General features: G+C 53.3%; 53 protein-coding genes and 2 pseudogenes (1 of these 55 running past the window's edge). 24 read left to right on the top strand and 31 right to left on the bottom strand.

The genetic code is table 11. From position 1 onward, the window contains the following. Positions 1-356: the 3' portion of an SIS domain-containing protein gene (locus FDX24_RS00945; protein ID WP_137363688.1), read on the top strand. Its footprint begins 244 nt before the window's first position; only the last 356 of its 600 coding nucleotides appear in the window; its start codon lies off the left edge, out of view; the stop codon is at positions 354-356. Between the two features lie 323 nt (positions 357-679). After that, complete coding sequence (gene csiE / locus FDX24_RS00940; RefSeq protein WP_137363687.1) at positions 680-1,957, top strand: stationary phase inducible protein CsiE; 1,278 nt, start codon at positions 680-682, stop codon at positions 1,955-1,957. On the opposite strand, the gene FDX24_RS00935 is transcribed toward csiE, so the two are convergent. Next, positions 1,952-3,100 (bottom strand): 3-phenylpropionate MFS transporter, encoded by a 1,149-nt coding sequence (locus FDX24_RS00935; RefSeq protein WP_048210912.1) that lies wholly within the window; start codon positions 3,098-3,100, stop codon positions 1,952-1,954. The genes csiE and FDX24_RS00935 overlap by 6 nt on opposite strands. Before the next feature lie 88 nt (positions 3,101-3,188). Further along, a pseudogene (locus FDX24_RS00930) lies at positions 3,189-3,506 on the bottom strand (aldose 1-epimerase); the annotation flags it as partial. 447 nt (positions 3,507-3,953) lie between these two features. Between FDX24_RS00930 and FDX24_RS00925 the strand changes: the two are divergent. The 4 genes from FDX24_RS00925 to FDX24_RS00910 all read left to right on the top strand — a co-directional run bounded on the left by FDX24_RS00925 (position 3,954) and on the right by FDX24_RS00910 (position 8,927). Continuing rightward, a complete protein-coding gene (locus tag FDX24_RS00925; protein WP_115601656.1) occupies positions 3,954-4,526 on the top strand; it encodes a fimbrial protein in 573 nt (190 codons plus the stop codon). Between the two features lie 80 nt (positions 4,527-4,606). Further along, the gene (locus FDX24_RS00920) at positions 4,607-5,299 is read left to right on the top strand and encodes a molecular chaperone (RefSeq protein ID WP_137363686.1); all 693 of its coding nucleotides are present in this window, start codon (positions 4,607-4,609) and stop codon (positions 5,297-5,299) included. 53 nt (positions 5,300-5,352) lie between these two features. After that, positions 5,353-7,848 (top strand): fimbria/pilus outer membrane usher protein, encoded by a 2,496-nt coding sequence (locus tag FDX24_RS00915; RefSeq protein WP_137363696.1) that lies wholly within the window; start codon positions 5,353-5,355, stop codon positions 7,846-7,848. Between the two features lie 11 nt (positions 7,849-7,859). Then, positions 7,860-8,927, top strand: coding sequence for a fimbrial protein (locus FDX24_RS00910; protein ID WP_071887373.1), 1,068 nt, complete (start codon positions 7,860-7,862; stop codon positions 8,925-8,927). Here FDX24_RS00910 and hcaR read toward each other — a convergent pair. After that, positions 8,914-9,807, bottom strand: a complete 894-nt coding sequence (gene hcaR, locus FDX24_RS00905; RefSeq protein WP_061068350.1) for a DNA-binding transcriptional regulator HcaR — start codon at positions 9,805-9,807, stop codon at positions 8,914-8,916. The genes FDX24_RS00910 and hcaR overlap by 14 nt on opposite strands. Positions 9,808-9,942: 135 nt before the next feature. On the opposite strand from hcaR, the gene hcaE reads away from it, so the two are divergent. From hcaE to hcaD, 5 genes are read left to right on the top strand one after another with little or no spacing between them, the layout of a single operon-like run. Further along, the gene (hcaE, locus tag FDX24_RS00900; RefSeq protein ID WP_137363685.1) at positions 9,943-11,304 is read left to right on the top strand and encodes a 3-phenylpropionate/cinnamic acid dioxygenase subunit alpha; all 1,362 of its coding nucleotides are present in this window, start codon (positions 9,943-9,945) and stop codon (positions 11,302-11,304) included. Next, positions 11,301-11,819, top strand: coding sequence for a 3-phenylpropionate/cinnamic acid dioxygenase subunit beta (gene hcaF, locus FDX24_RS00895; RefSeq protein WP_137363684.1), 519 nt, complete (start codon positions 11,301-11,303; stop codon positions 11,817-11,819). The genes hcaE and hcaF overlap by 4 nt, the downstream gene beginning before the upstream one ends. Further along, positions 11,819-12,139 carry a 3-phenylpropionate/cinnamic acid dioxygenase ferredoxin subunit gene (gene hcaC, locus FDX24_RS00890; RefSeq protein WP_061068352.1) on the top strand — a complete coding sequence of 107 codons (321 nt, stop codon included), beginning with the start codon at positions 11,819-11,821 and terminating at the stop codon, positions 12,137-12,139. The genes hcaF and hcaC overlap by 1 nt, the downstream gene beginning before the upstream one ends. Next, complete coding sequence (hcaB, locus tag FDX24_RS00885; protein ID WP_115601651.1) at positions 12,136-12,948, top strand: 3-phenylpropionate-dihydrodiol/cinnamic acid-dihydrodiol dehydrogenase; 813 nt, start codon at positions 12,136-12,138, stop codon at positions 12,946-12,948. Before hcaC ends, hcaB begins: the two co-directional genes overlap by 4 nt. 9 nt (positions 12,949-12,957) lie before the next feature. Further along, on the top strand, positions 12,958-14,160 hold the full coding sequence (gene hcaD, locus FDX24_RS00880) for a phenylpropionate dioxygenase ferredoxin reductase subunit (protein ID WP_137363683.1): 1,203 nt from the start codon (positions 12,958-12,960) through the stop codon (positions 14,158-14,160). Positions 14,161-14,241: 81 nt separating this feature from the next. Here the strand turns inward: hcaD and glyA are convergent, their stop codons facing one another. Next, positions 14,242-15,495, bottom strand: coding sequence for a serine hydroxymethyltransferase (gene glyA, locus FDX24_RS00875; protein ID WP_003037627.1), 1,254 nt, complete (start codon positions 15,493-15,495; stop codon positions 14,242-14,244). Positions 15,496-15,820: 325 nt separating this feature from the next. On the opposite strand from glyA, the gene hmpA reads away from it, so the two are divergent. Beyond that, positions 15,821-17,011, top strand: coding sequence for an NO-inducible flavohemoprotein (gene hmpA / locus FDX24_RS00870; RefSeq protein ID WP_003037624.1), 1,191 nt, complete (start codon positions 15,821-15,823; stop codon positions 17,009-17,011). Between the two features lie 96 nt (positions 17,012-17,107). Here the strand turns inward: hmpA and glnB are convergent, their stop codons facing one another. The 5 genes from glnB to purL form a co-directional block, all read right to left on the bottom strand. Then, on the bottom strand, positions 17,108-17,446 hold the full coding sequence (glnB, locus tag FDX24_RS00865; protein ID WP_002914032.1) for a nitrogen regulatory protein P-II: 339 nt from the start codon (positions 17,444-17,446) through the stop codon (positions 17,108-17,110). Positions 17,447-17,628: 182 nt separating this feature from the next. Continuing rightward, on the bottom strand, positions 17,629-18,963 hold the full coding sequence (gene glrR / locus FDX24_RS00860; RefSeq protein ID WP_305764197.1) for a two-component system response regulator GlrR: 1,335 nt from the start codon (positions 18,961-18,963) through the stop codon (positions 17,629-17,631). Then, complete coding sequence (qseG, locus tag FDX24_RS00855; RefSeq protein ID WP_061068356.1) at positions 18,963-19,682, bottom strand: two-component system QseEF-associated lipoprotein QseG; 720 nt, start codon at positions 19,680-19,682, stop codon at positions 18,963-18,965. Before qseG ends, glrR begins: the two co-directional genes overlap by 1 nt. A gap of 22 nt (positions 19,683-19,704) precedes the next feature. Further along, positions 19,705-21,135: a two component system sensor histidine kinase QseE/GlrK gene (qseE, locus tag FDX24_RS00850; protein ID WP_115602391.1), complete on the bottom strand. Its 1,431-nt coding sequence runs from the start codon at positions 21,133-21,135 to the stop codon at positions 19,705-19,707. A 590-nt stretch (positions 21,136-21,725) separates the two neighbouring features. Then, entirely contained in the window at positions 21,726-25,613 is a 3,888-nt protein-coding gene (purL, locus tag FDX24_RS00845) for a phosphoribosylformylglycinamidine synthase (RefSeq protein ID WP_137363681.1), read from the bottom strand. Between the two features lie 257 nt (positions 25,614-25,870). Here purL and mltF point away from each other — a divergent pair, with 257 nt between their 5' ends. Then, positions 25,871-27,421, top strand: coding sequence for a membrane-bound lytic murein transglycosylase MltF (gene mltF / locus FDX24_RS00840; RefSeq protein ID WP_124022093.1), 1,551 nt, complete (start codon positions 25,871-25,873; stop codon positions 27,419-27,421). 12 nt (positions 27,422-27,433) lie between these two features. Here mltF and tadA read toward each other — a convergent pair whose 3' ends face one another. The 4 genes from tadA to murQ are packed head-to-tail and all read right to left on the bottom strand — an operon-like array spanning position 27,434 to position 30,894. After that, entirely contained in the window at positions 27,434-27,970 is a 537-nt protein-coding gene (gene tadA / locus FDX24_RS00835; protein ID WP_116360889.1) for a tRNA adenosine(34) deaminase TadA, read from the bottom strand. Between the two features lie 17 nt (positions 27,971-27,987). Then, positions 27,988-28,623, bottom strand: a complete 636-nt coding sequence (gene yfhb / locus FDX24_RS00830) for a phosphatidylglycerophosphatase C (RefSeq protein WP_115643078.1) — start codon at positions 28,621-28,623, stop codon at positions 27,988-27,990. Between the two features lie 3 nt (positions 28,624-28,626). Beyond that, complete coding sequence (locus tag FDX24_RS00825) at positions 28,627-29,991, bottom strand: PTS transporter subunit EIIC (RefSeq protein WP_137363680.1); 1,365 nt, start codon at positions 29,989-29,991, stop codon at positions 28,627-28,629. A 9-nt stretch (positions 29,992-30,000) separates the two neighbouring features. Continuing rightward, positions 30,001-30,894 (bottom strand): N-acetylmuramic acid 6-phosphate etherase, encoded by an 894-nt coding sequence (gene murQ / locus FDX24_RS00820; RefSeq protein ID WP_061068362.1) that lies wholly within the window; start codon positions 30,892-30,894, stop codon positions 30,001-30,003. A 117-nt stretch (positions 30,895-31,011) separates the two neighbouring features. Here murQ and FDX24_RS00815 point away from each other — a divergent pair, with 117 nt between their 5' ends. Further along, a complete protein-coding gene (locus tag FDX24_RS00815; RefSeq protein ID WP_048210891.1) occupies positions 31,012-31,860 on the top strand; it encodes a MurR/RpiR family transcriptional regulator in 849 nt (282 codons plus the stop codon). A gap of 55 nt (positions 31,861-31,915) precedes the next feature. Next, positions 31,916-32,176, top strand: coding sequence for a YfhL family 4Fe-4S dicluster ferredoxin (locus tag FDX24_RS00810; protein WP_003037590.1), 261 nt, complete (start codon positions 31,916-31,918; stop codon positions 32,174-32,176). A gap of 29 nt (positions 32,177-32,205) precedes the next feature. Here the strand turns inward: FDX24_RS00810 and acpS are convergent, their stop codons facing one another. From acpS to rseD, 12 genes are all read right to left on the bottom strand, one after another. Then, positions 32,206-32,586 (bottom strand): holo-ACP synthase, encoded by a 381-nt coding sequence (gene acpS / locus FDX24_RS00805; RefSeq protein ID WP_003037588.1) that lies wholly within the window; start codon positions 32,584-32,586, stop codon positions 32,206-32,208. Next, positions 32,586-33,317 (bottom strand): pyridoxine 5'-phosphate synthase, encoded by a 732-nt coding sequence (pdxJ, locus tag FDX24_RS00800; RefSeq protein ID WP_061068363.1) that lies wholly within the window; start codon positions 33,315-33,317, stop codon positions 32,586-32,588. Before pdxJ ends, acpS begins: the two co-directional genes overlap by 1 nt. An 11-nt stretch (positions 33,318-33,328) precedes the next feature. Continuing rightward, positions 33,329-34,057, bottom strand: a complete 729-nt coding sequence (recO, locus tag FDX24_RS00795; protein WP_061068364.1) for a DNA repair protein RecO — start codon at positions 34,055-34,057, stop codon at positions 33,329-33,331. Positions 34,058-34,084: 27 nt separating this feature from the next. Further along, complete coding sequence (gene era, locus FDX24_RS00790) at positions 34,085-34,990, bottom strand: GTPase Era (protein ID WP_048210889.1); 906 nt, start codon at positions 34,988-34,990, stop codon at positions 34,085-34,087. Then, entirely contained in the window at positions 34,987-35,667 is a 681-nt protein-coding gene (gene rnc, locus FDX24_RS00785; RefSeq protein ID WP_003037579.1) for a ribonuclease III, read from the bottom strand. The genes era and rnc overlap by 4 nt, the downstream gene beginning before the upstream one ends. A 238-nt stretch (positions 35,668-35,905) precedes the next feature. Next, complete coding sequence (lepB, locus tag FDX24_RS00780; RefSeq protein WP_048210888.1) at positions 35,906-36,880, bottom strand: signal peptidase I; 975 nt, start codon at positions 36,878-36,880, stop codon at positions 35,906-35,908. A 15-nt stretch (positions 36,881-36,895) separates the two neighbouring features. After that, positions 36,896-38,695: a translation elongation factor 4 gene (gene lepA, locus FDX24_RS00775; protein ID WP_005130327.1), complete on the bottom strand. Its 1,800-nt coding sequence runs from the start codon at positions 38,693-38,695 to the stop codon at positions 36,896-36,898. Positions 38,696-38,965: 270 nt separating this feature from the next. After that, positions 38,966-39,430, bottom strand: a complete 465-nt coding sequence (rseC, locus tag FDX24_RS00770; RefSeq protein WP_048210887.1) for a SoxR-reducing system protein RseC — start codon at positions 39,428-39,430, stop codon at positions 38,966-38,968. Beyond that, on the bottom strand, positions 39,427-40,383 hold the full coding sequence (gene rseB, locus FDX24_RS00765; RefSeq protein WP_048210886.1) for a sigma-E factor regulatory protein RseB: 957 nt from the start codon (positions 40,381-40,383) through the stop codon (positions 39,427-39,429). Before rseB ends, rseC begins: the two co-directional genes overlap by 4 nt. Then, the gene (gene rseA / locus FDX24_RS00760; RefSeq protein WP_005130332.1) at positions 40,383-41,033 is read right to left on the bottom strand and encodes an anti-sigma-E factor RseA; all 651 of its coding nucleotides are present in this window, start codon (positions 41,031-41,033) and stop codon (positions 40,383-40,385) included. Before rseA ends, rseB begins: the two co-directional genes overlap by 1 nt. Before the next feature lie 31 nt (positions 41,034-41,064). Then, positions 41,065-41,640, bottom strand: coding sequence for an RNA polymerase sigma factor RpoE (gene rpoE / locus FDX24_RS00755; RefSeq protein ID WP_003037573.1), 576 nt, complete (start codon positions 41,638-41,640; stop codon positions 41,065-41,067). After that, positions 41,637-41,801, bottom strand: a complete 165-nt coding sequence (rseD, locus tag FDX24_RS00750; protein WP_124022090.1) for a rpoE leader peptide RseD — start codon at positions 41,799-41,801, stop codon at positions 41,637-41,639. Before rseD ends, rpoE begins: the two co-directional genes overlap by 4 nt. Positions 41,802-42,064: 263 nt before the next feature. On the opposite strand from rseD, the gene nadB reads away from it, so the two are divergent. Continuing rightward, positions 42,065-43,687: an L-aspartate oxidase gene (gene nadB, locus FDX24_RS00745; protein ID WP_137363679.1), complete on the top strand. Its 1,623-nt coding sequence runs from the start codon at positions 42,065-42,067 to the stop codon at positions 43,685-43,687. Here the strand turns inward: nadB and trmN are convergent. Further along, positions 43,672-44,409 (bottom strand): tRNA(1)(Val) (adenine(37)-N(6))-methyltransferase TrmN, encoded by a 738-nt coding sequence (trmN, locus tag FDX24_RS00740; RefSeq protein WP_137363678.1) that lies wholly within the window; start codon positions 44,407-44,409, stop codon positions 43,672-43,674. The two genes, nadB and trmN, sit on opposite strands and share 16 nt — an antisense overlap. A gap of 130 nt (positions 44,410-44,539) precedes the next feature. Here trmN and srmB point away from each other — a divergent pair, with 130 nt between their 5' ends. Further along, the gene (gene srmB / locus FDX24_RS00735; protein WP_061068367.1) at positions 44,540-45,868 is read left to right on the top strand and encodes an ATP-dependent RNA helicase SrmB; all 1,329 of its coding nucleotides are present in this window, start codon (positions 44,540-44,542) and stop codon (positions 45,866-45,868) included. 17 nt (positions 45,869-45,885) lie between these two features. On the opposite strand, the gene FDX24_RS00730 is transcribed toward srmB, so the two are convergent. Next, positions 45,886-46,782: a LysR family transcriptional regulator gene (locus FDX24_RS00730; RefSeq protein ID WP_105242187.1), complete on the bottom strand. Its 897-nt coding sequence runs from the start codon at positions 46,780-46,782 to the stop codon at positions 45,886-45,888. A gap of 102 nt (positions 46,783-46,884) precedes the next feature. On the opposite strand from FDX24_RS00730, the pseudogene eamB reads away from it, so the two are divergent. Further along, positions 46,885-47,466 (top strand): annotated as a pseudogene (gene eamB, locus FDX24_RS00725) (cysteine/O-acetylserine transporter); the annotation flags it as partial. A gap of 62 nt (positions 47,467-47,528) precedes the next feature. Here the strand turns inward: eamB and grcA are convergent. Beyond that, positions 47,529-47,912, bottom strand: coding sequence for an autonomous glycyl radical cofactor GrcA (grcA, locus tag FDX24_RS00720; protein ID WP_005121223.1), 384 nt, complete (start codon positions 47,910-47,912; stop codon positions 47,529-47,531). A gap of 318 nt (positions 47,913-48,230) precedes the next feature. On the opposite strand from grcA, the gene ung reads away from it, so the two are divergent. Next, a complete protein-coding gene (gene ung / locus FDX24_RS00715; RefSeq protein ID WP_003037561.1) occupies positions 48,231-48,920 on the top strand; it encodes a uracil-DNA glycosylase in 690 nt (229 codons plus the stop codon). Positions 48,921-48,953: 33 nt separating this feature from the next. Here ung and FDX24_RS00710 read toward each other — a convergent pair whose 3' ends face one another. After that, positions 48,954-50,033, bottom strand: a complete 1,080-nt coding sequence (locus FDX24_RS00710) for a tRNA/rRNA methyltransferase (RefSeq protein ID WP_048210880.1) — start codon at positions 50,031-50,033, stop codon at positions 48,954-48,956. Between the two features lie 207 nt (positions 50,034-50,240). On the opposite strand from FDX24_RS00710, the gene trxC reads away from it, so the two are divergent. From trxC to FDX24_RS00685, 5 genes are all read left to right on the top strand, one after another. Continuing rightward, the gene (trxC, locus tag FDX24_RS00705) at positions 50,241-50,660 is read left to right on the top strand and encodes a thioredoxin TrxC (protein WP_003037559.1); all 420 of its coding nucleotides are present in this window, start codon (positions 50,241-50,243) and stop codon (positions 50,658-50,660) included. A gap of 69 nt (positions 50,661-50,729) precedes the next feature. Beyond that, complete coding sequence (gene tapT, locus FDX24_RS00700) at positions 50,730-51,428, top strand: tRNA-uridine aminocarboxypropyltransferase (RefSeq protein ID WP_061068369.1); 699 nt, start codon at positions 50,730-50,732, stop codon at positions 51,426-51,428. A gap of 36 nt (positions 51,429-51,464) precedes the next feature. Further along, a complete protein-coding gene (gene pat / locus FDX24_RS00695) occupies positions 51,465-54,125 on the top strand; it encodes a protein lysine acetyltransferase (protein ID WP_137363677.1) in 2,661 nt (886 codons plus the stop codon). A gap of 114 nt (positions 54,126-54,239) precedes the next feature. Next, the gene (gene pssA / locus FDX24_RS00690) at positions 54,240-55,595 is read left to right on the top strand and encodes a CDP-diacylglycerol--serine O-phosphatidyltransferase (protein WP_048210877.1); all 1,356 of its coding nucleotides are present in this window, start codon (positions 54,240-54,242) and stop codon (positions 55,593-55,595) included. A gap of 44 nt (positions 55,596-55,639) precedes the next feature. Then, positions 55,640-55,963: a YfiM family lipoprotein gene (locus tag FDX24_RS00685; protein WP_048210876.1), complete on the top strand. Its 324-nt coding sequence runs from the start codon at positions 55,640-55,642 to the stop codon at positions 55,961-55,963. Here the strand turns inward: FDX24_RS00685 and FDX24_RS00680 are convergent. Both FDX24_RS00680 and FDX24_RS23505 read right to left on the bottom strand, forming a co-directional pair. Then, on the bottom strand, positions 55,960-57,258 hold the full coding sequence (locus tag FDX24_RS00680) for an MFS transporter (protein WP_121584935.1): 1,299 nt from the start codon (positions 57,256-57,258) through the stop codon (positions 55,960-55,962). The genes FDX24_RS00685 and FDX24_RS00680 overlap by 4 nt on opposite strands. A 195-nt stretch (positions 57,259-57,453) precedes the next feature. Then, a partial coding sequence (locus FDX24_RS23505; RefSeq protein WP_212732642.1) for a hypothetical protein occupies positions 57,454-57,671 on the bottom strand: 218 nt, incomplete at its 5' end.

Raw genomic sequence — 57,671 nt, 5'->3', positions numbered from 1 at the left:
GCGATCTCGGTTTTTTACGCGCCGACGACCTGGTGATTATGCTGTCGCGCGGGGGCAATTCGGACGAGCTCACCCGGCTGCTGCCCGGACTGGCTGCGAGAAATGTGCCCATCCTGAGCATGACTGAAAACGCGGATTCAGCCATCGCTAAAGCGTCGAGGCTGGTGATTTCCACCGGCGTTCAGCGAGAGGCCGACCCGCTGAACATGTTAGCCACTACCTCAATTTTACTGGTGCTGGCTATCTTTGACGCCGCCTGCGCCTGTCTGATGAGCGAAAGCGGCTACTCAAAGGAAACGCTGCTGGCGGTACATCCGGGCGGCGATGTGGGATTAACGCTGAGTCGTGAGCAGTAACGCCAGACAACTGTTACGGAGGTAATGAATCTGTTGCCTCCGTCGTATTGCTACGTTCACTTTAGGTTTTTCACTTCTCTGCGATAGCATGTTCATACCTCCCTCCGCCAGCATTCCCCCCTCTGGCATTTTTTTATATCTCAACAAAAGATAAAACAGTGAAAAAGCGGATTAACGCGCTGCGTTCCACTCCCGCTATCTGATCCGCACGTGAAAAATTCTGTGACGCCCTCCAGCATTCCTGGTGGAAAGCATTCCATTCTTCAAATCTATGATCAAACTTTAGCTATTCTTATCAAACATACTTACGGGAGACCCTACAGATGATGTCAACGCTTGCTCCACCATCTGTACTTTCCGCTCCCCAGCGCCGTTGCCAGGTACTGCTGACGCTTTTCCTGCCGGGGCAAATCGCTACTACACAAACCTTCAGCAGCCTCAACGGTGTCGATGATGCCACGGTTCAGGAAGATATTATTGGCGCAGGGCTCGAAATCCAGCGCTATCACCGGCTCACGATAGCCACCGCGCAGAATGGTGGCTATGCGATCGAAGGAACCCCGCTAAATCAGCGTCTGTGTCTGTTGCAGTGGCTGCGTCGTGGTTTGCGAATTTGCCCGACTTTTATCGCCCAGCATTTCACGCCCGCATTAAAAATGGAGCTGAAACAACAAGGTATTGCACGTACGCTGTATGACGACACCAATCTGCATGCGCTCATCAATCTGTGCTCTCGGCGCTTACAGAAGCCGTTTGAGTGTCGTGACATCCAGTTCCTGCGCCTGTATTTACAATATTGCCTGCTACAGCACCACGCGGGGATCACCCCGGAGTTTAATCCACTCCAGCAACGGTGGGCGCAATCCTGCGCTGAGTATCCGCTCGCCGAGGAAATTGGCCGCCACTGGCAGCGCCACGTCATGCAACGTGCGCCGCTGGGCGAATCGCTGTTTATGGCGTTGTTATTCTCCATGATCCGCATCCCCGATCCTATCCGCGATAATCACCAGCAGGATCGCCGCCTGCGCCTTGCTATTGCGCGGCTGGTGCTGCGTTTTCGCGAGTATGGCAACGTGCGCTTCAGCGACGAGCAAGGACTGCACGATCAGCTTTATATTCACCTTGCCCAGGCGCTTAACCGTAGCTTATTCGCCATTGGCATTGATAACACGCTCCCGGAGGAGTTCAGCCGACTTTATCCCCGGCTGGTACGTACCACCCGTGAGGCAATACACGGCTTCGAAGCGGAATACGACGTGCAGTTTTCAGAAGAAGAGATCGGCCTGGTTGCGGTTATTTTCGGTGCCTGGCTGATGCAGGAAAAGGATTTGCACGAGAAGCAGATTATCCTGCTGACCGGTAGTAACGAACAACTTGAAGCGCATATAGAGCAACAGCTGCGCGAACTGACGCTGCTGCCGCTCAACGTAAAGCATATGCCGATGCAGGATTTTCAAAAAGAGGGAGCCCCGCGTGGCGTAACGCTGATTATTACGCCATACACCACGCCGCTACCGCTGTTTTCTCCCCCGCTGATTCATGCGGATCTGGCGCTTACGCCGCATCAACAGCAGCAGATCCGCAAAATCCTCGAATCATAACATCGCAGGCTGCGCCGCCACCTTCGGGCGCAGAAAGATTGCCGGGAGCGCCACCAGCGCCATCACCCAGAATACGCCGCTGCCCAGATTCTGGTACAGGTATCCTGCGAATACGGTCATGATGGCAATGCTGCCGCCCATCGCCACCGCCGAGTACACCGCCTGGAGACGAATCACTTCGCTGCCCTGTCGCGCAGCAATGTAACGCATCGCCGCCAGGTGGCAGACGGTAAACGTGCCGCAATGCAGGATTTGCACCACAATCAGCCACGGCAGCTCTGTGCTCCAGCCCATCAGCCCCCAACGCGCGACGCCGCAAACGGCGGAAAGCAGCAGAAGATCGCGAGCGCTAAAGCGGCGGAACAGCTTGTGGCTGAGCGCAAAAATAATCACTTCCGCCACCACGCCTAATGACCATAAATAGCCCACCGCCGAAGCGGAATAACCGGCAGACTGCCAGTAAATGGCGCTGAAACCGTAATAAGCGGCATGTGCGCCCTGCAGCAGACTCACGCAGGCCAGAAAACGCCAGCTTTGGGTTATTAGCGCGCGCCAGGCGGGCCATCCCGCGCTCTCCTGCTGACGGTTCTCCCCCGCTGGCTGTACGCTTGGGCGGATCATCATCCCCAGCAGCATTGATGCAACGCCAAGCGATAGCAGGACCAGGATAATCCGATAGTCGAACAGGCTCACCAGTTTGCCGGTCAACGCAGAGCCGATCACAAAGGCCACGGATCCCCACAGTCGCACCCGACCGTAATCCATGGTTATCTGTTTTTGCCAGGTGTTGGCCAGTGCGTCGGTCAGCGGCACCAGCGGCGAGAAAAACAGGTTAAAGCCGACCATCACCACCATCAGCCACGCCACGTTGGTCCCCGCCCAGAAGGCCAGTGCAAACACCAACGTCAACAAGGCCAGAATACGTAACGCTGAGATCAGCCGAGAGGGATCGCTCACACGCGGTGCGATCAGCAAGCTACCGAGAAAACGGGCAATCAGCCCCGCGCCCAGCAGTAAACCGATGGTTTCCGGCGTCAGCCCCAGCCCTTCGAGCCAAACGCTCCAGAAAGGCAGAAAAATACCGTAGCTAAAGAAGTAGGTGAAATAACCGAGCGCCAGCCAGCGCGTGGAATGCAAAGCCATGAATCCCTCCCGTTTGGTGGCGATAGTCTGGCGACAAACGCAGGCTGGCGCAAGTGAGCATTAACACGCAGATAACATGATTTTTGCCCTATTCGACGCAAATTTGCATCGCAAAATGGCAGCGTTCACCCTGCGCTAAAACCTGTAACCCCGGCTGCCCCTGCATGTGGTGGGCATTCACCGGATGCGTCTGCGGATCCAGACACAGAAACGGCTCACCCGACATTCTGAACAGCATCAACCATGGAGTTTGCGCTAAAATCGTGACTCTCATCACATCTCGCTGAATAACAGCCCGTCCGCTCCAGCCGGAATAGCCGACGTTCAGCCAGCTATCCTCACCGTATTGCGCGCGCATGAAATCCGCCGCTGGTGGAATGACACGTTGCCATTCCAGCGGCAGATGCTGCAATCGTGTCAGAAACGCCCCCCCACTAAATCGCCACCCGTCTCTGTAAGCGATCATCTGCTGGTTCACGTCGCGCTGCCAGACCACGCTTTGCAGCATCGCCCACCAACCAGCCGTGGAGTGCAAACCTTGGTTCCTCCCGTTGTCGAGGGCACTCGAAGAATTGCACCTATACGAGCTAATACGTTTCTGAAATAGATAGTATATATATAGAAAAGCAAAAATAATTCACAAACAAAACACATCTGCACAATCAATAATAAATTAGCAGAACAAGTAATAATATATTAATTATCCATAAACAAATTCTGAAAATCACCTTAAGCAATACCAGAACTGGAATACATTCAATATCATTCAAGGTAACTAAAGTTATTAAAATAGTTAAACAATTTTAATTGTCATCATTCATTAATATAACGCATGGAAGAAAGAGGTACTTTAATGAAAAAAGTAGTGAAATCAATCGCCGTCGGTTTACTTGCGCTTTCTGCGGGAAGCGCATGGGCGACGGACGGCACCATTGAATTTACAGGCGAGATTTTAACCAGCACCTGTGAATTTGCCAACGGTGATACGATCAACGTCGAATTAGGCCACTACGCCGCCAAACAATTTAAAAGCGTTGGCGATCGTTCTCCGGCTATTCCGGTCGATATTCCACTGAAAAACTGCCCAACAACGCCGTGGAAACACCTTGATGGCAATACGGACAACTCATTCCAGATGTGGTTAGAAACGCGTAGCGGCGGTACCGTTGCGGGCAACGAAAACCTGATTGCCGTCAACAGTCTCGATGTTCCTGCAACGGGTGTAGGTATTCGAATCGACAGAGCCATCGACGGGAAACAAATGTCGCTGAATAAGCTTACCGATCCGAAAATCAGCTTTACACCTGAAGCCGACGGCACAACTACGGTAGGGCTACAGGCCTACTACGTTTCCACCGTCGATTCTTCTGCCATCACCCCAGGGGAAGCAAACGCCACTGTTGATGTCACCATCGACTATCGCTGATTGCCATCTACCATCTCTTTCCCTTCTTTCCATAGACGGGGAAAGAAGTGGTTTCTGACGCCAGGTTAAGGATAACCGAGATGAAAAAAATCACAGCATTTGCGCTGACATTACTGCTGAGCGGCTGGTCCTGCCAAAATTTCGCTGGCGGAATTGTACTGGAAAGAACCCGCGTCATTTATGACGCAGGGAAGAAAGAAGCCGCGCTATCCGTGACTAATCACAGTGAAAGTCTGCCCTATTTACTGCAATCCTGGGTCGACAATGAACAAGGGACAGCCCGTGGTCCCTTTATTATGACGCCACCGCTATTTCGCCTGAATGCAGGCAATAATTCATCATTGAGAATAATAAAGACATCTGATGATATAGCTAAAGATAAAGAATCCCTGTTTTTTATTAACGTACGCGCCATTCCGGCAACACAACAATCCGATAGCGTCGAAAATAATATGCTGACGCTGGTATTTAAAACCCGAATTAAGCTCTTCTACCGTCCGAGCAGCCTGGTAGGGAAGCCCTATGACGCCTATAAATTACTCGAATATAAATATAGCAATAATAAGTTAGACATCTATAACCCATCTGCTTATTACGTGGTCTTCGCGGGATTGATGCTGGATAAAACCGATCTGACCAACAACATAGAGCGGATCGCACCTGGCGAGCATAAACAGTTGGCAGTACCGGGTCTGGCAGGAAAGACGGTGCAGTGGGCTGCAATAAACGACTACGGCGGAACTAGCCAGACGGAAACCAGGACGCTGCAATAAATCGCGTCTTACAGCCAACTTACGACGTTAGCTCTCAGGGAATGAAAAGCGATATGGTGCAATCAACGCCACATTTTTCAGAAATTAAACCACTCGCCTTGTGGCTGCATTGCGCAATCGTCAGCGGATGTCTGGCATCTGTCCATGCCAGAGCCGATGTCTTCTACTTTGACCCAACGCTTCTGGAAACAGAAAAAAGTGGTCAGTCGTCGGTCGATCTTTCCGTTTTCTCTCAGGAGAATTCACAGCTCCCAGGAGAATATATCGTTGATATTTATGTTAATAAAAAGAAAATCGTACAGCGAAAAATCCCATTTATTGCAGATAAAAATCACCAGTTAATTCCCCAGCTAACCCTTGAACAACTGCGCGAGTTGGGCGTGAAAATTGAAAATTATCCACAGCTCGAAAAGCTGGATGACCTTACGACGATCGGCAACCTGGCGCAGGCCATTCCTGGCACCGTCTCGGAGTTTGATATCAACCACGGCAGACTGAACCTAAGCGTGCCCCAGATAGCGCTGTACCGCGATGCTCGCGGCTACGTTGCCCCTTCTCGCTGGGACGATGGCATACCGGTTCTGTTCACCCACTACACGTTTAGCGGTTCGCAAAATCAGTATGACGGTGATAGCAATCAGCACCAGTATCTGAATATGCAAAACGGTGTCAACCTTGGTCCCTGGAGGCTACGTAACTACTCGACCTGGACACACAACGACAGTGATGCGCATTGGGATAGCATTAATAGCTGGCTACAACGAGATATTAAAAGCCTGAAATCACAGCTGATAGTAGGAGAAAGCGCAACTGAAGGCACCGTGTTCTCAAGTTATCAGTTCACGGGAGCACGTCTCTTTTCCGACGAAACCATGTTACCAAACAGCCAACGTGGCTTTGCGCCAACGATTCGTGGCATCGCACACTCAAGCGCTATCGTCACAATACAGCAAAACGGCTACACCCTTTATCAAAGCAACGTGCCGGCTGGGGCCTTTGAAATCAACGACCTCTACCCTTCCTCCTTTAGTGGCGATCTCGATGTCACGATTGAGGAAGCTGACGGTACGGTAAGGCACTTCGTCCAACCCTTCTCTGCGCTGCCGCAAATGCAAAGACCCGGATACCTTAAATACAGCGTCACTGCTGGGCGTTTTCGCGCCCCAACGTCGCAGGACAGCAATGAACCCGAGTTTCTTGAAAGTACCGCCAGCTATGGCCTGAGCAACGCCATTACGCTGTATGGTGGTCTGAATGCCTCGCAGGATTACCAGGCTTTAGCGCTGGGTCTTGGCTCAACGCTTGGCGTACTCGGGGCGGTGTCGACAGATCTGAGCCATGCAGATACCCAGTTGAATACGGATGGTCGTTATCATGGTTATAGCTGGCGTACACAGTACATTAAAGATATCCTCGAAAGCGGCACCAGCGTGTCGCTAAGCTATTATCGCTATACCAGCAGTGGCTATTTCAACTTTTCCGACGCCAATCAGAAGGATATCCGTGCCGACGATCGCCTGCGCAGCGAGGCTCAATTTACGTTCAACCAGTCACTGCTAACAGGCATCAGCTTTTATGCTTCAGGCTCACAGCAAGAATACTGGGACCGCGGGCAGCAGGATAAAAACCTGTCTATTGGCCTGAACGGTAACCTATGGGGAGTCAGCTATAACCTGAGCGGCCAGTTCACCGACTCTCAGGACCACGAAAACGATCGCACGCTATCGCTCAGCCTGAGCATACCGCTAGATCGCTGGCTATCCCATACACAGGCCACGTGGAGGACCACCGATCAGCGCGATCGTCCTACTGAGCACGAAGTGGGCATTAACGGCTCTCTGCTGGACGATGGCCGCCTGAGCTATAACCTGAAACAACGACAAAGCGAAGGAGGCGGCAACAAAAGCAGCAGCCTTTACGGCAGCTATCGTTCTGCTTTTGGCACCGCCAACGCTGGCTATGATTACAGCGCCGATAGCCGGCAATTGAGCTATGGTCTTTCCGGAGGTATTGTTGTCCACCGCCACGGCGTGACCCTTTCACAGCCTTTGGGCAATGCCTTTGCGCTGGTAGATGCCAACGGCGCTGCCGGTATCCGGGTGAAAAACTACCCCGGCATTGCCACCGACCATTTCGGCTATGCCGTGATTCCCTTCCTGACCGCTTACCAGGAAAATGCGATATCGATCGATACTACGCAGATGCCGGATAACGTTGACGTAACCGAAACAGTGCGCACCGTTGTGCCTAATCGAGGCGCCGCCGTCGCCGCCCAGTTCCTTGCTCGTACGGGTTACCGCGTACTGCTAAAACTCACCGATGGTCAGGGTAACGCACTCCCTTTTGGCGCCATCGCCAGCAGCCAGACCCAGCAAAGTATTGTTGATGACGGCGGTGTGTTGTATATCAGCGGTGTGAACAATCAGCCGCAAATCTGGTCTGTGCGTTGGGGCAACCAACCCGATCAGCAGTGTCAGTTCACCTTTAGCCTGCCGGAAAGTGTCAGCCGCGGCACTTCAATACAAAATGGCAACGCACAATGTCGATAAGGAAGATGTGGATGAGAAATGGAATTTCTACCGCTGCAAGCGTCGTGCTGCTCGCGCTTTTTTCCCCCGCAGGCTATGCGATCACTGGCGCCTGCTCGGCGAAAGGCAGTTTTAGCGCCAATGTGTCCAGCGACTGGACGCAAGATCAGAATGTCACTGGCCGCACCCTGGAACTGCCGACACCGCTCACGGGCAACGCCTACCAGATAGAGTGTACCTGCGAGGCAAATACCAAGGTGGGCCTGTTTTATACGGTAACCAGCGGCCTCTCACAAACTGGCAAAGTAGGTGGTTATTACCGCCTGAACAACAATCTGGATATTCAAACTGAAGTCGACGATATTCCTGGCGTTACCGGTGTCACCCCACTGAATACGCAAGCCATCAGAGAGAGTGGTGCCTACCAAAGCGGTGGTAGCAACGGCAGCGTCTGCGCGGCCGATCCGGCGGATACCCGAGCCGCGCCTGTGACAATTGGTGCCAATACCCGTTTGACGTTTTACGTCACCAAACCCTTCCTGGGCGAGCTCGTGATCCCGGACACACTCGTCGCTTCAGTACGTGCCGGATGGAGCACCAACACCACCCCACCATCCTTGAGTACGCTACAAGATATTGCCGAACTGCGCATTCAAGGGAGCATTACCGTGCCGCAAAATTGTAAAATCAACCAGGGAGACATCATTCGAGTCGATCTCGGCTTTATCAATGTCAGCCGTTTTACGACAAAGGACAGGATGCCAGACGGCTACACGCCGGTTAAATTTGAAATTCGTTACGATTGCGGCGACACATCAGAAATGGGTAATGATATGGAAATGCAGATTGATAGCAACGATGTCGTTAACCAGTACACGTTGGTCGCCCGTCGCCGTGAAACGGACAACGTCCCGGATGTCGGTATACAAATGTCACGTGATGGCTCCCAGATGATCCCCTTTACTAATGGGTTGCTCAGCCTCGATTCTTCAGGTCAGGGTGCCATCAGCCTGGAAGCGTGGCCGATAAACATGGTGGGCGGCACGCTGTCACCGGGAAAATATAGCGGCACAGCAACCATTACCGTTATTGTAAAGTAGCGCACTCGGCTGGCCGCTGCGCCAGCTCGATAAAATCGCGCAGGGCGGGTTTCAGGTCACCTTTTTTCCACGCCATCAGCAGCGAAATGGTTGGGATATCGCCGATAATTGGCCGGAAAACCACCTGTCCGGTATTAAAATTATTCATATAACCGGGTATCAAAGTGACCCCCAGCCCCATACCGACCAGGTTCATCGTCACCAGAATATTGGTCGCCACCTGCACAATATTGGGCTGGCTTTTCTGCTGCTGAAACCAGTTTTTGACAATCTTCGCTAATACGCCGGAATAAGCGGGATCGGTGCTGACAAAATTGACGCCGTTCAGTTGCTGTGCCGATATCGCCTTTTCACTGGCTAACGGATGGTTAACCGGTAGCACTACCACCAGCGGCTCATGAATGAGCTCCAGATACTCCAGTTCCGGGCTGTAAACCGGATGGCGCATTAAACCAACATCCAGCTCCCCACTCAGGATCTTCTCTTCCTGCTCGGTGGTTATCAGACTCACCAGTTCAATGTGTGTATCCGGTTGTTTTAAACGAAACAAAGGCAGCACCTTAGGCAGCAGATTCACCTCTGCTGAAGGAACAAAACCAATCGTAAAATGATTATCTTCCTGCACCGTTTTACGGGCGCGAATTTTCGCGTTCTCTGCCTGTTCGAGGATAGCCAACGCATCCTGTAAAAAGCACTCTCCTGCCGCCGTCAGCGCAACTTTTCGCTTATCGCGCACCAGTAACGGAACGCCCACGCAGGTTTCCAGATCGCGGATCTGACTGCTTAACGACGGCTGGGAGGTATGCAACTTTTCTGCCGCTCGGGTGAAATTCAGCGCCTGCGCCACCGCGACAAAATAGCGTAAGTGCCTCAGTTCCATGCCCTGCTCCTTGTTATCGAAAAAATGTATCAACTGGTAGAAATTTACTATTTCACAGATTGATAACTAACCAGCAACATCCTTAGGGCACATAAAAAGAAGGTCAATACATCTTAGCTTTCAGGATTAAAAAATATGACCACACCCTCAAATTTAGACATCTACCAACTGATCGACACGCAAAACGGTCGCGTAACCCCACGAATTTATACCGACCCTGAAATTTACCAACTGGAGCTGGAACGCATCTTCGGACGCTGCTGGCTGTTTCTCGCCCACGAAAGCCAAATCCCCAAACCCGGTGATTTTTTTAACACCTACATGGGCGAGGATGCGGTGGTGGTGGTTCGCCAGAAAGACGGCAGCATTAAAGCGTTTCTCAACCAGTGCCGCCACCGCGCGATGCGCGTCAGCTACGCTGACTGCGGCAATACCCGCGCCTTCACCTGCCCGTATCACGGCTGGTCTTACGGTATTAACGGCGAGTTGATCGACGTCCCGCTGGAGCCGCGCGCTTATCCGCAAGGTTTATGCAAATCGCATTGGGGACTGAACGAAGTGCCTGGCGTCGAGAGCTATAAAGGGCTGATTTTCGGCAACTGGGATACCAGCGCACCAAACCTGCGCGATTATCTCGGCGACATCGCCTGGTATCTCGACGGCGTGCTCGACCGCCGTGAAGGTGGCACCGAAATCGTCGGAGGCGTCCAGAAGTGGACCATCGACTGCAACTGGAAATTCCCCGCCGAACAGTTTGCCAGCGACCAGTATCACGCGCTGTTCAGCCATGCCTCTGCGGTGCAGGTGCTGGGGGCGAAAGACGACGGCAGCGATAAGCGCCTCGGCGACGGTCAGACCGCCCGCCCGGTGTGGGAAACCGCCAAAGATGCACTACAGTTCGGCCAGGACGGCCACGGCAGCGGCTTCTTCTTTACCGAGAAACCGGACGCCAACGTGTGGGTCGACGGTGAAGTCTCCAGCTACTACCGCGACACCTACGAAGAGGCCGAGCAGCGTCTGGGTAAAGTTCGCGCCCTACGTCTGGCCGGTCACAACAACATTTTCCCTACGCTTTCCTGGCTCAACGGTACAGCCACGCTGCGCGTCTGGCACCCGCGCGGGCCGGATCGGGTTGAAGTGTGGGCGTTCTGTATTACCGATAAAGCCGCCTCTGATGAAGTGAAAGCCGCGTTTGAAAACAGCGCCACGCGGGCTTTTGGCCCCGCCGGGTTCCTGGAGCAGGACGACTCGGAAAACTGGTGTGAAATTCAAAAACTGCTCAAAGGCCACCGCGCACGCAACACGAAATTGTGTCTGGAAATGGGGCTTGGCCAGGAGAAACGTCGTGAAGACGGCATTCCGGGGATCACCAACTACATCTTTTCGGAAACCGCCGCGCGCGGTATGTACCAACGCTGGGCCGATTTGCTCAGCAGCGAAAGCTGGCAGGACGTGCACGAGAAAACCGCCGCGTACCAGCAGGAGGTGATGAAATGAGCACTTTAGTTTCTCTCGAACTGCATCATCGCATCAGCCAGTTTCTGTATGAAGAAGCGCGTCTGCTGGACGACTGGCAGTTTCGCGACTGGCTGGCGCAGCTGGATGACGACATTCGCTACACCATGCGTACCACGGTCAACGCCCAGACGCGCGACCGCCGCAAAGGCGTGCAGCCACCAACCACCTGGATTTTCAACGACAACAAAGACCAGCTTGAGCGCCGCATCGCGCGGCTGGAAACCGGCATGGCCTGGGCGGAAGAACCGCCGTCGCGTACCCGTCATCTGATTAACAACTTACAAATCAGCGAAACCGACGTGCCCGACGTCTTCGCCGTGCGCCTCAACTATCTGCTGTATCGCGCGCAAAAAGAGCGCGATGAAACCTTTTACGTCGGCATGCGCGTAGACAAAGTGCGCCGTTTGCCGGGCGATGAGTGGCGTCTACTGGCGCGCGAGATCGTGCTGGATCAGGCGGTTATTACCTCCCATAACCTGAGTGTACTGTTCTGATGAGTCGTATTTATGCCTGCCCCGTAGGGGATTTGCCGGAGGGTGAAGCCCTCCGGCTCGACACCTCGCCCGTCATCGCGCTGTTCAATGTTGGCGGCGAGTTTTATGCCATTAACGATCGCTGTAGCCACGGCAACGCCTCGATGTCGGAAGGTTATCTGGAAGACGATGCCACCGTGGAATGCCCGCTGCATGCGGCCAGTTTTTGTCTGAAAACCGGCAAAGCGCTATGCCTGCCCGCCACCGATCCGCTAACCACCTACGCAGTATATGTGGACGGTAGCGATGTATTTGTTGATATTCCAGAGGACGCCCGATGAGCGATTTACGCGATAACGTGGTTTTTATTACCGGCGGCGGTTCCGGCCTCGGCCTGGCGCTGGTCGAGCGCTTTATTGAAGAAGGCGCGAAGGTCGCTACGCTCGAACTGTCGCCAGCCAAAGTCGCCAGCCTGCGCCAGCGTTTTGGCGAACATGTATTGGCGGTAGAGGGCAACGTCACCTGCTACGCCGACTATCAGCGTGCGGTCGATCAGATCCTCACCGTGTTTGGCAAGCTGGACTGTTTTATTGGCAATGCGGGCATCTGGGATCACAACGCAACGCTGGTGAACACCTCTGCTGAAGCGCTGGAGAGCGGCTTTCACGAGTTATTTAACGTCAATGTGCTGGGTTATCTGCTGGGGGCGAAAGCCTGTGCCCCGGCGCTGATCGCCAGCGAAGGCAGCATCATATTTACCCTGTCAAACGCTGCCTGGTATCCCGGCGGCGGCGGGCCGCTGTACACCGCCAGTAAGCACGCGGCTACCGGGCTGATTCGCCAGTTGGCCTACGAGCTGGCGCCTAAAGTGCGGGTGAACGGCGTCGGTCCGTGCGGTATGGCCACCGATCTGCGCGGCCCACAGGCGCTGGGGCAAAGCGATACCTCAATTATGCAGTCACTGACGCCGGAGAAAATCGCCGCCATTCTGCCGCTCCAGTTCTTCCCCGACCCAGCCGACTTTACCGGGCCATACGTGATGCTGGCGTCGCGTCGCAACAACCGCACCTTAAGCGGCGTGATGATCAATGCCGATGCCGGGCTGGGTATTCGCGGTATTCGCCACGTCGCCGCTGGTCTGGATCTCTGAGGAGGCGTTATGCACAACAAAATTATTGCTATCATCGGCGGTGGACAGGCCGCAGCGATGGCGGCGGTAGCACTGCGCCAGCAAGGGTTTGACGGCGAGATACATCTGTTCTCCAATGAGCCGCATCAGCCGTACGAACGCCCGCCATTGTCCAAATCCATGCTGCTGGACGACGCCCCGCAGCTACAGCCGGTGCTAAACACGGCCTGGTGGCGGGAACACAACGTACAGCTGCATCTGGGCGTTACTGTGCAGACGCTCGGCCGCCAAACGCATCAGTTGGTGCTGGCTGATGGCCAGGTTTATCCGTGGGATCAGCTACTGATTGCCACCGGTGCCGCGGCCCGTCCTCTTCCGCTGCTGGATAAACTGGGCGATCGCTGCTTTACTCTGCGCCACGTTGACGACGCGACTCGTCTGCGAGACGCTTTACTCCCCGGTAAATCGATTGTGATAGTCGGGGCGGGCACCATTGGTCTGGAACTGGCGGCCAGCGCGACCCAGCGCGGTTGCCGGGTAACCGTAGTGGAGCAGGCGCCAACGGTGATGGGCCGCAATGCGCCTGCTCCGGTGCGCGACTACCTGCTTGCCCGCCACCAGCAGGCGGGCGTACGGGTGTTACTCAACAGCGCCATTGAACACGCCGAAGCGGGAGAGTTTCTCTCGCTGACGCTGCAAAACGGCGAAACTCTCACCGCTGATACGGTGATCTATGGCATCGGTATCGTGGCGAATGATACGCTGGCCCGCGACGCCGGTCTGGAGACGGCTAACGGTATTATCGTTAATACCACCTGCACCACCTCCGATCCCGCGATTTTCGCCGCCGGTGATGTGGCGCTCACTCGCCAACCGGACGGTTCACTGCGCCGGGTAGAAAGCTGGGAAAATGCTAACTTCCAGGCGCAGATTGCTGCCGCGGCGATGCTCGGTTTGCCGCTGCCCACTGCCACGCCAGGTTGGTTCTGGACCGATCAGTACAGCGATAACCTACAGTTTGTCGGTGAGATGCAGGGAGAAAGCTGGCTGTGTCGTGGAAACCCGGAGGACGGCAAGGCTATCTGGTTCCAGTTGCGCGATGGAGCGATAATTGGCGCAGCCGCGCTCAACAACGGGCGCGAAGTGCGTGTACTACGTAAGCTGATTCAGTCAGGGCGAGCCATGAGCGAGGAAGCGTTGTGTGATGAAGGCGTGGCACTGAAATCGTTATGATCGTTGTCTGATAAGGCAAAGCCGCCATCGGACATAAAAAAGGCCGCATTCGCGGCCTTTTTCACAGCTAACAATTGACGCTTACGCGTAAACCGGGAAGCGTGCGCAGATATCCAGAACTTTACCTTTGACGCGCTCGATTACGGCTTCGTCATTGATGTTGTCCAGCACGTCACACATCCAGCCAGCCAGCTCTTTCGCTTCCGCTTCTTTGAAGCCGCGGCGAGTGATTGCCGGAGAACCGATACGGATACCGGAAGTCACAAACGGGCTCTTCGGATCGTTCGGTACGCTGTTTTTGTTAACGGTGATGTTAGCACGGCCCAGCGCGGCATCAGCTTCTTTACCGGTCAGGTTTTTATCAACCAGATCCAGCAGGAACAGGTGGTTTTCAGTCCCGCCAGAAACCACTTTGTAGCCACGGTTCAGGAACACTTCCACCATCGCTTTGGCGTTTTTAGCAACCTGCTGCTGGTAAACCTTGAACTCAGGCTCCATCGCTTCTTTCAGCGCCACAGCTTTCGCCGCGATCACGTGCATCAGCGGGCCGCCCTGCGCGCTTGGGAACACCGCAGAGTTCAGTTTTTTGTACAGCTCTTCGTCACCGCCTTTCGCCAGGATCAGGCCGCCGCGCGGACCCGCCAGAGTTTTGTGGGTGGTGGTGGTGACAACGTGAGCGTGTGGAACCGGGTTCGGATAAACGCCTGCGGCAATCAGACCCGCAACGTGCGCCATATCGACGAACAGGTATGCGCCGATGCTGTCGGCGATTTCACGCATTTTTGCCCAGTCAACAACGCCGGAGTAAGCAGAGAAGCCACCGATGATCATCTTCGGTTTGTGCTCTTTGGCCTGCTTCGCCATGTCTTCGTAGTCAATTTTGCCGGACTCATCAATACCGTAAGGGATGATGTTGTACAGTTTGCCGGAGAAGTTAACCGGGGAGCCGTGAGTCAGGTGGCCGCCTTGTGCCAGGTTCATACCCAGAACGGTATCGCCCGGTTGCAGCAGAGCGGTGTAAACAGCGAAGTTAGCCTGAGAACCAGAGTGCGGCTGTACGTTAGCGTAGTCAGCGCCAAACAGCTCTTTGGCACGATCGATAGCCAGTTGCTCAACGATATCAACGTACTCGCAACCGCCGTAGTAGCGCTTGCCCGGATAACCTTCAGCATATTTGTTGGTCAGCTGAGAACCCTGCGCCTGCATAACACGCGGGCTGGTGTAGTTTTCGGAGGCGATCAGTTCGATGTGCTCTTCCTGACGTACTTTTTCCTGCTCCATAGCCTGCCACAGTTCGGCATCATAATCGGCAATGTTCATTTCACGCTTTAACATCCGCATCTCCTGACTCAGCTAACAATAGAATTTCGGCCTAAAAAGGCAGTCCCTAGGACTTCGGCCAACAGTATAACCGAATCATTCTTCGATAACAGGTCTTGACAAAGGATTTTACGCAAACGATTACCTTCACGGCACGCAAGGCTTTGGAGAACAAAGGTCTGCTGAATTTCAACGGATTTCTTTTCAGGTTTGTGATGCAGATTTTTCACGATGTAACCTTTACAACGCAAAGTTACAAAGAACCATTTACAATGCAGGGGTATTTTTTATAAGATGTATTTGACATACATCATTAAAGTCTCAGATAAAGGAAGACCGTATGCTTGACGCACAAACCATCGCTACAGTGAAAGCCACCATTCCCCTGCTGGTTGAAACAGGTCCGAAGCTGACTGCCCATTTCTACGATCGCATGTTTACGCATAACCCAGAGCTGAAAGAAATTTTCAACATGAGTAACCAGCGTAATGGCGATCAGCGCGAGGCGCTGTTTAACGCGATTGCCGCGTATGCCAGCAATATCGAAAACCTGGCGGCGCTGTTGCCGGCGGTTGAGAAAATCGCGCAGAAGCATACCAGTTTCCAGATTAAACCAGAGCAGTACAACATCGTGGGTGGTCATTTGCTGGCAACGCTGGACGAAATGTTCAGCCCAGGCCAGGAAGTCCTGGATGCGTGGGGTAAAGCGTATGGCGTACTGGCGAACGTTTTCATCAACCGTGAAGCGCAAATCTATAGCGAAAATGCCAATAAAAATGGCGGCTGGGAAGGTACCCGTCCTTTCCGCATCGTGGCAAAAACGCCACGAAGTGCACTGATTACCAGCTTTGAGTTTGAGCCTGTCGACGGTGGCGCAGTAGCTGAATATCATCCGGGGCAATACCTGGGCGTCTGGCTGAAGCCGGAAGGTTTCCCGCATCAGGAAATTCGTCAGTACTCACTGACCCGAAAACCTGATGGCAAAGGCTATCGGATTGCCGTTAAGCGTGAAGACGGTGGTCAGGTTTCCACCTGGCTGCACAACCATGCAAATGTTGGCGACGTTGTTCACTTAGCCGCACCTGCGGGCGATTTCTTTATGGACGTCGCGACCGATACCCCTGTGTCTCTGATTTCCGCAGGCGTAGGTCAGACCCCAATGCTGGCGATGCTGGACACGTTGGCGAAAGCGAAGCATACGGCGCAGGTTAACTGGTTCCACGCGGCAGAAAATGGCGATGTACATGCTTTCGCTGATGAAGTAAATGAACTCGGCAAAACGCTGCCACGCTTTAGTGCGCACACCTGGTATCGTGAGCCAACTGAAGCCGATCGCGCGAAAGGTGCGTTTGATAGCGTAGGTCTGATGGATTTGAACAAACTGGAAAGCGCAATCAGCGATCCGGCGATGCAGTTTTATCTGTGCGGTCCGGTTGGCTTTATGCAGTTTGCCGCAAAGCAGCTGGTCGGCCTGGGCGTGAAAAACGAGAACATTCATTACGAATGCTTCGGTCCGCATAAAGTTCTGTAATTACGTTATGCCTAATGGCGCTGCGCTTATCAGGCCTACGAGATATTGTAGGCCGGATAAGGTGTTTACACCGCCATCCGGCAAGCAAGGCGCGGCTTAGATTGCCGCGTCGTCTTCTTCACCGGTACGAATACGAATAACGCGAGCCACGTCAAAGACAAAAATCTTACCGTCGCCGATCTTGCCGGTCTGGGCAGTACGAATAATGGTGTCGACGCAGGTATCGACGATGTCGTCGGTAACCACAATTTCAATTTTTACCTTCGGCAGAAAATCCACCATATATTCCGCGCCACGGTACAGCTCGGTATGGCCTTTCTGACGGCCAAAGCCTTTCACTTCCGTTACCGTCATCCCGGTGATACCGACTTCTGCCAGCGCTTCGCGGACGTCGTCCAGCTTGAAGGGTTTAATAATCGCATCAATCTTTTTCATGCTATTCCTTGAAAAGGTCGCCTGTATGCTGATCGGATAAACGTAACATAATATACGAATACACAAAATCATTCATGATGCATCGCGGCGGCAAATGATAAAATCTCAGGAGCATAGATAACTATGTGACTGGGGTTTTATCGTGCAGCCAACAAAGAGGCAGCTTGAAGGATGACGTGTATTTATTCTTTGAAATCGTTTGCATCTAACTCATGGCGAGAAAGCAACTTATAGAATTCGGTGCGGTTGCGCCCCGCCATTCTTGCCGCGTGGGTCACATTGCCCTTGGTGATTTGCAGCAGCTTACGCAGATAGTTGAGCTCAAACTGGTTACGCGCCTCAACAAATGTCGGCAGCGCGGTGTTTTCCCCTTCCAGCGCCTGCTCCACCAGCGCGTCGCTGATCACCGGCGAAGAGGTCAACGCCACGCACTGCTCAATTACGTTGACCAACTGACGCACGTTGCCCGGCCAGCTGGCGGTCATTAACCGCTTCATGGCATCGCTTGAAAAGGCGCGTACGAACGGTTTGTGCCGTTCAGCAGACTGGCGCAGCAGATGGTTCGCCAGCAGCGGAATATCTTCCGTACGCTCGGCCAGCGTCGGGATCTTCAGACTCACCACGTTGAGGCGATAGTACAAATCCTCGCGAAATTCTCCCCGAGCCATCGCTTTGGGTAAATCGCGGTGGGTCGCAGAAACGATCCGCACATCAATGTCGATATCGCGGTTACTTCCCAGCGGTCTGACTTTTCGTTCCTGCAATACGCGAAGCAGTTTCACCTGTAACGGTGCAGGCATATCGCCAATCTCATCGAGAAAAAGCGTCCCGCCTTCCGCAGCCTGAAACAGCCCTTCACGATTACTCACCGCGCCGGTAAAAGCGCCGCGCGCATGGCCAAACAGTTCAGACTCCAGCAGTTGTTCCGGCAACGCGCCACAGTTAATGGCAATAAAGGGCTTGTGGCTGCGCGGGCTGGCGTTGTGAATCGCCTGGGCAAACACCTCTTTCCCGGTGCCGCTCTGACCATTGATCAATACGCTGACATCCGATTGCGCGACCATCCGCGCCTGTTCTAACAAACGCAACATTAACGGGCTACGGGTAACAATTGATTCACGCCAGCTGTCATCGGTAGCAGGCGCGGACTGTTCCAGCGCACCGTCAATCGCTTTGTAGAGCGCATCTTTATCGACCGGCTTGGTAAGAAAGCTGAAAACACCCTGCTGCGTTGCCGCGACAGCATCAGGAATGGAGCCATGCGCTGTCAGGATAATGACCGGCATCCCCGGCTGCACTTTCTGGATTTCAGTGAACAGCTGCATGCCGTCCATTTCATCCATGCGCAGGTCGCTAATGACCAGATCCACTTTTTCACGATTCAGTACCCGTAATCCTTCCTGCCCACTTTCTGCAGTTACGACGCTGTAACCTTCGCTGGTCAGTCGCATACCGAGCAATTTCAACAGTCCCGGATCGTCATCGACGAGCAGCAGATGCGCGGGCTTGCGGCTTATCATGGCATGGCCTCCCCATCATCGGGCGTCGTGAGTTTATCAGTACCGTGCAACGCATCGGGATTATAGCTGCCGGCAGGTTTACGGGTGGACAGTTGTCGTTCAATATCGGTCAGATTTTCCAGCTTACGGGTGGTGAGATCGAGCTGACTCTGCAAATGCTGTTGCTGCTGACGCAGCGTATCGAGATCGCTATCTGACGACTGCTGGAGCTTACTGTAACGCATGCGTTCTTCGGCAAGCTGTAACTGCAACATTTGGTTACGGAACCAGGCCTGATAAAGCGGTCTAACCTGAGTCGGAATTTGTGGACTTAACGCGTCGAGACGCGTAACGACCTCCCGCCGTTCAGGCGGGGTAATACGGGCGTTATCGAGCAGGATCCCACGCTTAAAAGCGCCCTGCCAGGTATCCGTAAGTTGGCTACTGGCTTCACTGCGCGCCTGCACTGGCATCATGCGATCGGCGCAATCCATCGCCCGCAGCCAATACAACGGGTTGGTATCCGTGGACTGACCCGTTAGCGACCAGATATCCGTACATTCGGTGGCAAGGTAATCAGCGAGTTGATGCGGCGGGATTTTCTCCTGCGAAGGATCGCCGATAATGTGATTCACCGCATTTGGAACGCAGCCGACCAGCGCCAGGCATGGCAGACTTGCGAGTAAGACGCGGCGAATAAAATCTCGTTTAAGCATTCGGGCAACAACGTGTGGCATACTCACCAGACTTAGGTTCATTTTAGTGGTTTTTCGATGCAGATAGCGGCAGTTCTATGCGGAAACAAACGCTTTGCGCATGCTCATCAACCAGATACAGTTTTCCCCGCATACGGCGGATACAGTCTCTGGCTATGCTCAGCCCCAACCCGCTTCCTTTGACTGCCCCTTTTCGCTGATGGCTGCCCTGGAAAAAAGGCTCGAAGATCATCGCCTGTTCTGCTTCTGGAATCGGTGTGCCGGTATTTATGACATCAATATATACCGTTGAGCCATGCAAACTGCTGCGGATCCAAATGTTACCGGATTCAGCGCCATAGTGCACCGCATTGGAATAAAGATTGTCCAGCACGCTCATTAACAGCATGGGTTCGGCCAGACAAGCGTTCGCCGCCAGCGCAACATCAGTATGGATCATTTTGGCGCGAGCAGGCAGGCTATGTGCTGAAACCACGCTTTCCACCAGCGGCGCGATTTCTACAGTTTCAAGCTCAACCTCGTCATCCGCCAGCTTGCGGTTGTAATCAAGCAATTGCTCAATCAACTTTTGCAGATTACGGCTGCTGTCATCCAGAATCCCGACTACCTCTTTTTGCTCCGGCGTTAACGGGCCAACTACCTGATCGGCTAACAATTCGGTACCTTCGCGCATGCTCGCAAGCGGTGTTTTCAGCTCATGGGAAAGATGGCGTAAAAACTGATGCCGTTGCGACTCAAGCCAGGAGAGACGTTCACTCAACCAGATAATGCGCTGCCCCACGGACCGCAGCTCCCGGGGCCCGGTAAATAATACGCTATCACCCAGCGAGCGCCCTTCCCCCAGACGGTTAATCATCCGCTCGATGCCCTTCACCGGACCGATGATCATACGGGTAAACAGCAGCACCATCGCCAGACTAACGAGAAACAGCACCAGCGCCTGCCAGCCAAAGAACTGACCTCGTTCGGCAATTTCTTGTTGTAACTGCTGACCACGCGAAAAGACCACGGTACGTGTGGCCTGCACCATGTCGGTATTCGCATTAGCGAAGGCTTCCAGGCGGGCTGCCGCCTGGCTGTCAGGACCACTGTTATTACACTGCAATTGGGCGAGATCGTTGAGATCCTGCCGCAACGCCTGGTAGAGCTTGTTGTCCGGCAACACGCCCGCATGCGCATCCAGCATGTCGCTATAACGTTTACGCTGGCTCTGGTAAACCTTTGCCAGCGTCGGGTCATCCAGCACACAATACTGTCGGTAGCTACGTTCCATCTCCAGCGCGGCGTTGGTCATTGCCTCACTGCGTCGGGCATCAATGAGCGTGGTTCTGTTAGTCAGCGCCGCCTGCGCGCTCAGGGCGTTCAGGCTCTGCCACGCTTGCCAGGCCAGTACGAGCAAAGGGAGCAGGATCAGCAAAAATGCCAGTGTCACCAGCTGACGTAAGGATCGGGGGAAAACAGACCAGCGCTTCAAGGCGTTACTCTCAATGGACGGGAATAAGACGATGCTAACTGAGGGGAACGTCAGATACAACAAAGCCGGGATTAACCCGGCTTTGTTATGGAATAAGGCGGTGCCTAACTCGACGTTTCGCCCGGAGGTTGATATGAGCTTCGCTAATATCAGATGTTGGACGGCAGGCACCTTGTTGTGCGTCATTCGAAGTTTATGTAGCACGTCCCGAAGGGGCTGACATAAGAAGGTGAATGAGCCACTGGTTAATATTATGCAGCATCTGTGCCAATATTCAAAACACTTTGTTAACACAATGATAAATATAAGAAATATGAATAATTGTGTAAAAATAAGAGTTGAGTGTTTTTTGTCCATTCTGTCGCTAATCAGCAACACTCGCTGTACTTAAAAACAAAATCATTATAAATCAAATCATTAAGTGTCTCTTTTTGGCGACAAGCCAACCCTGCCAATGTCGGGATTTCCCGACACTTTAATTTTGTGGCATAAGCGCTGAGTTTATTGCCGGATGGCGGCGTAAACGCCTTATCCGGCCTGTGATATAAAAAAAGCCCCTCACGAAGAGGGGCTTGATGATTGCAGGCCAATTAACCGAGCTGTTTACGCGCATTACGGAAGATACGCATCCACGGGCTATCCTCGCCCCAGTTTTCCGGGTGCCAGGAGTTGCTCACGGTACGGAACACGCGTTCCGGGTGCGGCATCATAATGGTGACGCGACCATTTTCGGTGGTAACAGCAGTGATACCGTTTGGCGAACCGTTCGGGTTAGCCGGATAGGTTTCGGTCACCTTACCGAAGTTATCAACGTAGCGCAGTGCCACCAGCCCTTTGCTCTCCAGTCCTGCCAGATGTACATCGTCACGCACTTCTACGCGACCTTCGCCGTGAGAAACTGCGATTGGCATCTGTGACCCAACCATACCGGCAAGCAGCAGAGACGGGCTTTGTGTCACTTCGACCAGGCTGAAACGCGCTTCAAAGCGATCGGAGTGGTTACGCACAAAGCGTGGCCACAGATCGCTTCCTGGGATCAGTTCGCGCAGGTTAGACATCATCTGACAACCGTTACACACGCCGAGTGCCAGCGTTTGCGGGCGATGGAAAAAGGTTTCGAACTCATCACGGACCCGATTGTTGAACAGAATCGACTTCGCCCAACCTTCGCCTGCGCCAAGCACATCACCGTAAGAGAAGCCACCACAGGCCACCAGCGCCTGGAAGTTGCCCAACCCGATGCGCCCACCCAGCAGATCGCTCATATGCACGTCGATAGCGTCAAAGCCCGCACGGTGGAAAGCTGCCGCCATTTCTACGTGGGAGTTAACGCCCTGTTCGCGCAGCACGGCCACTTTCGGACGCGCACCGGTAGCGATATACGGAGCCGCAATATCTTCGTTGATGTCAAACGACAGTTTAACGTTGAGGCCAGGATCGGCATCGTTGGTTTTAGCGTTATGTTCCTGATCGGCGCACTCTGGATTGTCGCGCAGACGCTGCATCTGCCAGGTTGTTTCCGCCCACCACATACGCAGAGTAGTACGGCTTTCGCTGAACACCGCCTGACCGTCTGCTTCGACCACGAAGCGGTCGCCCTGCACGGCTTTACCCAGATAGTGCACGCAATCGGCCAGGCCATGTTGAGCCAGCAACGCCTCAACCGCGTCACGGTCAGCGGCGCGAACCTGAATGACAGCCCCCAACTCTTCATTAAACAGCGCCGCCAGATGATCATCGCCCAGAGTGCCGATGTCTGCTTCAACGCCGCAGTGGCCGGTGAAGGCCATTTCCGCCAGCGTAACCAGCAGGCCGCCGTCGGAGCGGTCGTGGTAGGCCAGCAGCTTACGCTGTGCCACCAGCGCCTGAATGGCGTCGTAGAAGCCTTTCAGCTGCTCTACGTTACGCACATCGGCAGGCTTATCGCCCAGTTGACGGTAAACCTGCGCCAGCGCCGTCGCACCCAGCGCATTGTGGCCAAGGCCAAGATCAATCAGCAGCAGCGCATTGTCTTCAGTAGACAGTTGCGGGGTAATCGTGTGGCGTACATCTTCCACGCGGGCAAAGGCGGTGATCACCAGCGACAACGGCGAGGTCATTTCACGCTGTTCGTTGCCTTCCTGCCAGCGGGTTTTCATCGACATAGAGTCTTTGCCCACCGGAATGGTCAGGCCAAGCGCCGGACATAATTCTTCCCCAACGGCTTTTACCGCTTCGTACAGCCCGGCGTCTTCGCCAGGGTGACCCGCAGCCGCCATCCAGTTGGCCGACAGTTTAATGCGTTTGATGTCGCCAATCTGCGTTGCCGCAATGTTGGTCAGCGCCTCACCTACAGCCAGACGCGCAGAGGCTGAGAAGTCGAGCAATGCGACTGGCGCGCGCTCGCCGAGAGACATCGCTTCGCCGTAGTAGCTATCAAGGCTTGCAGTAGTGACCGCGCAGTTGGCGACCGGGATCTGCCATGGCCCCACCATCTGATCGCGCGCCACCATACCGGTAACGGTACGGTCGCCGATAGTCACGAGGAACGTTTTCTCCGCGACAGTCGGCAGATGCAGCACACGGTTAACCGCATCTGCAATCGAGATTTCGCCACGATTCAGGGCATCGCCTTTGGCTTTCAGCGTCTGCACATCGCGGGTCATTTTCGGTGTTTTGCCCAACAACACATCGAGCGGCATGTCGATCGGCTGATTGTCGAAGTGGCTGTCGCTCAAGGTCAGATGCTGTTCTTCGGTAGCTTCACCTATCACCGCATACGGCGCGCGCTCACGCTTACACAGTTCGTCAAACAGCGGCAATTGATCGGCGGCAACCGCCAGCACATAGCGCTCCTGAGATTCGTTACACCAGATTTCCAGCGGGCTCATACCCGGCTCGTCGCTGAGGATGTCACGCAGCTGGAACTTACCGCCGCGGCCGCCGTCGCTGACCAGCTCCGGCATGGCGTTAGACAGACCACCCGCGCCAACGTCATGGATAAACAGAATTGGGTTCGCATCGCCCATCTGCCAGCAACGGTCGATAACTTCCTGGCAACGACGTTCCATTTCCGGGTTATCACGCTGTACAGAAGCGAAATCAAGATCGGCATCAGACTGGCCAGAAGCCATAGAGGAGGCTGCCCCGCCGCCAAGGCCAATGTTCATCGCCGGGCCGCCGAGGACGATCAGCTTGGCGCCAACGACGATCTCGCCCTTCTGCACGTGATCGGCACGGATATTGCCGATCCCGCCTGCCAGCATGATCGGTTTATGGTAACCGCGCAGCTCTTCGCCGTTATGGCTGTTGACCTTTTCTTCATAGGTGCGGAAGTAGCCCGTCAGCGCAGGGCGACCAAATTCGTTGTTAAACGCAGCACCACCCAGCGGGCCTTCGGTCATGATGTCGAGCGCGGTGACAATACGATCCGGCTTACCAAAGTCCTCTTCCCAAGGCTGTTCAAAGCCAGGAATACGCAGGTTGGAGACGGAGAAGCCTACCAGCCCGGCTTTCGGTTTCGCACCGCGCCCGGTTGCGCCTTCATCGCGAATTTCACCGCCAGAGCCGGTTGCCGCACCTGGCCACGGAGAGATAGCCGTCGGGTGGTTATGAGTTTCTACCTTCATCAGGATGTGGGCTGGTTCCTGATGGAAATCGTAGCGGCCAGTTTTGTGGTCGGCAAAATAGCGGCCCACTTCAGAACCTTCCATTACCGCGGCGTTGTCTTTATAGGCAGACAGCACGTGGTCCGGCGTGGTTTCGAAGGTATTCTTGATCATCTTGAACAGCGACTTAGGCTGTTGTTTACCATCGATAACCCAGTCGGCGTTAAAAATCTTGTGGCGGCAGTGCTCGGAGTTAGCCTGCGCGAACATGTACAGTTCAATGTCGTTCGGGTTGCGTCCCAGTTTGGTGAACGCATCCTGCAGATAGTCGATTTCGTCTTCCGCCAGCGCCAGGCCCAGACGCAGGTTAGCGTCGATCAGCGCCTGGCGTCCCTCACCCAGCAGGTCAACGCAGGAAACCGGCGCAGGCTGGTGATGAACAAACAGTTTTTCAGCATCGCTCAGCGCAGAGAAAACCGTTTCCATCATGCGGTCGTGCAAAATATCGGCAACCGTCAGCCACTGCTCAGCGGTCAACGTGGAGGCCTCAACATACCAGGCAATGCCACGTTCCAGGCGGCTAATCTGTTGCAGGCCGCAGTTATGGGCAATATCAGTCGCTTTAGAAGACCACGGGGAAATGGTACCCGGGCGAGGCGTGACCAGCAGCAGTTTGCCTTCAGGGGCGTGGCTGTGAAGAGCAGGACCATATTTCAGCAGACGTGCAAGTTGCGCGCGCTCATCCTCATTCAATGGTGCATTCAGATCGGCAAAATGGACGTACTCGGCGTAAATATTGTGGACCTGGAGGTTGGCAGCCTGAAAACGTGCCAGCAGTTTGTTAATACGGAATGCAGACAGTGCAGGTGAACCACGCAGAATTTCCATCATAAGTCTCTCGTCTTCTAAGCTTTCGGTGTGCCCAAGTGGGGGAAACGGGCGTCATTATAAAGAATCTGGCGCGCCGACGAAACCGTTTGCGTCGAAATAAAATCACGGCCTCTTCTTATCATCAAATGCGGTCTGGTTTCTGAATAAGTTGCCAACTGGCGCAAGTTTAAGCAAAATGCCGCTCATTAATGACGACTTCACTTCTTAATCAATACCACAGCACGCAGAGACAACGTACGGTTCAGAGAATTAACTAATTGAAAAAATTAAAGATTAATTATCTGTTCATCGGTATTTTGACGCTGTTGTTGGCAGCGGCCCTCTGGCCATCTATCCCCTGGTTCGGTAAAGCCGACAATCGTATCGCCGCCATTCAGTCGCGGGGAGAGCTGCGCGTCAGTACCATCGACTCACCGCTCACTTACGCCGCGCTTAATGGGAAAAAGTTTGGCCTGGATTACGAACTGACCAAAGCCTTCGCCAACTACCTGGGTGTGAAGCTGAAAATCACCGTACGCCAGAACATCAGCCAGCTTTTTGACGACCTGGATAACGGTAATGCCGATCTGTTAGCCGCTGGTCTGGTGTATAACAGCGAGCGCGTTAAAAATTACCAGCCAGGCCCGACCTACTATTCCGTATCGCAACAACTGGTGTATCGGGTTGGGCAATACCGCCCGCGTACGCTTGCCACCGTGAACGAAAACCAACTGACTATCGCCCCGGGGCACGTAGTGGTTAACGACCTCCAGCAGCTAAAAGAGAAAAAATTCCCCGATCTGAGCTGGAAAGTTGATGAGAAAAAGGGCACCACTGAACTGCTTGATGATGTCATCGCCGGTAAGCTGGATTACACCATTGCCGATTCCGTTGCCATCAGCTTATATCAGCGAGTTCATCCTGAGCTGGCCGTGGCGCTGGACGTCTCTGACGAACAGCCGGTGACCTGGTTCAGTCGTCTGGACGATGACAATACGCTGTCTGCTGCCCTGCTGGATTTCTTCAATACCATGAATGAAGACGGCTCGCTTGCGCGACTGGAAGAAAAGTACCTTGGGCATGGCGATGATTTTGACTATGTTGATACCCGCACCTTTTTGCGCGCCGTAGACAGCGTGTTGCCAGACCTCAAGCCGCTGTTTGAGAAATATGCGCAAGAGATAGACTGGCGACTGCTCGCCGCAATATCCTATCAGGAGTCACACTGGGACGCGCAGGCGACTTCCCCGACCGGTGTACGCGGGCTGATGATGCTGACCAAAAATACCGCCCAGAGTCTCGGGCTAACTGACCGTACCGATGCCGAGCAGAGCATCAGCGGCGGCGCGCGGTATTTGCAGGACATGATGAGCAAAGTGCCGGATACCGTCCCCGAAGGGGAACGTATCTGGTTTGCGCTTGCCGCCTACAACATGGGTTATGCGCACATGCTGGATGCCCGGGCGCTGACGGTGAAAACCAAAGGTAATCCGAACAGTTGGTCCGACGTAAAACAGCGTCTGCCGCTGCTCAGCCAAAAGCCGTATTACAACAAGTTGACCTATGGCTATGCGCGCGGTCACGAAGCCTACGCCTATGTGGAAAACATCCGTAAATACCAGATTAGCCTGGTGGGGTATCTGCAGGAGAAAGAAAAACAGGCGCAGGAAACGCAGCAACTGGCACAGGATTACCCGGCTGTGTCACCGGCTGAGCTGTTAGGTAAAGATAAATTTCCGCTTTCAGCGTTTCTGACTCAGACGTCGTCAAACTATCTGTCGCACTCCCCTTCTCTGCTGTTTTCAGCACAGAAGAAAGAGGACAAGTAGTCTGCTTGGTATTTACTGATTGGCAGATTTTTTCAACGCTTTGATTTCCTGCCGACGCATGCGAAAGAAATCACTGAGCAGCGTGGCGCATTCATCGCGTAACACCCCTTCGGTCACGTCAACCCGATGATTCATTCCAGGGTGATGCAGCACATCCATTAATGACCCGGCAGCGCCCGTTTTCGCATCGCGTGCGCCAAAAACCACCCGACCGATACGGCTATGGACCATCGCGCCTGCGCACATCACGCACGGCTCCAGTGTGACATACAACGTTGCATCCAGCAGACGGTAGTTTTGTAGCACCAGACCGCCCTGGCGCAACGCCATGATTTCAGCGTGGGCGGTAGGATCATGATGGCCAATCGGTCGGTTCCAGCCTTCGCCAATAACGCGGTTGTTGAGTACCAATACTGCACCCACCGGGACTTCACGCTCATCCCAGGCGCGCTTAGCTAACGTTAAAGCATGGCGCATCCAGTATTCGTGGCTAAATTCAACTTCAGACAAAGGGGTAACTCCAGTAATCAAAGCGGGCGCATTATACACAGACGCTATCGTTTACTCTATTCGAGTTGTTGCAGCTCTCCGCGCGGCGTGACGCGCCAGCGATGCTGGCAAAAAGAGAGCAGTGGATTGTCCTGCTTACTGTCGCTGTAGCCGCTGTAAAGAGACAGCGGTGCGCCAATCTGCCGTTCCAGTTGCGCGACTTTTTCATGCCCCAGACAGCGTAGCGGCAATACCCAGCCACCGTATCCCCGCGCCATTTGACTGGCGATCAGATTGACACGCGGTAGCCACGGCGTGTCGAAGTAAACCTGCTCGACCAGCGACTGCGGAGAACCGGTGATAAGCCAGATATCAGCATCGGAGCTTAACAGGTACGTCGTCAGACGCTGCTGCACGACAGGAAATGCCGTCACATGCCCGCGAAACCAGCGCACAAAATCGGCCTGATGTGCCTTCAGACACGCCTCGCTGCGACCAAAGGTACAACCCCACAACAGCAGGCTCATGGGCCAGCGGGCGGCGCGCCCTTTAATTAACATTGCCAGCGCAATAATCGGCAACAGGGGCAGCACCAGCAACGCATTTAGCGGTTGGCGACGCAGCAGAAAACGTAAGAAACTGCCGAACATATCCTGCTGGTGTAACGTGCCATCCAAATCAAAAAAAACAACGCGACGCTGGTGACTGGTCAAACCTTATTCCTCTGGATCGTTGAACCCCAATAGCCAGGTAAACAGGAACCCGGCAATAACCGCTACCAGATAGCCTAACAGATAGAACATCACTTTTCCGGCAACAATCGTCAGTGCCAGCGGCAATCCCGAGATGCCAAAGGTGATGACCGTCGCCACCTTCCAGTAGCTGATCAGCGCCCCACCGACTGCACCACCGAGACAGGCACCGATAAACGGCTTGCCTAATGGCAACGTCACCCCAAAAATCAGCGGTTCACCAATGCCCAGCAATCCAACCGGCAGCGCGCTTTTAATCACTTTTTTCAGCCGTGCGTTACGGGTTTTCATCAGTACCGCAATAGCCGCACCGATTTGCCCCACTCCTGCCATCGCCAGAATAGGAAAGAGCGCGTTATAACCATGCGCCTGTACCAGTTCAACGTGGATCGGCACCAACCCCTGATGAAGTCCGGTGAGCACCAACGGCAGGAAAGTCCCAGCCAGCACGGCTCCCACCAGGAAACCGCCGCGATCGATAGCCCAGGATGCGCCGTGAGCAATCGATTCAGAAATCCAGCCGCCAAGCGGTTGCAGCGCCACAATGGCGATTGTCCCGGTAATAAGGGTGGTCAGCAGTGGATTGAGGATCAGTTCGAGAGACTCCGGCAGCACTTCGCGGAATTTGCGTTCGACCCAGCACATCAACGCCACCACCAGCAGCACTGCGATCACTCCACCGCGTCCCGGCTGCAATGCCTCGCCAAACAAGGTAATTTGCGCCAGTTGCGGGCTGGAGAGAATACCGGCCATCACCCCGCCCATCGCCAGCGAACCGCCAAATACTTTGGCGGTATTCACTCCGACCAGAATATTCATGATGGCAAACACGGCGCTGCCAAATATTCCCATCAGCCCAAGCATATTTGGATAGTGGGTCGCAAAATCCCCAACGATATCCGGTCGCTTAAGGATGTTAATGATGCCGGTAATCAAACCGGAGGCGATAAACGCCGGAATAAGCGGGATAAAAACGTTAGCCAGCTTGCGTAGCGCGTCACTCATCGGCGCTTTGTACTTCGCTTTGGCCTCTGATTTTGTTCGCTCAATATCCACCACATTGGAACGTTCGCCGCCATCGGCAATCAGGGAACGCATGGCATCGACCACTTTCGCGGCTTTGCCGGGGCCGACAATGATCTGGTGCTGCGCCCCTTGCTTCACATAGCCGCTAACGCCCGGCAGTTGCTTGAGTCGGGAAATATCGAGCTGAGCGTCATCCTGTACTTCCACTCTGACGCGGGTCATACAGTTTTCCAGGCGCAGAATATTTTTCTCTCCGCCCACGCCCAGCAGGATATCGCTGGCCAGCACCGCCGTCTTATCCATATACACCTCTTAGTGTTCTAACGCCGCGCGTAAAAAACCCTGGTGAGCGGCAAGCTTTTCGCGGGCTGCAGCGGCATCGAGCCCCGTGAGAGCCATCAGAATGGCGGGCTTAACATCAAAATCGGTCTGTTTCAGCAGAGCTTGCGCCTGGTCATACGCAATACCGGTAGCTTCCACGACCATGCGACAAGCCCGGTCTACCAGCTTAACGTTAGTCGCTTTCATATCCACCATCAGGTTCTGATACACCTTGCCAAACTTCACCATTGCACCGGTAGAAATCATATTGAGTACCAGTTTTTGCGCAGTACCGGACTTCAGTCGCGTTGACCCTGTCAGAGCCTCCGGGCCAACAACCGGTGATATGGCGATGTCCGCTTCACGCGCGATGGGGGAATCCGGATTACAGGAAATCGCCACCGTGGTGCAGCCAACGGAACGGGCATATTGCAAGCCGCCAATCACATACGGTGTACGCCCGGATGCAGCCAGACCCACCACCACATCCTGAGCCGTAAGGTTGAGCGAACGAAGATCATCTTCACCCAGCTGCGGATTATCTTCTGCACCTTCAACGGCCTTCAGCAATGCGCCCGGCCCACCAGCAATCAGGCCAACAACCCGTCCATGTGGTACACCAAAAGTCGGTGGGCACTCAGACGCATCCAGTACGCCAAGACGCCCACTGGTCCCCGCCCCCATGTAGATAATCCGTCCACCCGCTTTTAACGCGTCAGCCGCTGCATCGACCGCAAGCGCAACTTCAGTCAGCGTTGCTTTTACAGCAACGGCTACCAGCGTATCCTGTTGATTAAAACGATGAACCAACTCAAGTGTGGATAACGCATCAAGATCCATGGTCTGAGGATTGCGGCTTTCTGACACTAACGCACCGAGATTCATTTTTTGTTCCTTAGGAATTTTTAATTCATATTAATCCGTTATAATGGAATATAATATTCACCCAGGCGAGTGAAATTTTGTTTTGTAATCGCCATCACGTTTTCGCCAGGAGACAGCATGAACTGTTTGATTCGCATTCGTCAGCGTTACCCGGACCTCGCGCAAAGCGATAAAAAGCTTGCGGATTACCTCCTCGCACAGCCGGATACTGCGCGTCATCTCAGTTCACAGCAACTCGCCTTTGAAGCGGGCGTCAGCCAGTCCAGCGTGGTGAAGTTCGCGCAAAAGATGGGTTTCAAAGGATTTCCTGCACTCAAACTGGCGATCAGTGAAGCACTGGCCAGTAATCCCAATCCCCACTCTATCCCAGTGCATAATCAGATTCGCGGCGACGACCCTATGCGTCTGGTGGGTGAAAAACTGATTCAGGAGAACGTGGCGGCCATGCACGCCACACTGGATATCAACAGCGAAGAAAAGCTGATGGAAAGCGTCGCCTTGTTACGCTCCGCCCGACGCATTGTCCTGACCGGAATTGGTGCATCGGGGTTGGTAGCACAGAATTTTGCCTGGAAACTGTTGAAAATAGGTTTTAACGCGGTAGTGGAACGCGATATGCACGCCCTGCTGGCAACGGTACAGGCGCTTTCGCCGGGCGATCTCCTGTTGGCGATTTCGTATACCGGAGAGCGCCGCGAGCTCAACCTGGCTGCGGATGAAACGTTGCGCACCGGCGCGAAAATCCTCGCCATCACTGGATTTACACCGAACGCCCTGCAACAGCGAGCAAGCCATTGCCTGTATACGATTGCCGAAGAACAAGCGACACGCAGCGCGGCAATTTCATCGACGCACGCGCAGATGATGCTCACGGATTTACTGTTTATGGCGCTGGTTCAGCAAGATTTAGAACATGCTCCGGAACGCATTCGCCACAGCGAAGCACTGGTAAAAAAACTGGTCTGAGCAAAGAATGCGCGTATAATGCCCGCCCGATTTGTGATGTTTTGAGAGTTTCCTGATGGCCCTGTTAATCACTAAAAAGTGTATCAATTGCGATATGTGCGAACCCGAATGCCCGAATGAGGCAATTTCGATGGGTGACAGCATTTACGAGATTAACAGCGACAAATGTACGGAATGCGTAGGCCATTACGACACGCCAACCTGCCAGAAGGTGTGCCCGATCCCCAATACTATTTTGAAAGATCCGGCACATGTCGAAACGGAAGAGCAGTTGTGGGATAAGTTTGTGCTGATGCACCACGCCGATAAACTTTAACCGCGTCGCCATCCGGCAACGTGCAGAATCTAACTCTCGATAATCACCGTGGCGCAGGCGTAGTGACGCTCATCGGCCAGCGTCACATGCATATGCGCGACACCCAGTTTTTCCGCCAGTTTTAACGCCTCCCCCCATAACCGCAGACGCGGCTTACCGAGTTCATCGTTGAAGACTTCAAACTGATTAAACGCCAGCCCATTGCGAATACCCGTGCCAAAGGCTTTTGCTGCCGCCTCTTTGACCGCAAAGCGCTTTGCCAGAAAACGCACCGGCTGCTGATGCGTCTCCCAGATTGCCCATTCGTTGTCACTGAGCACGCGTCTTGCCAGACGGTCACCGGAACGGGAGATCACCGCTTCAATGCGGGCAATCTCCACGATATCCGTGCCTAATCCCAGAATAGCCATTAGCCACGCGCTTCCAGCATCAGGCGTTTCATTTCCACCACGGCGTCTTTCAGACCGCTCATCACCGCGCGTCCGATAATGGCATGGCCAATATTCAGCTCATGCATTTCCGGGATCCGCGCAATGGCTTTAACGTTGTGATACGTCAGGCCGTGACCGGCATTCACCTTCAGGCCCAGGCTGGCGGCAAAAGTTGCCGCTTTGGCGATACGCGCCAGTTCGCTGGCCTGTTCCGCATCGGTTTTCGCATCGGCGTAACAGCCGGTGTGAATTTCAATAAACGGCGCGCCAACTTCCGCAGCGGCCTTAATCTGTTCTTCGTCGGCATCGATAAACAGCGAAACCAGAATGCCTGCGTCCGCCAGGCGTTTGCAGGCATCGCGCATCTTGTCACGCTGGCCGGCGACGTCCAGACCACCTTCAGTAGTCACTTCCTGACGTTTTTCCGGCACCAGACAGCAAAAATGCGGCTTCGTCTCGACGGCGATTGCCAACATTTCGTCGGTGACCGCCATTTCCAGATTCATGCGCGTATCCAGCGTCTGGCGCAGAATACGTACGTCGCGGTCGGTGATATGGCGGCGGTCTTCACGCAGGTGTACGGTAATACCGTCCGCGCCCGCCTGCTCAACGATAAACGCCGCCTGAACCGGATCCGGGTATGCGGTGCCGCGTGCATTACGTAACGTGGCAATGTGGTCAATATTGACGCCTAACAGTAATTCAGCCATGACAATCCTCGTTAATCATTATTTGTTTTTACTGCGCGTTTTGGCATAAATTGCCGGAACAGTTCCCTGCTTTTTAACGGCTTACCACCAAGATACGGCTTTAACGCCATGCGGGTAAAGCGTTTCGCGGCGCGTAACGTATCGACATCGGGAAATTCACGTGACTCAAGCGCTTTGAGATGGCGTCCGGTAAAAGTGGAATTATCGATCACTACGCTGGCGATAAACCCTTTTTCTTCCCGGTAACGATAGGTCATGGTGTCGTCTACCGGCTCGCCGCTGCCCGCACAATGGGTAAAATCGACGCCGTACCCCAGATGTCCAAGTAAGGCCAGCTCAAAGCGACGCAGCGCAGGCTCTGGCGAACCCGTCGCACCAGCCAGCGCCTGGATACAATTCAGATAATCGAAAAAGAGTTCAGAAAAACGGGTCTCGTACTCGAGTACGCGGGAGATAAGTTCATTGATATACAAGCCGCTGTACAGCGTGATACCGCTAAGAGGGAGTGCCAGAGAAACGGCTTCAGCGCTACGCAGGGTTTTAACCTCTCCACGCCCACCAAAGCGAAGCAACAATGGGGTAAAAGGCTGGAGCGCGCCTTTGAGATTAGAACGTTTAGAACGTGCGCCTTTAGCCACCAGGCGCACGCGACCCGACTCTTCCGTGAAGACGTCCAGCACGAGACTGGTTTCGCTCCAGGGGCGACTATGCAAGACAAAGGCTCGTTGCCATCCTTCCATATACTCGCCGTGTTTCAGAAGATGGGTTTAGACGTCGTCGCCGTAACCGAGGCTACGCAGCGCGCGTTCGTCATCGGCCCAGCCGGATTTCACTTTCACCCACAGTTCGAGGTGAACCGGCGCTTCGAACATCTCCTGCATGTCTTTACGCGCTTCGATGCCGATGGTTTTAATTTTGGCCCCTTTGTTGCCAATAACCATCTTCTTCTGCCCTTCACGTTCAACGAGGATCAGACCGTTAATATCGTAACCACCGCGCTCATTGGAGATAAAACGCTCAATTTCCACAGTAACGGAGTACGGCAATTCAGCGCCTAGAAAACGCATCAGCTTTTCACGGATGATTTCAGAGGCCATAAAACGCTGAGAACGGTCGGTGATGTAATCTTCCGGGAAGTGATGAATAGCTTCCGGCAAATGCTTACGCACGATGCCCGCAACGGTATCAACATTCAGGCCGGTCTCGGCAGAAATCGGGACGATATCGAGGAAGTTCATCTGGCTTGCCAGGAACTGCAGGTGCGGTAGCAGATCGGCTTTTTCCTGAACGTTGTCTACTTTGTTCACGGCCAGAATTACCGGCGCTTTACCGTCGCGCAGCTTGTTGAGCACCATTTCGTCGTCCGGCGTCCAGCGGGTGCCTTCCACAACGAAAATAACCAGTTCAACATCACCAATCGAGCTGCTGGCCGCTTTGTTCATCAGGCGGTTGATGGCACGTTTCTCTTCCATATGCAGGCCCGGGGTATCGACATAAATCGCCTGATACGCGCCTTCAGTATGGATGCCAACAATACGGTGACGTGTTGTCTGAGCCTTACGTGAGGTAATGGAAATCTTCTGCCCAAGCAGATTATTCAACAGGGTGGATTTGCCGACGTTCGGGCGACCGACGATGGCAATAAATCCGCAATAGGTTTTGTCGATGCTCATTCCAGCTCCAGTTTTTTTAACGCCTGTTCGGCGGCAGCCTGCTCAGCCTTACGACGGCTCGAACCTGTGCCAACCACCGGTTCACTCAGGCCGCTAACCTGGCAGTGGATAGTAAATTCTTGATCGTGCGCTTCACCACGAACCTGCACCACCAGATAAGACGGCAGCGGCAGGTGGCGACCCTGCAAATATTCCTGCAGGCGCGTTTTCGGATCTTTTTGTTTATCGCCTGGGCTAATTTCGTCCAGACGCGTTTGATACCAGTTCAGGATTAATTGCTCAACGGTTTGAATATCGCTGTCGAGGAAGACGCCGCCGATCAACGCTTCGACGGTATCCGCCAGAATTGATTCGCGACGAAAACCGCCGCTTTTCAGCTCGCCCGGTCCCAGGCGTAAACATTCACCGAGGTCAAATTCACGGGCTAATTCAGCCAGCGTATTTCCACGCACCAGCGTGGCGCGCATGCGGCTCATGTCACCTTCGTCCACTCGAGGGAAACGGTGATACAGCGCATTCGCAATAACAAAGCTCAAAATAGAGTCGCCTAAAAATTCTAAACGCTCGTTATGTTTGCTGCTGGCACTACGGTGAGTTAATGCCTGCTGCAACAGCTCCTGATGATTAAAAGTGTAGCCCAGCTTCCGTTGAAGCCGATTAATTACGATGGGATTCATGCGATACCAATAAATGAATGCGTCAACAATTCAGCACACGAAACAGACCTGATATACACCCGTCATTAGAGAGACCAATGCTGTTTCGTGTGCCGTGGCAACCTGACGGTGCCAACCTAAAACTTCGGGGGAATATTCTATACACAACGACAAGGGATGTCGTTAGTCTGAGGGAATTAATCCGAGAAATAATTCACGCTGTCGTTATTAAGACGACAGCGTGAACCATTATCAGCAATTAGTGGATGCCGCCAATGCGGCTCAAACGAACACCGGTTGGCCACTCACCTTCTTGTTTGTCGAAACTCATCCAGATTGCGGTCGCTTTACCTACCAGATTCGCTTCCGGTACAAATCCCCAGTAACGGCTGTCCGCGCTGTTGTCACGGTTATCGCCCATCATGAAGTAATGCCCCGGTGGAACGATCCAGGTGGCTAACTGCTGACCCGGCTGACGGTAATACATCCCCACCTGATCCTGCGCGATTGGCACCATCAGAATGCGGTGAGTTACCTCACCCAGCGTTTCTTTACGCTCGGTCAGGCGAATACCGTTGTCTTTCGTTTCGTTCAGCGGAACTTCAAAGAAACCGCTGGTCGCTTCCCCGCCGTTGCGGCGAGCAAACGTCTGCACAAAATCACTTGGCTGAACATCAGAGTACGTTACCGGCAGCGCGTTTTCACAAGCCTGACCAGAACTGCATCCCGGCTGAATCGTCACCTCTTTCGCCACCGGATCGTACGTCACTTTGTCTCCCGGTAAACCGACAGCGCGTTTGATGTAGTCCAGACGCGGATCTTCCGGGTATTTAAATACCACGATATCACCGCGTTTCGGGTGGCCAGTTTCGATCAACGTTTTCTGATAAATCGGATCTTTAATTCCGTAGGCAAATTTCTCTACCAGAATAAAATCACCAATCAACAGTGTTGGCATCATCGAACCCGACGGGATCTGGAACGGTTCATAAATAAATGAACGCACCACCAGCACAATAGCCAGTACCGGGAAAACGGACGCACCGGTTTCCAGCCAACCCGGCTTAGGGGCAACTTTTTTCAGCGTTGCTTTATCCAGTGAATCGCCTGCAGCGGCCTGTGCCGCAGCCTGGCGCTCCCGGCGTTTTGGCGCGAAGACAAACTTATCTACGCACCATAAAATGCCCGTCACCAGTGTGGCAATCACCAGAATCAGGGCAAACATGTTCGCCATGCCAACTCCTTAAGATTATTTGCTGTCTTTACCGACATGCAGAATAGCGAGGAAGGCTTCCTGCGGCAGTTCGACGTTACCGATCTGCTTCATTCGCTTTTTACCCTCTTTCTGTTTTTGCAGCAGCTTTTTCTTACGGCTGATATCGCCACCGTAGCACTTAGCCAGAACGTTTTTACGCAGTTGCTTAACCGTTGAACGCGCAATGATGTGCGTACCAATGGCCGCCTGAATTGCGATATCGAACTGCTGGCGAGGGATCAGATCTTTCATCTTCTCGACCAGTTCACGGCCACGGCTCTGGGAGTTATCGCGGTGGGTAATCAGCGCCAGTGCATCGACGCGTTCGTTGTTGATGAGGACATCAACGCGTACCATGTCGGAGGCCTGGAAACGTTTGAAGTTATAATCCAGCGACGCATAGCCGCGAGAAGTCGACTTCAGACGGTCGAAGAAGTCGAGGACCACTTCCGCCATTGGAATTTCATAGGTCAACGCAACCTGGTTACCGTGGTAAACCATGTTGGTCTGTACACCACGCTTCTCGATACACAGCGTAATAACGTTGCCGAGGTATGCCTGCGGCAGCAGCATATGACATTCAGCAATCGGCTCGCGTAGTTCGTAAATGTTATTCAGCGGCGGCAGTTTGGACGGGCTGTCGACGTAGATAGTCTCTTTCGCCGTGGTTTCCACTTCGTAAACTACGGTCGGCGCAGTGGTGATCAGATCCAGGTCGTATTCACGTTCCAGACGTTCCTGAATGATCTCCATGTGCAGCAGCCCCAGGAAGCCACAGCGGAAGCCGAAGCCCAGCGCGGTAGAACTTTCCGGTTCGTAGAACAGTGAGGCGTCGTTGAGGCTCAGCTTACCAAGCGCATCACGGAAGTTTTCGTAGTCGTCGGAGCTGACCGGGAACAGACCCGCATATACCTGCGGCTTCACTTTTTTAAAGCCAGGCAGGGGTTTATCTGCCGGGTTACGAGCCAGCGTCAGGGTATCGCCTACCGGCGCGCCGAGGATGTCTTTAATGGCGCAAACTAACCAACCTACCTCGCCACACTTCAGTTCTGTACGGTCAACCTGTTTCGGCGTAAAGATACCCAGGCGATCTGCGTTGTAGACCTGACCGGTACTCATCACTTTGATTTTGTCGCCTTTACGCATGGTACCGTTTTTAATACGCACCAGCGAGACCACACCGAGATAGTTATCGAACCAGGAGTCGATGATAAGCGCCTGTAACGGGCCTTCCGGGTCGCCTTCTGGCGGCGGAATATCACGCACCAGACGTTCAAGAACGTCGGTCACGCCAACACCGGTTTTCGCCGAGCAACGGACAGCGTCAGCCGCATCAATACCGACGATATCTTCAATCTCTTCCGCCACACGCTCTGGATCGGCGGCTGGCAGGTCAATTTTGTTCAGTACTGGCACCACTTCCAGATCCATTTCCATGGCGGTATAGCAGTTAGCCAGTGTTTGCGCTTCAACCCCCTGCCCGGCATCAACGACCAGCAGTGCGCCTTCACAGGCGGCAAGCGAGCGTGAAACTTCATAAGAGAAGTCAACGTGGCCCGGGGTGTCGATAAAGTTAAGCTGGTAGGTTTCACCATCAGATGCTTTGAAATCGAGCGTCACGCTCTGCGCTTTGATAGTAATACCGCGCTCACGCTCAAGATCCATCGAGTCGAGAACCTGCGCTTCCATTTCACGGTCAGACAGGCCACCGCAGATCTGGATAATACGGTCAGACAGCGTCGATTTACCGTGGTCGATGTGAGCTATGATTGAAAAGTTACGTATGTTCTTCATATAGTGTAATTATTGTGCCTTACGCCTGCCTGGGCAGGCTCTGAGAAGTCGCTGTTCTGAGCTTAACGTCTGTTTTAGTGAAACGCCGCATTCTACACTACATCGCTGAGGCGAGGAAATGTTCATAGAGCAAGGATAGCGGGAACTGGAAACAACTTTGCAAAGTCAGTGAAACTTTTGCCGGATGGCGGCATAAACGCCTTATCCGGCCTACCTTTGCATCTGAGGACGCTGTAGGCCTGATAAGCGCAGCGCCATCAGGCAAAGATATCACTGCGGGGTTTCAACACGAATCAGATCGGGCGGGAGAGCTACGTTGAGAATAACCGGTTGCCAGGCTTCGCGCTCAGCAAGCTTACGGGAATATCCTCGCGCAATCAGGAATCCCCCCACACCGCCCAGTATCGCCCCGCTGAGTGCGGCGATATCGCTGCCAAACAGCACCTGAAACAGCGCAGCAAAAATAAAGAGTCCCGCCAGCGGAGACATATAAACCAGCATCGCCGAGCCTAACAGGCTCCCTTCGGCAATACCCAGTTCAACTTTCTGCCCAGGCGTCAGCGGTTCATCGCTGGGTACCACGATAGTATGCGTTGTTTGCGGCCCCAGTTTGTTCAGCACACGACTGCCGCATCCAGCCCGCGACGCGCAGCTGCTACACGATGCTTTAACATCGCAGCTGACCGTCGCCAGGCCATTTTGCCAGGAGACGACTGTTGCCCACTCTTTAATCATTGTGCTGCCCTGAACTTAATATTGTCCGCGATACGCTTCGCCGTTTGCGGCGGAAGCTCACCGACAATAGTGATTTCGGCATTATCCCGCACGGTAGTACTGACCGTTCGACGTCCGGTACGCAGCAGTTGATCGGCGCTGTTTTGCGACGCGCGGTTCACGTTCACAGAAAAACTGAACAGGCCATCAGAATACAGGCGCGATTCAATCGGCATGTTATCCATTGTCGGCAGCGGGCGTCGACTGCTGGAAACCTCGCTGAAGCCTTGCGGTAACCACGATGGACTCCAGTTGAAGTTCGTTTTCTCCCCCGCAGGAACTGACAATAACGGCGGAAGATTTGCTTTCGCCAGCGTCTGCATGCTGTCGCTAACCCCGTTATTGACGGTAAAGGCGATAACGCGGAATTGTTCAAGCGTTTCGCCATCCCGATCGAGGAGATCGACACGCATTGGCAGCTTGGTTTCGGTGTCCATCCAGACGATGTAGCTGTAACGCGTACCGTCACGCGCTACCACGCGGATAACTTCACAGAGTCGGTCGGCAATACGCGTGCGTCCTACCGCGATAAAATCATAGTAGGGTGCAAGACGTTTAAAATCGGTGTAAATCAGGGATGGCAGAGAATCAACAATATAGTCGCCATTCAGCGTGAACGGTTCGAGTCCTGGCTCAAAGTAACTGATTTCGTTGCCACGTTGCACCACTTCCCGACGCGGTCCATCCATTTGCAACAACTGTGCAAGAGGGCGGTTGTCCTGGCGGGCATGGCGATAACGTAGGGATTCAACGCCCTGCTTATTGATGCTGACAAATGACAGCTCATAGGTGAGCGACTGGCTGGCCAGATTCATCTGCTGCAACAACGCCCCGGACGCAGGATTGGCCGAGGCGTTTACAGAGAAGAACAGGCTACCAGCCACAAGTGACATGGCAAACCAAAGTTGCTTCATTACTGCGATTGCGTTCCTAAAGTTTGAATTCCTGGCACCTGGACAGCGGCTTGCTGTGTTTGCGCCTGCTCAAACTGAAGCTGTTCGGAGTGCAGTCGACGTTGCAGTTCGTAATCCTGCAACATGGCATTAATACGACGACGCTGCTCCTGTACCTGCTGTTGCTGACCGCCGCTGGCAGTCGCGTCAGAAGGTACACCCAGGCTCACCGGACTGGCTTTACCCATCATCGGTAATGTATTAAATACCGGCGTTTCGGGCTGCTGGGACGTTTCAGATTGTCCATTATAGTGCTGGACGCCAACAATAACTGCAAGTGATACACACGCGGCCACACCCATTTGGGTAAGCTGCGCAGCCCACGGACGCATTTTCTTCCAGAATGGCATTTTCTGCCACTGATGCGGTGCTGGCTGGGCCTCAGGGATCAATGGCACCGCCTGACGTACTGGCTCATCTGCGATAGCAGCCATTACGCGGTCGGAAATATCGAAATGGAGAACGTCGGCGGTATCACCTCGCATGGAATCGCGAATCAGGTGATAACTCTCCCAGGTTTTTTGCATTTCCGGGTCATGAGCCAACTCTTTGAGCAACTCAGTGTCCAGCGTTTCGCCATCCATTAAAGCGGAAAGTTTTTCTTTCTGCATGCCTAATACCTTTTCCAGTATCCCGCTATCGTCAACGCCTGATAAGCGGTTGAACTTTATTATCAATAGCTTCCCTCGCTCGGAAGATACGTGAACGCACCGTACCCACCGGACAATCCATGATAGCGGCTATCTCTTCATAGCTCAGGCCATCCAGCTCCCGCAAGGTTATTGCCATGCGTAAATCTTCCGGGAGGGACTCAATAGTTCGGAAAACTATCTGTCTCAGTTCTTCTGACAACATTAAGTTCTCAGGGTTCGAAATTTCTTTCAGCGCACCGCCACTTTCGTAATTTTCTGCTTCTATCGCATCTATATCACTGGAAGGTGGACGACGCCCCTGAGCGACCAGGTAATTCTTCGCTGTATTGACCGCAATACGATACAGCCAGGTATAAAAAGCACTATCTCCCCGGAACGAGTCCAGCGCACGATAGGCCTTGATAAATGCTTCTTGTACAACATCGGGAACATCGCCCGACGGTACATAGCGGGAAACCAGACTCGCCACTTTATGCTGGTAGCGAACCACCAGTAAGTTAAAGGCTTTCTGATCTCCCTTCTGGACCCGTTCAACCAGGACCTGGTCCGTTAACTGCTCGCTCATCCGAGGTAAAGTCTCCCCAAACCAAATTTCCACGCGCTTTCGAAACGCCACTCCATAAGCTTCACTATGAGCAAGCAAAAGCTTAGAGTGCTCAAGTTTCGTAAAGTTCCGTTACGCATTTGTTTTTGTTTGTCATGTTGTAGACAGGTCTTATCTCTCATTATAAGTCTACATAACCCGATCAACGCACTATCTGTATAGAAATGCCCATTTCACCGCCAGCAGAGTAACCCAACAGCCACTTTATTTCACCTCATAATCTGATGCTAACGGCCTGCTTCACAAAATATTTTTGCTCTTTCACTCATCCACATTCTCTTCCCCTGTGTTTAGCCATTGCAACACAGTTGAAAATAAAACGTGCAGTATCGCGCAGTATGGTGCTATGGTGAACGAACACTGTTTAGTAAATTAAACAAAAATCATGAATACGACTCCCGAATTATCCTGTGACGTGCTGATCATTGGCAGCGGGGCTGCCGGACTCTCACTGGCGCTACGCCTGGCTGAAAAACATCAGGTCATTGTCCTGAGCAAAGGGCCAGTTAGTGAAGGCTCGACATTTTATGCTCAGGGTGGCATCGCCGCTGTTTTCGATGAAACCGACAGCATTGACTCCCACGTTGAAGACACGCTGATTGCAGGGGCCGGTCTTTGCGATCGTCATGCCGTTGAGTTTGTAGCCAGTAACGCCCGCTCGTGTGTCCAGTGGCTAATTGATCAAGGCGTCTTATTTGATACTCAGGTTCAACCCAATGGCGAAGAGAGCTATCATCTGACCCGAGAAGGCGGCCATAGCCATCGACGAATCCTGCATGCGGCAGATGCCACTGGTAAAGAGGTCGAAACCACATTGGTCAGCCAGGCGCAAAGTCATCCGAATATTCGGGTACTGGAGCGCAGTAACGCCGTGGACCTGATTGTCTCTGATAAAATTGGCCTGCCGGGAACACGTCGGGTTGTCGGAGCCTGGATCTGGAATCGTAATAAAGAAACCGTTGAGACCTGCCATGCGAAGTCGGTAGTGTTGGCCACTGGCGGCGCTTCTAAAGTGTATCAATACACCACCAATCCGGATATTTCTTCGGGCGACGGTATTGCGATGGCCTGGCGCGCAGGATGCCGCGTCGCCAATCTGGAATTTAACCAATTTCACCCAACCGCGCTGTATCATCCACAGGCGCGCAATTTTCTGCTGACTGAAGCGCTTCGCGGCGAAGGCGCACACCTGAAACGCCCGGATGGCTCACGCTTTATGCCCGACTTTGACAAGCGCGGCGAGCTGGCCCCACGTGATATTGTCGCCCGTGCCATCGACCACGAAATGAAGCGCCTCGGCGCTGACTGTATGTTCCTCGACATCAGCCATAAGCCCGAAGAGTTTGTTCGCCAGCATTTCCCGATGATTTACGAAAAATTGCTGGGACTGGGCATCGATCTGACCAAAGAGCCGGTCCCTATCGTTCCTGCCGCGCACTATACCTGCGGCGGCGTGATGGTTGATGACTTTGGTCGTACAGATGTCGACGGGCTGTATGCGATCGGCGAAGTGAGTTATACCGGCCTGCATGGCGCCAACCGCATGGCGTCGAACTCGCTGCTGGAGTGTCTGGTGTATGGCTGGTCTGCGGCGGAAGATATTGACCGCAGAATGCCTTATGCCCGCGGCGTTAACTCGCTCCCGGGTTGGGATGAAAGCCGGGTAGAAAACCCGGATGAGTTGGTTGTCATTCAGCATAACTGGCATGAGCTGCGGCTGTTTATGTGGGATTACGTCGGCATCGTGCGCACCACTAAACGTCTGGAGCGCGCCCTGCGCCGTATCACCATGCTGCAACAGGAAATCGACGAGTATTACGCCCATTTCCGTGTGTCGAACAACCTACTGGAGCTGCGCAATCTGGTGCAGGTTGCCGAGCTGATTGTCCGCTGCGCGATGATGCGCAAAGAGAGTCGGGGCCTGCACTACACGCTGGATTATCCAGAACAGCTTCCAGAGGCGGGCCCGTCAATTCTCTCGCCGCTCAGTCATCACATAAACAGATAGAATGCCTGGGTCAGCGCCGTATAACCTTCAGAGTAACGCTGGTCTGGCCCACGGATAACCAACCTGTCGCTAAAGCACTCCCCGGCCTGCGGGGAGAATGCCAGCAATACCCGATGCGGTAGACGGGCCTCGGTTTCTGCTACATCTGTGCGCAATCGCAGATGCCAGCCCATGCCAAGTGCCTGCTGAGTAAATGCGTTACCAATCTGCTCCGGTAGCACCACACAAAAAAAGCCTTCTTCCGTAATGCTGTCCGCCGCCAGCGTAAGCAGTGCCTGATGATCGAGCGTGGTGGTGTAGCGTGCCTGCTCGCGCTGCGGCGTAGCACATTCCACGCCCTGTTCATAATAGGGAGGATTGCTGATTATCAAATCAAAACGCACGGTCTGGCGCGGTATCCACTGCTGGGCATCTTCCGTATGCACGTTCACACGATGCATCCACGGAGATTGCGCGATGTTCTCCTGCGCCTGCTGCGCGGCGTCGACATCAAGCTCCACGGCGTCAATGATGACGTTTTCCTCAGTGCGCTGGGCCAGCATCAGCGCCAGCAGGCCGCTCCCGGTACCAATATCCAGGATCCGCTTTACGCCCGCAACGGGGGCCCAGGCTCCCAATAAAATGCCGTCCGTTCCGACTTTCATTGCACAACGATCGTGTGCCACAAAAAACTGCTTAAAAGTAAATCCATTACGTCTAAGTACGGATGTAGACTGGGGCATGAAGAACAACCTTCCTGGAAAAAAAACGATAACATAGGATAAAAACAATACCTGAGAAGGTATATCCATACAAACAGATGAAGATTGCAGCCGTAACGTCTATAATCAGCGCCCCACTCAGAGGTAGAACATGACTGTAACGACTTTTTCCGAACTTGAACTCGATGAAAGCCTGCTGGAAGCCCTCCAGGAAAAAGGTTTCACTCGCCCGACCGCCATTCAGGCTGCCGCCATTCCGCCTGCGCTCGATGGCCGTGATGTACTCGGTTCTGCGCCGACAGGCACCGGTAAAACGGCGGCATATTTGCTGCCAGCGTTGCAGCACTTGCTCGACTTCCCGCGCAAGAAATCAGGTCCACCGCGCATTTTAATCCTGACACCGACGCGCGAACTGGCGATGCAGGTTGCCGAACACGCCCGTGAATTGGCCAAAAATACGCATCTGGATATTGCCACCATTACCGGCGGCGTGGCTTACATGAACCACATGGAAGTCTTTAGCGAAAACCAGGACATCGTGGTCGCCACCACTGGTCGTCTGCTGCAATACATTAAAGAAGAGAACTTCGACTGCCATGCAGTTGAAACGCTGATCCTCGATGAAGCAGACCGTATGCTGGACATGGGCTTTGCCCAGGACATCGAACATATCGCCGGTGAAACCCGCTGGCGTAAGCAAACGATGCTGTTCTCCGCCACCCTGGAAGGCGATGCGATCAAAGATTTTGCCGAGCGTCTGCTGGAAGATCCTGTCGAAGTCTCGGCAGATCCGTCCACCCGCGAACGCAAGAAGATCCATCAGTTTTACTACCGTGCCGATGATATCGAGCACAAAACTGCCCTGCTGATCCATCTGTTAAAACAGCCGGAAGCGACCCGCTCAATTGTCTTTGTACGCAAACGCGAACGTGTGCACGAGCTGGCTGGCTGGCTGCGCCAGGCAGGCATTAATAACTGCTATCTCGAAGGCGAGATGGTGCAGAACAAACGTAACGAAGCGATCAAACGCCTGACCGATGGTCGCGTGAACGTGCTGGTAGCCACCGACGTTGCCGCTCGCGGGATCGATATTCCTGACGTCAGCCACGTGTTTAACTTCGACATGCCGCGCAGTGGCGATGCCTATCTGCACCGCATTGGTCGTACCGGTCGTGCCGGGCGTAAAGGTACTGCAATCTCTTTGGTTGAAGCGCATGACCACCTGCTGCTCGGCAAAGCGAGCCGCTATATTGACGAGCCGCTGAAAGCACGCGTCATCGACGAACTGCGTCCAACCACGCGCGCGCCAAGTGAGAAATCCAACGGTAAGCCATCCAAGAAAGTGCTGGCGAAGCGCGCCGAGAAAAAAGCGAAAGAGAAAGAGAAGCCGCGGGTGAAAAAACGTCACCGCGACGCCAAAAATATCGGCAAACGTCGTAAGCCGAGCGGAGCTGCTACCCAGCAGTCCGACAAAGAGTAAACCGAATGCCGGGCCGTTTAGCCCGGCATTTTTTCATGCGCAGCAAAGCTCTCTGTAATACATTCCATAAAAACCCGTATCGCCGGGCTAACGACTTTTCCGGCATGATGTGCGCACAATGCGGTAATCAATTCAGGCTTTTCACTGAACGGCAACTCGATTAATTCTCCTGAGTGTAATTCCTTCTCAACGGTAAACCGCGGTAAAAAACTGACACCAAGATTCGCAGAGACGCACTGCTTGATGCTTTCGATACTCCATAGCTCAATAGTATTTTCCAGCGTTATCTGCCGCTTACGCAGCAGACTTTCAAAACGCTGTCTAAAAATACATTGCGGTTCATTAATGATAAAACTGCAGGGAATATGCTGATTATGCTGAGTGAAATCAACATCCTGAAGAGCCGGAGAGGCGACCAGCGCCAGTGACTGTTCACCCAGTGACAGCATCTCAAGCGCCTCATCATTCCCAACCCGATAAAACACACCCAGATCAACCTCATCGTCCAGCAGGGCATCACGAATGACATAACAATTGAGCGACTGTAGGGACAACCGAACATTGGGAGCGCGTTGTTTAAAGCGCTGTAAAACCTGCGGCATTTTATAGGCCAGTAACGTTTCTCCGGTTGCGACGCGGAGATCGCCGCTCGGCTGTGCATCTTGTTGCACCGTCTGACGGATCGATGCCATCACACGCGTCAGGTCATGTATATGCGGCATCAGCCGTTTGCCCTCACTGGTGAGACACATCCGCCGGCCAATTTTTTCGAATAGCTGTACTGAGAGTTCTTGTTCAAGCTGTTGAATATGAAACGTTACGGTTGATTGCGTACAGCAAAGCTTTTGTGAAGCCCGAAGGAATGAGCCCTCTTCCACTACCGTTTTTAACGTAATAAACCGACGTAAATCCATCCTCACCAACCTATCGAAATTATCGAATTCAAAATGCAAAAAAATTCATTTTTTTAAACCTTATATCTCGGGTACTGTCTGCTAAAACAGAGGAGATAACAAGTGACCCCCATGCTTTTAAGTGCATTCTGGACCTATACACTGATTACTGCGCTAACACCCGGCCCGAATAATATCCTCGCGCTGAGTGCGGCGACATCACATGGCTTACGTCAAAGCACGCGTGTTCTGGCCGGAATGAGTCTGGGCTTTTTAATCGTCATGCTGCTGTGCGCCGGGATCTCGTTTTCGCTGGCCGTCCTGGATCCGGCTATTATTCATTGGCTGAGTTGGGCAGGGGCAGCCTACATTTTATGGCTGGCGCTGAAAATCGCCACCAGCCCAGCCTCAAACGATAGCCTGCAGGCGGAACCGATTAGCTTTTGGGCGAGTTTTGGTTTGCAGTTTGTGAACGTCAAAATCATTTTGTACGGCATTACCGCGTTATCCACATTTGTATTGCCGTATACACAGGACGCGCACTGGTTGATTGGAGTGAGTATTCTGCTGGCGCTCATCGGCACCTTCGGGAATGCCTGTTGGGCGCTGGCGGGCCATCTTTTTCAGCGCATCTTTCGCCGTTACGGTCGGCAGTTGAATATCATTCTGGCATTACTGTTGGTGTATTGTGCGGTGAGGATTTGGAAGACGCACTGGCGTCTTCCGCTTGTAGATTCTCTGCTGAACGGGGTTATTCCCCGCGAGCCTTACAGGCTCTCAGTAAAGGTACGAGCAATAACGTCGCGCTGCTGCTCTGGGGTCAGAGAGTTGAAACGCACTGCATAACCAGAAACACGGATGGTCAGCTGCGGATATTTTTCCGGGTGCTTAACTGCATCTTCCAGTGTTTCACGACGCAGAACGTTAACGTTCAGGTGCTGACCACCTTCTACACGAACTTCTGGCTGTACATCTACCGGTACTTCACGGTATTCGATTTCGCCCAGTTTGCTGACGGCAACGACGTCATCAGCATTGAAACCTGCTTTCGCAACGATGCAGCGTGCTTCGCCTTTTTCGCTGTCCAGCAGCCAGAAAGAGTTCAGCAGGTCGTCGTTTGCAGCTTTAGTAATCTGGATACCTGTAATCATGTTGATGCCTCCCCGGCAAAATTATTTGATTTCGGTTGGCCTCATCCGGCCAATTGGTAAAACCATTGTTGCTTGAGTGTATATATACCCCTCACACACCCTTGAATCTTTGATTTAAATCAACAAAAACCACACATGAAAAGTGGTGATAGGTGGATTTTATTGTTTTACATCAACTTACACCATATGCACGGGTAAACTTTTTACATAAATTTTCAACTATCTTTAATAGGTAGCGCTTTGAGAAACGTGCAGAATTTTGCGCCGTTGAAAGAAGCAGTTAAGCTATGGGGATTGAAAAAATCGCAGGAGAGCGAGATGGCCACCGAATTAACCTGGCACGATGTGCTGGCTGAAGAGAAACAGCAGCCTTACTTTGTTAACACGCTGCATACCGTTGCCGGCGAGCGTCAGTCGGGTATGACAATCTATCCACCGCAAAAAGATGTGTTTAACGCGTTTCGCTTTACTGAGCTTGGCGACGTTAAAGTTGTCATTCTGGGACAAGATCCCTACCACGGCCCAGGCCAGGCACACGGTCTCGCCTTCTCTGTACGCCCTGGCATCGCCACTCCGCCGTCACTACTGAACATGTATAAAGAGCTGGAAGCCACCATCCCGGGATTTACCCGTCCGACACATGGATACCTGGAAAGCTGGGCACGCCAGGGCGTATTGTTACTCAACACCGTTCTCACCGTTCGGGCGGGTCAGGCGCATTCGCATGCCAGTCTGGGATGGGAAACGTTTACTGATAAAGTCATCAGCCTGATTAACCAACATCGGGAAGGTGTGGTTTTCCTGCTCTGGGGTTCACATGCTCAGAAGAAAGGCGCGATTATTGATGCGCAGCGTCACCATGTGTTGAAAGCGCCACACCCATCACCGCTCTCTGCACATCGCGGTTTCTTTGGCTGCAATCACTTTGTACTGGCTAATGAATGGCTGGAACAACGAGGTGAAAAACCGATTGACTGGATGCCGGTATTACCCGCAGAAAGCGAGTAAAAAAATGCCAGCGATTCGCTGGCATTTTTATTATCAGGCTTTGTTCTGACGCCACCACTCCGCGAGCAGCACGCCGGTCGCAACAGAAACGTTAAGCGTTTCTACGTTGCCGGTACCGTCAATCGCTACGCACAAATCGTCGGCTGAGCATGCCGCTTCCGGCAGAGCTTCACGCTCACGCCCTAATACCAGCACCATTTTTTCCGGCAGCGTGGTCGTAAACAGCGGTTTACCTTTCACGCTTGAGGTCATCACTATCGTGTAACCCGCGTTACGGAAATCGTCCAGCACGTCGACAATACTGTCACCGGTAATCGGCTGAACGTGCTCAGCCCCCCCTTCAGCGGTACGGATAGCCGCACCCGATTCCAGCAGCGCCGCATCCTGCACCACCACGCCTTTCACACCGAAGTGTGCGCAGCTACGCATCATACCGCCCAGGTTATGCGGGTTGGCGATATCTTCCAGCGCCAGTACGCAATCCTGCGCACCCGCCTGACCAACCCACTGCTTAACGGTGGTACCGTTACGTTTTTTAATCAGGAAACAGACACCACCGTGGTGTTCAGTGCCGGAGGCCTTCGCCAGTTCGGCTTCGTCAACCACGTGGTAGGCTTTGCGGTTTGCCGCCATCCAGCGTAATGCTTCTTTAAAGCGCGGGGTGACGCTCTGAACAAACCAGGCGCGGACGATAGCGTCCGGACGACTCTGGAACAGAGCCTGACAGGCATTCTCACCGTAAACGCGAGTTTCTTCCGCGCGCTGGCGACGTAATACTTCCGGATCAATAAAGCTTTTGCCGCTGATACCGCCGTGATCGGCTTTTTCCGCTGCGTCATCACTCGGGGCGCGGGACACGGTACGCCATGGCGAATCTTCACGTTTACGATCGCGTTCAACATCGCGGTCACGACCACGTTCACGGCCTCGTTCGCTGTTCGGACCCTTTCTGTCATCACGGGCAGGGCGACGACCGCCTTCGGCTCGGGAAGTACCGGGGCGACCGCCGCCTTTACCAGTACGTGGATTTTGGGTGCGTTTATCCGAGTCATCGTCACTGCGGACGTACATCACTTTGACCTTGCCGTTTTTGTTCTTCAGTTCGTCGCTCATGTTTTTCTCCACCTGCTCTGCGCGAAGCGCGCAGATTACCCGATGTGCACGTCGTTAGCCATTATTTCATTTAAAAGCTAAGGACTATTGTACTCATTGAATAAAACGCATTGTTGTTTAGAACAGACTCCCCGATAATATGTAACATAATAGAAACATACTGGCGTTACTGCCGTGAAGTCCACTCCACTCATCCAGAGGTTAGTTATGAATACCGTTTGTACCAGCTGCCAGGCTATCAACCGCATCCCCGACGATCGTGTCCAGGAAGCGGCTAAATGCGGACGCTGTGGTCACGACCTGTTTGATGGGGAGGTGATCAATGCGACCGGTGAAACACTGGATAAACTGTTAAAAGACGATCTCCCGGTGGTCGTTGACTTTTGGGCCCCCTGGTGTGGTCCATGTCGTAACTTCGCCCCGATTTTTGAAGATGTCGCGGAAGAACGTAGCGGTAAAGTACGTTTTGTTAAAGTGAATACGGAAGCCGAACGTGAGCTCAGCGCCCGCTTCGGTATCCGCAGCATCCCGACCATCATGATCTTCAGAAAAGGTGAAATCGTCGACATGCTTAATGGCGCCGTACCTAAGGCTCCGTTTGATAGCTGGCTTAACGAATCATTATAAACTCTGCGGGGCACATCTTGTGCCCCGTTTTGTCCTCTGAGACAATAGCATTTTTCAACGTGCTTCCCGATGACCAATAACGCCGTTCTCCAGTTACGTGCCGAGCGTCTTGCTCGCGCCACGCGCCCTTTTCTTGCCCGAGGTAATCGCATCCGTCGCTGTCAGCGCTGCCTGCTGCCGCTGAAACTGTGCCTGTGTGAAACGCTGACGCCAGCTCAGGCGAAAAGCCGTTTTTGCCTGGTGATGTTTGATACCGAACCGATGAAGCCCAGCAATACCGGGCGTTTAATTGCTGATATTCTGCCCGAAACAACGGCTTTTCAGTGGTCACGCACCGAGCCACCGCAGGCGCTGCTTGAACTGGTGAAAAATCCGGATTATCAGCCGATGGTCGTATTCCCGGCATCTTATGCCGACGAGGGGCGTGAGGTCATTTTCACACCACCAGCCGGTAAACCACCGCTATTCATTATGCTTGATGGCACCTGGCCAGAAGCACGCAAAATGTTCCGCAAAAGCCCGTACCTTGATAACCTGCCGGTGATCTCCGTCGATTTATCACGCCTCTCCGCTTACCATCTGCGCGAAGTCCATGCCGAGGGGCAATATTGCACTGCCGAAGTGGCAATTGCTTTACTGGATCTGGCAGGTGATACGCAGGCAGCCGAAGGATTAGGTGAGCACTTCACGCGCTTTAAAACACGCTACCTGGCAGGAAAAACTCAACATCAGGGAAGCGTCACAGCAGACTCAACAGAAAGCGTTTAAAATCATTCGGTCACTGGAGTCATTAAGGAAGCCGATATGAGTCAACGTGGTCTGGAAGCGCTACTGCGACCGAAATCCATTGCCGTGATTGGGGCGTCAATGAAGCCCAATCGAGCAGGATACCTGATGATGCGTAACCTGCTGGCAGGAGGGTTCAACGGCCCCGTTTTACCAGTGACCCCCGCCTGGAAAGCCGTGTTGGGCGTACTGGCCTGGCCCAATATCAGCAGCCTGCCTTTTAGCCCCGATCTCGCCGTGTTGTGCACCAATGCCAGCCGCAACCTGACGTTGCTCGAAGCACTTGGCGAGAAAGGCTGCAAAACCTGCATTATTCTCTCGGCTCCCACGGCGCAACACGCGGAGCTGCTGGCCTGTGCATCACGCTACAACATACGTCTGCTGGGGCCCAACAGTCTGGGACTTCTCGCGCCCTGGCAGGGGCTTAACGCCAGCTTTTCCCCCGTCCCCATCAAGCGCGGCAAGCTGGCATTTATTTCCCAGTCGGCGGCGATTTCCAACACCATTCTGGACTGGGCGCAGCAGCGCGACATGGGTTTTTCCTGGTTTATCGCGCTGGGTGACAGCCTGGATATAGACGTTGATGAGTTGCTGGATTACCTGGCCCGCGACAGCAAAACCAGCGCGATATTGCTCTACCTCGAACATTTAAGCGATGCAAGGCGCTTTGTTTCCGCCGCCCGTAGCGCCTCGCGCAATAAACCTATTCTGGTGATTAAAAGCGGTCGTAGTCCCGCAGCACAGCGTTTACTGCATACCAGCGCCGGAATGGACCCGGCCTGGGATGCGGCGATTCAACGCGCTGGTTTATTGCGCGTTCAGGACACTCATGAGCTTTTCTCGGCAGTCGAAACCCTGAGCCACATGCGTCCGCTACGTGGCGACAGGCTGATGATCATCAGCAATGGAGCCGCTCCCGCGGCGCTGGCATTAGATGAACTGTGGTCGCGAAACGGTAAGCTGGCCGCGCTGAGTGAAGAAACCTGCCAGAAATTACGCGATGCCCTACCTGCTCACGTGGATATCGCCAACCCACTGGATCTGCGTGATGATGCCAGCAGCGAACATTACGTCAAGGCACTGGATATTTTACTCGCCAGTCAGGATTTCGACGCACTGATGGTGATTCACTCACCCAGCGCAGCCGCCCCCGGAACCGAAAGCGCGCAGGTGTTGATCGAAGCGGTAAAGCGTCATCCGCGCGGCAAGTTCGTCTCGTTGCTGACCAACTGGTGCGGCGAGTTTTCATCCCAGGAAGCCCGCAGGCTGTTTAGTGAAGCCGGATTACCCACCTATCGTACGCCGGAAGGTACCATTACGGCCTTCATGCATATGGTCGAATATCGGCGTAACCAGAAGCAACTGCGAGAAACACCAGCCCTACCCGATAGCCTGACCACTAACACCGCCGAAGCGCATAGTCTGTTACAGCAGGCGATTGCAGAAGGCGCAACGTCGCTGGATACTCATGAAGTTCAGCCGATTTTACACGCCTATGGCTTACACACACTGCCGACATGGATCGCCAGCGACAGTGCAGAAGCCGTACACATCGCAGAACAAATCGGTTACCCGGTAGCACTGAAGCTGCGTTCTCCTGATATCCCGCATAAATCGGAAGTTCAGGGGGTAATGCTCTACCTGCGTACAGCAACAGAAGTGCAGCAGGCTGCCAATGCGATTTTTGATCGGGTAAAAATGGCCTGGCCGCAGGCGCGCATTCACGGTTTATTAGTACAAAGTATGGCAAATCGCGCTGGCGCTCAGGAACTGCGCGTCGTCGTTGAACATGACCCTGTGTTTGGCCCGTTGATTATGCTGGGCGAAGGCGGGGTTGAGTGGCGTCCAGACGAGCAAGCCGTGGTGGCCTTGCCGCCATTGAACATGAATCTGGCGCGTTATCTGGTGATCCAGGGGATCAAAAACAAAAAGATCCGCGCTCGCAGCGCACTACGGCCCTTAGATATTGCAGGTTTAAGCCAACTGTTGGTCCAGGTCTCCAACCTGATCGTCGATTGTCCGGAAATTCAGCGCCTGGATATCCATCCTCTACTGGCCTCTGCTGGGGAATTTACTGCACTGGACGTCACACTGGATATTGCCCCTTTCACGGGCGATAACGAAAGCAGGCTGGCGGTACGCCCTTATCCCCATCAGCTTGAAGAATGGGTGGAGTTGAAAAATGGCGATCGCTGCCTGTTCCGTCCCATTTTGCCGGAGGACGAGCCTCATCTGCAGCAGTTCATATCTCAGGTAACGAAAGAAGATCTTTATTATCGCTATTTCAGTGAGATAAACGAATTTACCCACGAAGATTTAGCCAATATGACACAGATCGACTACGATCGGGAAATGGCCTTTGTGGCAGTACGCTGTAAAGATAATCAGCAAGAGATCCTCGGCGTAACGCGAGCAATCTCGGATCCTGATAACGTTGACGCCGAGTTTGCCGTGCTGGTTCGTTCTGACCTCAAAGGGCTGGGCTTAGGTCGTCGGTTGATGGAAAAGTTGATTGCATACACCCGAGATCACGGACTTAGACGTTTAAATGGTATTACGATGCCAAACAATCGGGGGATGGTCGCCCTGGCCCGAAAACTCGGGTTTGATGTCGATGTCCAGCTCGAAGAGGGAATTGTTGGGCTAACGCTGAATCTGGCCCAATATGAGGAATCGTGAGTAAGGTACTGGAAATGTTGACCACATTAATGGGTACTGGTGGTATCATTGCCCGCTTATGTCGTCTGCAAAGCACAGAGGACCCTTCAATGAACAGAGAAGAAATGCACTGTGATGTTGTCAAAATTTAAGCGTAATAAACATCAACAACACCTTGCCCAACTACCTAAGATTTCTCAGTCAGTTGATGATGTAGATTTCTTTTATGCTCCCGCAAATTTCAGGGAGACTCTGCTGGAGAAAATAGCCAGCGCGACGCGACGGATCTGCATTATTGCGCTGTACCTGGAACAGGATGACGGCGGTAAAGGCATACTCGACGCGCTCTATGCGGCAAAGCGGCAGCGTCCTGAACTGGATATCCGGGTGCTTGTCGACTGGCATCGAGCCCAGCGTGGACGCATTGGTGTTGCGGCATCCAATACCAACGCTGACTGGTATTGCCGCATGGCGCAAGAAAATCCTGGTATCGATATCCCTGTCTACGGCGTGCCAATTAACACCCGTGAAGCGCTTGGTGTTCTGCATTTTAAAGGCTTTATCATTGATGATAGCGTCCTGTATAGCGGGGCCAGTCTGAACGATGTTTACTTACACCAACATGATAAATACCGCTATGACCGCTATCAGCTGATTCGCAACGCGAAGATGGCCGATATAATGTACGATTGGGTTACGCAGAATCTGATGAATGGGCGCGGCGTTAATCGTCTCGATGATATCCATCGTCCTAAAAGCCCGGAAATTAAAAATGATATCCGCCTGTACCGTCAGGAATTGCGCGATGCATCCTTCCATTTTCAGGGTGATGCGGATAACGAACAGCTTTCGGTCACGCCGCTGGTTGGGCTCGGAAAATCCAGTCTGTTAAATAAGACTATTTTCCACCTCATGCCCTGCGCGGAGCACAAACTCACCATTTGTACGCCTTATTTCAACCTACCAGCCATCCTGGTGCGCAATATCATTCAACTACTGCGTGAAGGGAAAAAGGTCGAAATCATTGTCGGTGATAAAACCGCCAACGACTTCTTCATTCCGGAAGATGAGCCATTCAAGATCATCGGTGCGCTGCCTTATCTGTATGAAATAAATCTGCGCCGTTTCCTGAGCAGACTGCAGTATTACGTGAATACCGACCAGTTGGTCGTGCGCTTATGGAAAGATGATGACAACACCTATCATCTGAAAGGCATGTGGGTTGATGATAAATGGATGCTGCTTACCGGCAATAATCTTAACCCCCGCGCCTGGCGGCTGGATTTGGAAAACGCCATTCTTATCCATGATCCCCAGCAGGAACTGACTCCTCAGCGTGATAAAGAGCTGGAGCTTATCCGCACGCACACCACCGTCGTGAAACACTATCGCGACCTGCAGAGCATTGCCGACTATCCAGTCAAAGTACGTAAGCTCATCCGTCGATTACGCCGTATTCGAATCGACAGATTAATCAGCCGTATTCTGTAATCAAGACCCCGTCCAGCGACGGGGTTTTTCCTATGGAGGCAACGATGCGTCTGTGTATTCTTGCCAGTGTTTTGCTTCTTTCCGGTTGTAGCCACATGGCTAACGACAGCTGGAGTGGGCAAGACAAAGCTCAACACTTTATCGCCTCGGCCATGCTTGCCGCAGCGGGGAACGAGTATGCACAGCATCAGGGAAACAATCGCGATCGTAGCGCAGCTATCGGTTTGATGTTCTCAGTCAGCCTGGGTGCATCAAAAGAGCTGTGGGATAGCCGCCCCGCTGGGAGCGGCTGGAGCTGGAAAGACTTTGCCTGGGATGTGGCGGGCGCATCAACCGGCTATACCGTTTGGCAACTGGCACACCATTAGAGGCGTAAACCTTTTCCCTTACTGTGTAACATCAGCGAAACCAGGAATGCGACCACCGCCATCACGGTGACATACCAGAAGAATGATGTCTCCATGCCGACAGACTTCAGGGATAACGCAACATATTCGGCTGAACCACCAAACAAAGCATTAGCCACCGCATAAGATAACCCAACCCCCAGAGCACGCACCTGCGCCGGGAACATTTCGGCCTTCAGAATACCGCTAATTGACGTATAGAAACTCACGATCAACAAGGCACACATCACCAGGGCAAACGCCATGTAAGGAGACGTCACGCTTTGCAACGCGGTCAAAATGGGAACAGTGAAAATCGCGGCTAACGCGCCAAAACACAGCATTGAAGTCCGTCGGCCTATTTTATCTGACAACGCACCGAACAGCGGTTGCACCAGCATAAACACGCACAATGCAGCTGTCATAATGCCGCTGGCCACGTTGGCATGCATACCAGCCGTATTAACCAGATATTTCTGCATGTAGGTCGTAAACGTATAAAAACACAGCGAGCCAGCAGCGGTGAATCCCAGTACCATAAGAAAGGCTTTGCGGTTACGCCACAGCCCTTTCAGAGAACCCGCTTCTTTCAACGCACGGACATCCTGTTTCGAGGTTTCATCCAACTGGCGACGCAACCATAGCGCAACAATAGCCAGCACGGCTCCCAGCGCAAAGGGAATACGCCAACCCCACGCTCTTAGCGCCGAGTCTTCTAACGTTTGCTGTAATATGACCACAACCAGCAATGCCAGTAACTGCCCGCCGATTAACGTCACATACTGGAATGAGGCATAAAAACCTTTCTTACCTTCAACGGCTACTTCACTCATATAGGTAGCGCTGGTTCCGTATTCCCCACCAACAGATAACCCCTGGAATAATCTGGCCAGCAGTAATAGCGCGGGAGCCCAGGTGCCGATGGTTTCATATCCCGGAAGACAAGCGATCACCAACGATCCCATGCACATCATACAAACAGACAACAGCATAGACTTTTTACGCCCGTGTTTATCCGCAATACGACCAAAAAGCCATCCCCCGATTGGCCGCATCAGAAAGCCTGCAGCAAAAACGCCGGCAGTTTGTAAGAGTTGCGTGGTGGTGTTTCCAGATGGAAAAAAGATATGAGCAAAGTAGAGAGAGCAGAAAGAGTAAATATAGAAATCAAACCATTCAACCAGATTCCCTGACGATGCACCAACAATTGCCCATATACGACGACGGGTGTCGCCATCTGCCAGCGCCCCGTTCTCAGTTACACTGCTATCAGCCATTAGAATTGTACCCCTGCCAGGATCTTATGAATCTATCAATGACGTTTCATGTCTGTTTTAGTAAATTAAATGTTATATAATTGTTACAATTTATTATGAGAGATAGATCACGATTTTAATTAGCAGGAAAAGGATTAAGAAATGTTCGAAGGAAGAGAACCAGGTTGGCTGTCAGAATTGCCTGATGCGCTGCGCTTAATCCGGCAATGTGCACCCCGCACAGACGTGAAGAAGCCCATCCGTCAGGATGGGCTTCTTCACTTTAATTGATGCCTGGCAGTTTATGGCGGGCGTCCTGCCCGCCACCCTCCGGGCCGTTGCTGCGCAACGTTCAAATCCGCTCCCGGCGGATTTGTCCTGCTCAGGAGAGCGCTCACCGACAGACCACAGATAAAACAAAAGGCCCGGTCTTT

Source organism: Citrobacter sp. wls716, assembly GCF_005280975.1.
GTDB lineage: Bacteria > Pseudomonadota > Gammaproteobacteria > Enterobacterales > Enterobacteriaceae > Citrobacter > Citrobacter youngae.
The sequence above is the reverse complement of the archived record's forward strand: the minus strand, read 5'-3'. Positions and strand labels throughout refer to the sequence as shown.

What these genes read in the sequence shown, in the direction of transcription:
- csiE (WP_137363687.1), top strand. Translation starts at nt 680, where the DNA reads ATGATGTCAACGCTTGCTCCACCATCTGTACTTTCCGCTCCCCAGCGC.
- FDX24_RS00935 (WP_048210912.1), bottom strand. Translation starts at nt 3,100, where the DNA reads ATGGCTTTGCATTCCACGCGCTGGCTGGCGCTCGGTTATTTCACCTAC.
- FDX24_RS00925 (WP_115601656.1), top strand. Translation starts at nt 3,954, where the DNA reads ATGAAAAAAGTAGTGAAATCAATCGCCGTCGGTTTACTTGCGCTTTCT.
- FDX24_RS00920 (WP_137363686.1), top strand. Translation starts at nt 4,607, where the DNA reads ATGAAAAAAATCACAGCATTTGCGCTGACATTACTGCTGAGCGGCTGG.
- FDX24_RS00915 (WP_137363696.1), top strand. Translation starts at nt 5,353, where the DNA reads ATGGTGCAATCAACGCCACATTTTTCAGAAATTAAACCACTCGCCTTG.
- FDX24_RS00910 (WP_071887373.1), top strand. Translation starts at nt 7,860, where the DNA reads ATGAGAAATGGAATTTCTACCGCTGCAAGCGTCGTGCTGCTCGCGCTT.
- hcaR (WP_061068350.1), bottom strand. Translation starts at nt 9,807, where the DNA reads ATGGAACTGAGGCACTTACGCTATTTTGTCGCGGTGGCGCAGGCGCTG.
- hcaE (WP_137363685.1), top strand. Translation starts at nt 9,943, where the DNA reads ATGACCACACCCTCAAATTTAGACATCTACCAACTGATCGACACGCAA.
- hcaF (WP_137363684.1), top strand. Translation starts at nt 11,301, where the DNA reads ATGAGCACTTTAGTTTCTCTCGAACTGCATCATCGCATCAGCCAGTTT.
- hcaC (WP_061068352.1), top strand. Translation starts at nt 11,819, where the DNA reads ATGAGTCGTATTTATGCCTGCCCCGTAGGGGATTTGCCGGAGGGTGAA.
- hcaB (WP_115601651.1), top strand. Translation starts at nt 12,136, where the DNA reads ATGAGCGATTTACGCGATAACGTGGTTTTTATTACCGGCGGCGGTTCC.
- hcaD (WP_137363683.1), top strand. Translation starts at nt 12,958, where the DNA reads ATGCACAACAAAATTATTGCTATCATCGGCGGTGGACAGGCCGCAGCG.
- glyA (WP_003037627.1), bottom strand. Translation starts at nt 15,495, where the DNA reads ATGTTAAAGCGTGAAATGAACATTGCCGATTATGATGCCGAACTGTGG.
- hmpA (WP_003037624.1), top strand. Translation starts at nt 15,821, where the DNA reads ATGCTTGACGCACAAACCATCGCTACAGTGAAAGCCACCATTCCCCTG.
- glnB (WP_002914032.1), bottom strand. Translation starts at nt 17,446, where the DNA reads ATGAAAAAGATTGATGCGATTATTAAACCCTTCAAGCTGGACGACGTC.
- qseG (WP_061068356.1), bottom strand. Translation starts at nt 19,682, where the DNA reads ATGCCACACGTTGTTGCCCGAATGCTTAAACGAGATTTTATTCGCCGC.
- purL (WP_137363681.1), bottom strand. Translation starts at nt 25,613, where the DNA reads ATGATGGAAATTCTGCGTGGTTCACCTGCACTGTCTGCATTCCGTATT.
- FDX24_RS00825 (WP_137363680.1), bottom strand. Translation starts at nt 29,991, where the DNA reads ATGGATAAGACGGCGGTGCTGGCCAGCGATATCCTGCTGGGCGTGGGC.
- murQ (WP_061068362.1), bottom strand. Translation starts at nt 30,894, where the DNA reads ATGAATCTCGGTGCGTTAGTGTCAGAAAGCCGCAATCCTCAGACCATG.
- FDX24_RS00815 (WP_048210891.1), top strand. Translation starts at nt 31,012, where the DNA reads ATGAACTGTTTGATTCGCATTCGTCAGCGTTACCCGGACCTCGCGCAA.
- FDX24_RS00810 (WP_003037590.1), top strand. Translation starts at nt 31,916, where the DNA reads ATGGCCCTGTTAATCACTAAAAAGTGTATCAATTGCGATATGTGCGAA.
- acpS (WP_003037588.1), bottom strand. Translation starts at nt 32,586, where the DNA reads ATGGCTATTCTGGGATTAGGCACGGATATCGTGGAGATTGCCCGCATT.
- pdxJ (WP_061068363.1), bottom strand. Translation starts at nt 33,317, where the DNA reads ATGGCTGAATTACTGTTAGGCGTCAATATTGACCACATTGCCACGTTA.
- recO (WP_061068364.1), bottom strand. Translation starts at nt 34,057, where the DNA reads ATGGAAGGATGGCAACGAGCCTTTGTCTTGCATAGTCGCCCCTGGAGC.
- era (WP_048210889.1), bottom strand. Translation starts at nt 34,990, where the DNA reads ATGAGCATCGACAAAACCTATTGCGGATTTATTGCCATCGTCGGTCGC.
- rnc (WP_003037579.1), bottom strand. Translation starts at nt 35,667, where the DNA reads ATGAATCCCATCGTAATTAATCGGCTTCAACGGAAGCTGGGCTACACT.
- lepB (WP_048210888.1), bottom strand. Translation starts at nt 36,880, where the DNA reads ATGGCGAACATGTTTGCCCTGATTCTGGTGATTGCCACACTGGTGACG.
- lepA (WP_005130327.1), bottom strand. Translation starts at nt 38,695, where the DNA reads ATGAAGAACATACGTAACTTTTCAATCATAGCTCACATCGACCACGGT.
- rseC (WP_048210887.1), bottom strand. Translation starts at nt 39,430, where the DNA reads ATGATTAAAGAGTGGGCAACAGTCGTCTCCTGGCAAAATGGCCTGGCG.
- rseB (WP_048210886.1), bottom strand. Translation starts at nt 40,383, where the DNA reads ATGAAGCAACTTTGGTTTGCCATGTCACTTGTGGCTGGTAGCCTGTTC.
- rseA (WP_005130332.1), bottom strand. Translation starts at nt 41,033, where the DNA reads ATGCAGAAAGAAAAACTTTCCGCTTTAATGGATGGCGAAACGCTGGAC.
- rpoE (WP_003037573.1), bottom strand. Translation starts at nt 41,640, where the DNA reads ATGAGCGAGCAGTTAACGGACCAGGTCCTGGTTGAACGGGTCCAGAAG.
- rseD (WP_124022090.1), bottom strand. Translation starts at nt 41,801, where the DNA reads ATGAGAGATAAGACCTGTCTACAACATGACAAACAAAAACAAATGCGT.
- nadB (WP_137363679.1), top strand. Translation starts at nt 42,065, where the DNA reads ATGAATACGACTCCCGAATTATCCTGTGACGTGCTGATCATTGGCAGC.
- trmN (WP_137363678.1), bottom strand. Translation starts at nt 44,409, where the DNA reads ATGCCCCAGTCTACATCCGTACTTAGACGTAATGGATTTACTTTTAAG.
- srmB (WP_061068367.1), top strand. Translation starts at nt 44,540, where the DNA reads ATGACTGTAACGACTTTTTCCGAACTTGAACTCGATGAAAGCCTGCTG.
- FDX24_RS00730 (WP_105242187.1), bottom strand. Translation starts at nt 46,782, where the DNA reads ATGGATTTACGTCGGTTTATTACGTTAAAAACGGTAGTGGAAGAGGGC.
- grcA (WP_005121223.1), bottom strand. Translation starts at nt 47,912, where the DNA reads ATGATTACAGGTATCCAGATTACTAAAGCTGCAAACGACGACCTGCTG.
- ung (WP_003037561.1), top strand. Translation starts at nt 48,231, where the DNA reads ATGGCCACCGAATTAACCTGGCACGATGTGCTGGCTGAAGAGAAACAG.
- FDX24_RS00710 (WP_048210880.1), bottom strand. Translation starts at nt 50,033, where the DNA reads ATGAGCGACGAACTGAAGAACAAAAACGGCAAGGTCAAAGTGATGTAC.
- trxC (WP_003037559.1), top strand. Translation starts at nt 50,241, where the DNA reads ATGAATACCGTTTGTACCAGCTGCCAGGCTATCAACCGCATCCCCGAC.
- tapT (WP_061068369.1), top strand. Translation starts at nt 50,730, where the DNA reads ATGACCAATAACGCCGTTCTCCAGTTACGTGCCGAGCGTCTTGCTCGC.
- pat (WP_137363677.1), top strand. Translation starts at nt 51,465, where the DNA reads ATGAGTCAACGTGGTCTGGAAGCGCTACTGCGACCGAAATCCATTGCC.
- pssA (WP_048210877.1), top strand. Translation starts at nt 54,240, where the DNA reads ATGTTGTCAAAATTTAAGCGTAATAAACATCAACAACACCTTGCCCAA.
- FDX24_RS00685 (WP_048210876.1), top strand. Translation starts at nt 55,640, where the DNA reads ATGCGTCTGTGTATTCTTGCCAGTGTTTTGCTTCTTTCCGGTTGTAGC.
- FDX24_RS00680 (WP_121584935.1), bottom strand. Translation starts at nt 57,258, where the DNA reads ATGGCTGATAGCAGTGTAACTGAGAACGGGGCGCTGGCAGATGGCGAC.